At 59.8% G+C, this 57,196-nt stretch carries 53 protein-coding genes (2 of these 53 running past the window's edge); 36 read left to right on the top strand and 17 right to left on the bottom strand.

The window, feature by feature from the left end:
• A protein-coding gene (locus tag JZY08_RS21980) for a sarcosine oxidase subunit beta family protein (protein WP_035223720.1) crosses the window boundary here: on the bottom strand, window positions 1–1,109 show its 5' portion. It extends 145 nt beyond the left edge of the window; the window shows 1,109 of its 1,254 coding nt (coding positions 1–1,109); its start codon is at window positions 1,107–1,109; its stop codon lies off the left edge, out of view.
• 319 nt (window positions 1,110–1,428) lie between these two features.
• On the opposite strand from JZY08_RS21980, the gene rpsU reads away from it, so the two are divergent.
• The gene (gene rpsU / locus JZY08_RS21975; protein WP_003498359.1) at window positions 1,429–1,656 is read left to right on the top strand and encodes a 30S ribosomal protein S21; all 228 of its coding nucleotides are present in this window, start codon (window positions 1,429–1,431) and stop codon (window positions 1,654–1,656) included.
• A gap of 135 nt (window positions 1,657–1,791) precedes the next feature.
• Window positions 1,792–2,688 (top strand): tetratricopeptide repeat protein, encoded by an 897-nt coding sequence (locus JZY08_RS21970; RefSeq protein WP_035223723.1) that lies wholly within the window; start codon window positions 1,792–1,794, stop codon window positions 2,686–2,688.
• A gap of 71 nt (window positions 2,689–2,759) precedes the next feature.
• On the opposite strand, the gene JZY08_RS21965 is transcribed toward JZY08_RS21970, so the two are convergent.
• Window positions 2,760–3,026, bottom strand: a complete 267-nt coding sequence (locus JZY08_RS21965; RefSeq protein WP_003498356.1) for a DUF6074 family protein — start codon at window positions 3,024–3,026, stop codon at window positions 2,760–2,762.
• A 321-nt stretch (window positions 3,027–3,347) separates the two neighbouring features.
• Here JZY08_RS21965 and JZY08_RS21960 point away from each other — a divergent pair, with 321 nt between their 5' ends.
• Both JZY08_RS21960 and JZY08_RS21955 read left to right on the top strand, forming a co-directional pair.
• On the top strand, window positions 3,348–3,626 hold the full coding sequence (locus tag JZY08_RS21960) for an exopolysaccharide production repressor protein (protein WP_216333494.1): 279 nt from the start codon (window positions 3,348–3,350) through the stop codon (window positions 3,624–3,626).
• 110 nt (window positions 3,627–3,736) lie between these two features.
• On the top strand, window positions 3,737–4,729 hold the full coding sequence (locus tag JZY08_RS21955) for a glycosyltransferase (protein ID WP_216331702.1): 993 nt from the start codon (window positions 3,737–3,739) through the stop codon (window positions 4,727–4,729).
• A 209-nt stretch (window positions 4,730–4,938) separates the two neighbouring features.
• Here the strand turns inward: JZY08_RS21955 and JZY08_RS21950 are convergent, their stop codons facing one another.
• Together JZY08_RS21950 and JZY08_RS21945 are read right to left on the bottom strand one after the other, a co-directional pair.
• On the bottom strand, window positions 4,939–5,895 hold the full coding sequence (locus tag JZY08_RS21950; RefSeq protein ID WP_216331701.1) for a polysaccharide pyruvyl transferase family protein: 957 nt from the start codon (window positions 5,893–5,895) through the stop codon (window positions 4,939–4,941).
• A gap of 51 nt (window positions 5,896–5,946) precedes the next feature.
• Entirely contained in the window at window positions 5,947–6,912 is a 966-nt protein-coding gene (locus JZY08_RS21945; protein WP_082185117.1) for a glycosyltransferase family 2 protein, read from the bottom strand.
• 119 nt (window positions 6,913–7,031) lie between these two features.
• Here JZY08_RS21945 and JZY08_RS21940 point away from each other — a divergent pair, with 119 nt between their 5' ends.
• The 10 genes from JZY08_RS21940 to JZY08_RS21895 all read left to right on the top strand — a co-directional run bounded on the left by JZY08_RS21940 (window position 7,032) and on the right by JZY08_RS21895 (window position 19,701).
• On the top strand, window positions 7,032–8,510 hold the full coding sequence (locus JZY08_RS21940; protein WP_003498350.1) for a lipopolysaccharide biosynthesis protein: 1,479 nt from the start codon (window positions 7,032–7,034) through the stop codon (window positions 8,508–8,510).
• Window positions 8,511–8,881: 371 nt separating this feature from the next.
• Window positions 8,882–10,027 (top strand): acyltransferase, encoded by a 1,146-nt coding sequence (locus tag JZY08_RS21935; protein ID WP_035243294.1) that lies wholly within the window; start codon window positions 8,882–8,884, stop codon window positions 10,025–10,027.
• 4 nt (window positions 10,028–10,031) lie between these two features.
• Complete coding sequence (locus JZY08_RS21930; protein WP_003498345.1) at window positions 10,032–10,823, top strand: glycoside hydrolase family 16 protein; 792 nt, start codon at window positions 10,032–10,034, stop codon at window positions 10,821–10,823.
• 84 nt (window positions 10,824–10,907) lie between these two features.
• Window positions 10,908–12,089, top strand: a complete 1,182-nt coding sequence (locus JZY08_RS21925) for a glycosyl transferase family 1 (RefSeq protein ID WP_216331700.1) — start codon at window positions 10,908–10,910, stop codon at window positions 12,087–12,089.
• 17 nt (window positions 12,090–12,106) lie between these two features.
• On the top strand, window positions 12,107–13,105 hold the full coding sequence (locus JZY08_RS21920) for a glycosyltransferase family 2 protein (RefSeq protein ID WP_003498341.1): 999 nt from the start codon (window positions 12,107–12,109) through the stop codon (window positions 13,103–13,105).
• Complete coding sequence (locus JZY08_RS21915) at window positions 13,102–14,046, top strand: glycosyltransferase family 2 protein (protein ID WP_216331699.1); 945 nt, start codon at window positions 13,102–13,104, stop codon at window positions 14,044–14,046. Before JZY08_RS21920 ends, JZY08_RS21915 begins: the two co-directional genes overlap by 4 nt.
• Complete coding sequence (locus JZY08_RS21910; protein WP_216331698.1) at window positions 14,046–15,065, top strand: glycosyltransferase family 2 protein; 1,020 nt, start codon at window positions 14,046–14,048, stop codon at window positions 15,063–15,065. The genes JZY08_RS21915 and JZY08_RS21910 overlap by 1 nt, the downstream gene beginning before the upstream one ends.
• A gap of 82 nt (window positions 15,066–15,147) precedes the next feature.
• Window positions 15,148–16,053, top strand: coding sequence for a UTP--glucose-1-phosphate uridylyltransferase (locus JZY08_RS21905; RefSeq protein ID WP_216331697.1), 906 nt, complete (start codon window positions 15,148–15,150; stop codon window positions 16,051–16,053).
• A gap of 107 nt (window positions 16,054–16,160) precedes the next feature.
• Window positions 16,161–18,509 carry a polysaccharide biosynthesis tyrosine autokinase gene (locus JZY08_RS21900; protein ID WP_003498333.1) on the top strand — a complete coding sequence of 783 codons (2,349 nt, stop codon included), beginning with the start codon at window positions 16,161–16,163 and terminating at the stop codon, window positions 18,507–18,509.
• A gap of 247 nt (window positions 18,510–18,756) precedes the next feature.
• On the top strand, window positions 18,757–19,701 hold the full coding sequence (locus JZY08_RS21895) for a glyoxylate/hydroxypyruvate reductase A (protein ID WP_216331696.1): 945 nt from the start codon (window positions 18,757–18,759) through the stop codon (window positions 19,699–19,701).
• Between the two features lie 18 nt (window positions 19,702–19,719).
• Here the strand turns inward: JZY08_RS21895 and JZY08_RS21890 are convergent, their stop codons facing one another.
• Window positions 19,720–22,695 (bottom strand): PAS domain S-box protein, encoded by a 2,976-nt coding sequence (locus tag JZY08_RS21890; RefSeq protein ID WP_216331695.1) that lies wholly within the window; start codon window positions 22,693–22,695, stop codon window positions 19,720–19,722.
• Window positions 22,649–23,083, bottom strand: coding sequence for a hypothetical protein (locus JZY08_RS21885; RefSeq protein WP_137067615.1), 435 nt, complete (start codon window positions 23,081–23,083; stop codon window positions 22,649–22,651). The genes JZY08_RS21890 and JZY08_RS21885 overlap by 47 nt, the downstream gene beginning before the upstream one ends.
• Here JZY08_RS21885 and JZY08_RS21880 point away from each other — a divergent pair.
• From JZY08_RS21880 to JZY08_RS21870, 3 genes are all read left to right on the top strand, one after another.
• On the top strand, window positions 23,061–24,059 hold the full coding sequence (locus JZY08_RS21880) for an ABC transporter substrate-binding protein (RefSeq protein ID WP_082185124.1): 999 nt from the start codon (window positions 23,061–23,063) through the stop codon (window positions 24,057–24,059). The two genes, JZY08_RS21885 and JZY08_RS21880, sit on opposite strands and share 23 nt — an antisense overlap.
• 225 nt (window positions 24,060–24,284) lie before the next feature.
• Window positions 24,285–25,172, top strand: a complete 888-nt coding sequence (locus JZY08_RS21875; protein WP_137039393.1) for a proline/glycine betaine ABC transporter permease — start codon at window positions 24,285–24,287, stop codon at window positions 25,170–25,172.
• A complete protein-coding gene (locus tag JZY08_RS21870; RefSeq protein WP_003498320.1) occupies window positions 25,165–26,226 on the top strand; it encodes a glycine betaine/L-proline ABC transporter ATP-binding protein in 1,062 nt (353 codons plus the stop codon). The genes JZY08_RS21875 and JZY08_RS21870 overlap by 8 nt, the downstream gene beginning before the upstream one ends.
• Here the strand turns inward: JZY08_RS21870 and JZY08_RS21865 are convergent.
• Window positions 26,218–27,462: a TIGR03862 family flavoprotein gene (locus JZY08_RS21865; protein ID WP_216331694.1), complete on the bottom strand. Its 1,245-nt coding sequence runs from the start codon at window positions 27,460–27,462 to the stop codon at window positions 26,218–26,220. The two genes, JZY08_RS21870 and JZY08_RS21865, sit on opposite strands and share 9 nt — an antisense overlap.
• Window positions 27,463–27,514: 52 nt before the next feature.
• Between JZY08_RS21865 and JZY08_RS21860 the strand changes: the two genes are divergently transcribed.
• The 3 genes from JZY08_RS21860 to JZY08_RS21850 are packed head-to-tail and all read left to right on the top strand — an operon-like array spanning window position 27,515 to window position 29,462.
• Window positions 27,515–28,102 carry a YigZ family protein gene (locus JZY08_RS21860; RefSeq protein ID WP_216331693.1) on the top strand — a complete coding sequence of 196 codons (588 nt, stop codon included), beginning with the start codon at window positions 27,515–27,517 and terminating at the stop codon, window positions 28,100–28,102.
• Window positions 28,103–28,158: 56 nt separating this feature from the next.
• The gene (locus JZY08_RS21855; protein WP_216331692.1) at window positions 28,159–28,827 is read left to right on the top strand and encodes a pseudouridine synthase; all 669 of its coding nucleotides are present in this window, start codon (window positions 28,159–28,161) and stop codon (window positions 28,825–28,827) included.
• Between the two features lie 8 nt (window positions 28,828–28,835).
• Window positions 28,836–29,462, top strand: a complete 627-nt coding sequence (locus JZY08_RS21850) for a class I SAM-dependent methyltransferase (RefSeq protein ID WP_216331691.1) — start codon at window positions 28,836–28,838, stop codon at window positions 29,460–29,462.
• Here the strand turns inward: JZY08_RS21850 and JZY08_RS21845 are convergent, their stop codons facing one another.
• Entirely contained in the window at window positions 29,463–29,648 is a 186-nt protein-coding gene (locus JZY08_RS21845) for a hypothetical protein (protein WP_216331690.1), read from the bottom strand.
• Window positions 29,649–29,831: 183 nt separating this feature from the next.
• On the opposite strand from JZY08_RS21845, the gene JZY08_RS21840 reads away from it, so the two are divergent.
• Complete coding sequence (locus JZY08_RS21840; RefSeq protein ID WP_216331689.1) at window positions 29,832–31,061, top strand: PQQ-dependent sugar dehydrogenase; 1,230 nt, start codon at window positions 29,832–29,834, stop codon at window positions 31,059–31,061.
• An 89-nt stretch (window positions 31,062–31,150) separates the two neighbouring features.
• Window positions 31,151–32,167: a DNA topoisomerase IB gene (locus JZY08_RS21835; RefSeq protein ID WP_216331688.1), complete on the top strand. Its 1,017-nt coding sequence runs from the start codon at window positions 31,151–31,153 to the stop codon at window positions 32,165–32,167.
• Window positions 32,168–32,170: 3 nt separating this feature from the next.
• Here the strand turns inward: JZY08_RS21835 and JZY08_RS21830 are convergent, their stop codons facing one another.
• The gene (locus tag JZY08_RS21830) at window positions 32,171–32,893 is read right to left on the bottom strand and encodes a response regulator transcription factor (protein ID WP_082185132.1); all 723 of its coding nucleotides are present in this window, start codon (window positions 32,891–32,893) and stop codon (window positions 32,171–32,173) included.
• A 1-nt stretch (window position 32,894) separates the two neighbouring features.
• Window positions 32,895–34,130: a sensor histidine kinase gene (locus JZY08_RS21825; protein ID WP_216331687.1), complete on the bottom strand. Its 1,236-nt coding sequence runs from the start codon at window positions 34,128–34,130 to the stop codon at window positions 32,895–32,897.
• 306 nt (window positions 34,131–34,436) lie between these two features.
• On the opposite strand from JZY08_RS21825, the gene JZY08_RS21820 reads away from it, so the two are divergent.
• The 6 genes from JZY08_RS21820 (at window position 34,437) to recX (ending at window position 40,528) form a co-directional block, all read left to right on the top strand.
• The gene (locus tag JZY08_RS21820) at window positions 34,437–35,453 is read left to right on the top strand and encodes an ABC transporter substrate-binding protein (RefSeq protein WP_035242996.1); all 1,017 of its coding nucleotides are present in this window, start codon (window positions 34,437–34,439) and stop codon (window positions 35,451–35,453) included.
• A gap of 111 nt (window positions 35,454–35,564) precedes the next feature.
• Window positions 35,565–37,028, top strand: a complete 1,464-nt coding sequence (locus tag JZY08_RS21815; protein ID WP_216331686.1) for an ATP-binding cassette domain-containing protein — start codon at window positions 35,565–35,567, stop codon at window positions 37,026–37,028.
• Window positions 37,025–37,966, top strand: a complete 942-nt coding sequence (locus JZY08_RS21810) for an ABC transporter permease (RefSeq protein WP_003498295.1) — start codon at window positions 37,025–37,027, stop codon at window positions 37,964–37,966. The genes JZY08_RS21815 and JZY08_RS21810 overlap by 4 nt, the downstream gene beginning before the upstream one ends.
• Complete coding sequence (locus JZY08_RS21805; RefSeq protein WP_216331685.1) at window positions 37,963–38,910, top strand: ABC transporter permease; 948 nt, start codon at window positions 37,963–37,965, stop codon at window positions 38,908–38,910. Before JZY08_RS21810 ends, JZY08_RS21805 begins: the two co-directional genes overlap by 4 nt.
• Window positions 38,911–38,945: 35 nt before the next feature.
• Entirely contained in the window at window positions 38,946–39,866 is a 921-nt protein-coding gene (locus JZY08_RS21800) for an SMP-30/gluconolactonase/LRE family protein (protein ID WP_216331684.1), read from the top strand.
• A gap of 71 nt (window positions 39,867–39,937) precedes the next feature.
• A complete protein-coding gene (recX, locus tag JZY08_RS21795; protein WP_216331683.1) occupies window positions 39,938–40,528 on the top strand; it encodes a recombination regulator RecX in 591 nt (196 codons plus the stop codon).
• 3 nt (window positions 40,529–40,531) lie between these two features.
• Here recX and JZY08_RS21790 read toward each other — a convergent pair whose 3' ends face one another.
• The 6 genes from JZY08_RS21790 to JZY08_RS21765 form a co-directional block, all read right to left on the bottom strand.
• Window positions 40,532–40,942: a cytochrome c family protein gene (locus tag JZY08_RS21790; protein WP_216333493.1), complete on the bottom strand. Its 411-nt coding sequence runs from the start codon at window positions 40,940–40,942 to the stop codon at window positions 40,532–40,534.
• Between the two features lie 90 nt (window positions 40,943–41,032).
• A complete protein-coding gene (locus JZY08_RS21785; protein ID WP_003498285.1) occupies window positions 41,033–41,560 on the bottom strand; it encodes a DUF992 domain-containing protein in 528 nt (175 codons plus the stop codon).
• 248 nt (window positions 41,561–41,808) lie between these two features.
• Window positions 41,809–42,618 (bottom strand): ATP-binding cassette domain-containing protein, encoded by an 810-nt coding sequence (locus tag JZY08_RS21780; protein ID WP_216331682.1) that lies wholly within the window; start codon window positions 42,616–42,618, stop codon window positions 41,809–41,811.
• Between the two features lie 34 nt (window positions 42,619–42,652).
• Complete coding sequence (gene fhuB / locus JZY08_RS21775; RefSeq protein WP_216331681.1) at window positions 42,653–44,617, bottom strand: Fe(3+)-hydroxamate ABC transporter permease FhuB; 1,965 nt, start codon at window positions 44,615–44,617, stop codon at window positions 42,653–42,655.
• Window positions 44,614–45,516 (bottom strand): iron-siderophore ABC transporter substrate-binding protein, encoded by a 903-nt coding sequence (locus JZY08_RS21770; RefSeq protein ID WP_216331680.1) that lies wholly within the window; start codon window positions 45,514–45,516, stop codon window positions 44,614–44,616. Before JZY08_RS21770 ends, fhuB begins: the two co-directional genes overlap by 4 nt.
• A 26-nt stretch (window positions 45,517–45,542) precedes the next feature.
• Window positions 45,543–47,675: a TonB-dependent siderophore receptor gene (locus JZY08_RS21765; protein WP_216331679.1), complete on the bottom strand. Its 2,133-nt coding sequence runs from the start codon at window positions 47,673–47,675 to the stop codon at window positions 45,543–45,545.
• A 191-nt stretch (window positions 47,676–47,866) separates the two neighbouring features.
• Here JZY08_RS21765 and JZY08_RS21760 point away from each other — a divergent pair, with 191 nt between their 5' ends.
• The 5 genes from JZY08_RS21760 to JZY08_RS21740 all read left to right on the top strand — a co-directional run bounded on the left by JZY08_RS21760 (window position 47,867) and on the right by JZY08_RS21740 (window position 53,265).
• The gene (locus tag JZY08_RS21760; protein ID WP_137039380.1) at window positions 47,867–48,778 is read left to right on the top strand and encodes a LysR family transcriptional regulator; all 912 of its coding nucleotides are present in this window, start codon (window positions 47,867–47,869) and stop codon (window positions 48,776–48,778) included.
• A 263-nt stretch (window positions 48,779–49,041) separates the two neighbouring features.
• Complete coding sequence (locus JZY08_RS21755; protein WP_003498271.1) at window positions 49,042–49,305, top strand: hypothetical protein; 264 nt, start codon at window positions 49,042–49,044, stop codon at window positions 49,303–49,305.
• Window positions 49,306–49,502: 197 nt separating this feature from the next.
• A complete protein-coding gene (locus JZY08_RS21750; protein ID WP_216331678.1) occupies window positions 49,503–51,170 on the top strand; it encodes a phosphoethanolamine transferase in 1,668 nt (555 codons plus the stop codon).
• 65 nt (window positions 51,171–51,235) lie between these two features.
• The gene (locus JZY08_RS21745) at window positions 51,236–51,889 is read left to right on the top strand and encodes a response regulator transcription factor (RefSeq protein ID WP_216331677.1); all 654 of its coding nucleotides are present in this window, start codon (window positions 51,236–51,238) and stop codon (window positions 51,887–51,889) included.
• A 38-nt stretch (window positions 51,890–51,927) separates the two neighbouring features.
• A complete protein-coding gene (locus JZY08_RS21740) occupies window positions 51,928–53,265 on the top strand; it encodes a HAMP domain-containing sensor histidine kinase (RefSeq protein ID WP_216331676.1) in 1,338 nt (445 codons plus the stop codon).
• A 63-nt stretch (window positions 53,266–53,328) separates the two neighbouring features.
• Here the strand turns inward: JZY08_RS21740 and JZY08_RS21735 are convergent, their stop codons facing one another.
• The gene (locus JZY08_RS21735) at window positions 53,329–54,633 is read right to left on the bottom strand and encodes an MFS transporter (protein WP_003498264.1); all 1,305 of its coding nucleotides are present in this window, start codon (window positions 54,631–54,633) and stop codon (window positions 53,329–53,331) included.
• Between the two features lie 292 nt (window positions 54,634–54,925).
• On the opposite strand from JZY08_RS21735, the gene JZY08_RS21730 reads away from it, so the two are divergent.
• From JZY08_RS21730 to JZY08_RS21720, 3 genes are all read left to right on the top strand, one after another.
• Window positions 54,926–56,041 (top strand): RHE_PE00001 family protein, encoded by a 1,116-nt coding sequence (locus tag JZY08_RS21730; protein ID WP_216331675.1) that lies wholly within the window; start codon window positions 54,926–54,928, stop codon window positions 56,039–56,041.
• Window positions 56,042–56,294: 253 nt separating this feature from the next.
• Entirely contained in the window at window positions 56,295–56,525 is a 231-nt protein-coding gene (locus tag JZY08_RS27800) for a helix-turn-helix domain-containing protein (RefSeq protein ID WP_035223798.1), read from the top strand.
• 219 nt (window positions 56,526–56,744) lie between these two features.
• Window positions 56,745–57,196: the 5' end (the start) of an adenylate/guanylate cyclase domain-containing protein gene (locus JZY08_RS21720; protein WP_216331673.1), read on the top strand. It continues 799 nt past the right edge of the window; the window shows 452 of its 1,251 coding nt (coding positions 1–452); the start codon lies at window positions 56,745–56,747; its stop codon lies beyond the right edge, outside the window.

Below are 57,196 nucleotides of genomic sequence, written 5' to 3'. Positions count from 1 at the left end.
AAACCACCCGTGCCCCAGCCGCAATTGACGAAGAGATTGGGCACCGGCGTCACGCTCTGGATGGCGGATCGATCGGGTGTGTTGTCGGTAATGCCGCCCCATTGCCGCATCATCTTGACGCGGCGGAAGATCGGGAACAGCTCGCAGATTGCATCCAACGTATGGGTGATGATCTGCAGGCCGCCGGTCTGGGAATAGGAGTTGTATTGGTCGGTGCCGGCCCCGATAACAAGCTCGCCCTTATCGGACTGCGATATATAGGCGTGCACCGTGTTGGACATGACGACGCAGGGGAAGATCGGCTTCAGCGGCTCTGACACCAGCGCCTGCAACGGGTTGGAATGCAGCGGCACACGCACATCCGCCATCTTCATCACGATGGAGGAGTGACCGGCGGCGGAAACGCCGATCTTCTTCGCGCCGATGAAACCGCGATTGGTTTCGACACCCGTCACCGCACCGTCCGGCCCGCGCCTGATGGCCGTGACCTCGCAATTCTGGATGATGTGCACGCCGCGATCCGAGGCCGCCCGCGCGTATCCCCAGGCGACCGCATCATGGCGCGCCGTGCCGCCGCGACGCTGCAGGGCCGCGCCATTGATCGGATAGCGGGCATTGCCGGAAATATCGAGCGGCGGGCAATATGCTTTTGCCTGTTCGGGCGTCAGCCATTCATTGTCGATGCCATAAAGGCGGTTGGCGTTGATATGTCGCTTAAAGGACTGCTGGTCGTGAATATTGTGCGACAGCATCATAACGCCGCGCGCCGAATACATGACGTTGTAATTGAGATCCTGGCTCAGGCCTTCCCACAGTTTCAGGGAATGCTCGTAAATATCCATGCTCTCTTCATAGAGATAATTGGAGCGGATGATGGTGGTGTTACGGCCGGTATTGCCGCCACCTAGCCAGCCCTTTTCCAGCACCGCGACATTGGTGATGCCGTGTTCCTTGGCAAGATAATAGGCAGCCCCAAGACCATGGCCGCCGCCGCCGATGATGATGACGTCATAGTCCTTGCGCGGCTCGGGCGACGCCCATTGCGCATCCCACCCTTTATGGCCCCGCAACGCCTCGCGCGCCACGGCAAAAACGGAATATTTGCGCATTCGCTGTCTGCTCCTCAAGAACCGGCCAGAAGCCGGACATCATGGCGCCGGCACGTACAATACACATGGCAAATCGGGGCCGGAGGCAATATCCCTTTTGCGACGCGGCGATGGTTTTGTTTTGACATGACGGGAAGAAAGACGGGACGGTCGCATTTTAGCGGTTGTTTGAGGGTTACCGGCTGGACTTGCCGTAAATGATCTGATAATGCACGTCACCAATCGCACGGCCAAAACGGCCTAGCGAACGATTTTGTGTTTGCGCGCGAATGCCTTTATTCGCGCAGCAAGATAACCAGATAAAAGGAACGGGATTCACGTGCAGGTACTAGTCCGCGACAATAACGTTGATCAGGCGCTTCGCGCTCTCAAGAAAAAGATGCAGCGCGAAGGCATTTTCCGTGAAATGAAGATGCGCGATTATTACGAAAAGCCTTCCCAGAAGCGCGCTCGCGAAAAGGCTGAAGCCGTTCGCCGCGTTCGCAAGCTGGCACGCAAGCGTGCGCAGCGCGAAGGTCTGGTTGCGGCCCCGCGCGCAGGCCGTTAATAGGCCGTCTTTTGGACGTTTTTGAATGCTTGTTGGGCGGGGGCGATCTATTCGCCGCCGCTCTTTGTGTTTGTGGCCGGAGACCGATCGTGGGACAACGATTATGAGACCGGCCTGCGAGGGAACCCACACCGAATGACCGCTGTTGATGCCTGTGTTGTAAACAACTCCGATGCCTCCACGCGCCGGGTACCGCTGAGAAACAACAAGCGGCTTCATCTTTCCCTTGTCGTCTGCACCGTTCTTGCCGGACTTTCCGGTTGCGCGACGTCCAACCAGACGGATGATGTCTTCAGGATCGACCGCGCCCAGGGCTCGCAGGAAAACATCGCCTCGCTCACCTCGGTCATCAACGCCAATCCGCAGGATCCCGAAGGCTACAATGTCCGCGGTTCGGCTTACGGTCGCGCAGGTGATTCCCGCCGCGCCATCGAGGATTTCAACAAGGCGCTGCAGCTCAACCCACGCTTCTACCAGGCTTATGCCAACCGCGCGCTGGTCTACCGCAACTCTGGCCAGCAGCAGCAGGCCCTGCAGGACTATAATGCGGCACTGCAGATCAATCCGAGCTATGATGTGGCGCTGATCGGCCGCGGCAATCTTTACCGCCAGTCCGGACGCGTGAACGAGGCTTTCAACGACTTCTCCCGCGCTATCGAGCTTGAGACCACGGACGGACGCGCATGGCACAATCGCGGCCTGATTTACCAGCTGCGCAACCAGCACGCCCAGGCAATCGAGGACTTCTCAAAAGCCATTTCGCTGTCCTCCACCTCGCCGGAGCCCTATAATGGCCGTGGCCTTTCCTATGTCGCGCTGAACGACGACGAAAACGCCTTCGCCGATTTCAACCACGCCATTTCGCTCGACGGTAACGTCGCGGAATCCTGGGCCAACCAGGCGCTGGTCTATGAGCGGCGCGGCGAGATGGCCAAGGCCGCCAAGTCCTATGGGCATGCGGCACGGCTCGATCCGAAATATAAGCCCGCTCTCGACGGTGTTGCCCGCACACGCGGCGCCAGCGCTTCCTGATCAAACACGCATAAACAAAAAAGCCGGCGGTGCGACACTGCCGGCTTTTTTTATGAGGAAATGCGAGGGCCTCAATGGCTGTCGCGACGGGCCTCGGGTGCGGCATCGCCCGCCCACAATTCCGCCTGCACCGCGCTCTGAAACTCCATGACCTCACGCCGCATGGCCGCGTCGTCATAGCCAAGGCCCGTCAGATAGGCCGCCAGTTCACGGCACTCCCTGCGCCAGAAGTCGTTCGCCTCCACACCATGCAGCTGGTCGAGCATGGTTGCACACCGTTTTACGTCGGCAATACGGTTCTTTGCCGGAAAGGCGATTACTTCTGAACTCGTCGTCACGCGGGCACCCTGCTCTGTCTGAGGAATCAATACCGACTTTTTTAATGGTGAGATGGTTAACGAAGTCTGCAGAGGAAGGGAGAAGGCTGGTTTTACGACGGACGGCGGGCCGAACCCCATGTTTTAGGCCGGCACGATGCGGGCAAATCGCCGATTACCGAGGAATTTACCAATCAAGATTACCGAAATTTCATGCCATGGCAGATAGAAGAAGTATATGTGTGTTGAAACAACACCGGTCTCATCGTATATTTCTTGCAAAGAAAAAAAATGCCGCAGCGCAGCCAAAAATGGAGAACTCGTTCTCGGGAGGAGAGCACCATGTATGCACCTCGTGTTTTTTTCAGCATGATCGGTGCGTTGCTTATCTTTGCGGTTGCCACATATTTCATTCACGGGTCGTTCTATACGGCGTTTATCCAGACCCTCATCTGCGCCGTCATTCTGCAAACCGGTTATTTTATTGCAATTCTGGTTCTCGTCGCCCGCGAGAAACGCCGGATGCGCGAAACTTTTCTGCGTGATCGCGGCGCCGAGAATGTGACGGCGGATAGCGCAAGCAGTGCCCCGCCGCACGGCGCGAAACTGACCGATATGTGACCTTCCACGCTGATTCTTTTATTGCGCCGCAAAAAAATCACTTGCATCCTCACCCCTGACACTTTCTGCTGGCCAAATCCTGACGGTTCGTCACAGCAGAAGGACATTTCATGGTGAGCGGTTCACAGCCCATTTGCGTCATCATCGCTGCAAAAAACGCATCCGAAACGATCGATATCGCCATCCGCTCCGCCCTCGTGGAACCGGAGGTCGCCGAAGTGGTGGTGATCGACGATGGCTCCACCGATGCGACGAGCGACGTGGCGCATGCGGCGGATGACGGCACGGGCCGTTTGCGTGTGGTGCGGTTCGAGATCAACCGCGGCCCCTCGGCTGCCCGCAATCACGCGATCTCGATTTCATCTTCGCCGCTCATCAGCATTCTCGATGCGGACGACTTCTTTTTCAGGGGTCGTTTTGCAGCCATGCTCGCCGATGATGACTGGGACCTTGTGGCCGACAATATCGCCTTCATCCAGCAATCGGTTGCGGGGGCATCCTCCATGCAGCCTGCCCGCTTCGAACCGCAGGCCCGTTTTCTATCGCTGACGGAATTCGTGGAAGGCAACATTTCCAGACCCGGGGTCGAGCGCGGGGAGACAGGTTTTCTCAAACCAGTGATACGCCGCGCTTTTCTGGACAAACATGCATTGCGTTATGACGAGGCTCTACGGCTCGGTGAAGACTATGAGCTTTACGTGCGCGCACTTGCCGCCGGTGCCCGCTACAAGGTCATCCGCCATTGCGGTTACGGCGCGATCGTTCGCGGCAATTCGCTGAGCGGGCGTCACAGCACCGAGGACCTTCGACGTCTATACGAAGCGGACAATGCCATTCTCGCCGGCTGCACGCTTTCCGCCGGTGAGACGGCGATCCTGCGCGAGCACGAAAAACATGTCCGCGCCAAATTCGAACTCCGTCATTTTCTGGATGCGAAAAAGCAGAAAGGCATGGGCGGCGCGCTGACCCACGCCCTGTCGCGCCTGCCTGCCCTGCCGGCCATCACGCACGGCATCTGGACTGACAAGACCGCCCGTTTCCGCAAACCGGTGCAGCCGGTGCGGGATGTTCGCTATCTGCTCGACGGCAAGCCGGTTTCGTGAGGGAAAAGGCGCGGGATTAGGGGAGACAACTTTGCCCAACGCTCCGTCGTCATCCTCGGGCCTGTCCCGAGGATCCAACCACCTATCGTAAAATCAATCGGTTGCAGATGCTCGGGACAAGCCCGAGCATGACGGCAGAGAGATTAGAGGATAGTATCCTTAGGTTGGGAGCGGCAGAAAATTCCCCGCCGCACCCGTTGCTTCCGCCCTCAAAGATAATCTCGCTTGATCGTCTCTAGAACGGCGGAAAAACGCTCCTTGCGCTCTTCCAGCCTGCCATCCGGGCTGAGACGCGGCTCGGCACGGCTTGCCTGCCAGAGCGCCAGTGTGGAAGGGGCGGCCAGCACCTGCTTGGCCAGTTTGCGCAACGACCGTGATTGCGTTTCCTGCGGCCGCACCAGCACATCACCCTCATGATGCGCCGGAACAGGACCGGTCTCGGCGATGGCAGGGGCTGGCGGCGGCGGGAAACTCATGCCCCAGAAACGCGAGCCCTTTTTCGCCGCCTCGGCACGGGTCGAAACCGGCACGTAACGCGGCTGATATTCCACACCGACGGTGCCTGCCCAATCGCTCCATTTGAAGCTGTTGATCGAAGGAGATGTGGTGACTGCCACCCATGGCACGCGGAACGCATCGGCGAGAATTGCGCCATGCATGGATTCGGCGACAATGAATTCCGACTGGGCGATGGCGCGGATGACAGACTTGGACTCACCGCGCGGGTCGAGATAAGTCAGCCCGGCCGGTTCGCAGACCGTTTCCCACATGCCGAATTCCGCAGATTCCCAATGGGGCACGAAGGTCTTCTTGTAGAGCTTCGGCAGGCCTTTGAAATCAGCCATCTCGGTGACCATGACGGCGGGGTCGACAATGCCCTTTTCGGGCGCGAGCCCGAGCTTGGCTGCGGTTTTTTCGCCGCGCACGCAGCGTATATCCCAGAACTCGGTGCTGATGTCAGGCACTGCGCCATAGCCATAACCGCTGCCGATGACCAGCTTGCGCTGTTTTGCGGGTAACAGGACATCATTGAGAACGGTGCCGACACCGACAAGCATCACATCTTCATGCACGTCGCGCAGACCGGGGAGCAGAAAATCCCACAGCCACAGATTGAGATCGTCACCGAAATTGCCGTGATGCGATTCCCAGTGGTAAGGTTTCATGAGGTCACTCCTGGGTGAAAAACATATAAATTCTTACGGGCGAGAATTCGCTCACCTTGTTCGGACGATTTTTCCTGCGCCAAGCTCGAAAGCGGCACGCAGAAGTGCCGGATCGCGCATCGCCCACTTCAGGAGCAGCCCGAATTCGGGCACCTTGCGCCGTTTCAGATTGCCCGCCTGGCTCCACAGCGCCTGTTTGCGCGCCGTGTTTTTATAGGAAGCAATGGAGGCCACATCGGCCGGCCGCCGCGCAAATCTACCCTCCAGAGTATCGAGCGCCACCCAGGTATTGAACTGCTGGCGCAGGAATTCCGGCGAGGTATTGTCGATGCTGTGGAAGATGTTGACGCCCATGCCGCGCATCGCGCCGGCATCGTCACACAGAAGCGTCCGCTTCGATGCGAGAATGCAATCACAGAAAAAAAGCACGTCTTCCGCAGCCAATCTCAGCGCCGGGTCGAAGCGAATCTTTTCAAACAGGGGGCGGCCAATCACCATGCAGGAGAGATGCAGGAAGCTCCAGTTGCGCAGCATCACACTTGCCAGATCCGGCAGTTCGATCACCAGGGGCCGCTCCGAAAGCCGTGCCGCACCCTCGTTCTTCTCCAGTTCGGAAATGGCGAAATGGTAATAAAATTCGTCACTTGCCTGCATGGACGCCCAGTAGCACTCGCCACCGAAAGTCCTCAGCGCGGAGGCCGCATTCTGGAGATGATCCGGCGTCCACATGTCGTCCGAATCGAGAAATGCCACGTAGTCGCTACCCGCAGGGACATTGTCGAGGCCGGTATTGCGCGCACCGCCCGGGCCGGCATTGGCCTGTTTGATGACGATAATTCGGTCTATCTGTTCCTGCGAAAGTTCCGCAAGTTCCTTGTCTATCGGGTACGGCGATTCGTCATCGACGATGACAAGATCGAAATCCTGGTAAGTCTGCGCAAAAACCGATGCGAGTGCACGTCCAAGAACCCCGTGCTGCTTTTGGTAGTAGGGAATGACGACAGTAAATCTTGCCATTGTTTCGCCCCTTGCGTTGATCAAGAAGTGTCGGGCCCGATCCTGAAAACGGCCCCGATGGTATCGGCAACTCCCAACCGGCGATCCTCCCCGCCGGCCTCCAGAAACAGGATGCTTGTATGCCCCCAGCTCCAAATGTAAAGACCATCACCACGAATGTCGGTTGGAGCGTCCTGTCAAAGACAGGCACATTCGGGCTTAAATTTGTCACTGTTCCCATTCTCGCGCGACTGCTTTCACCGGAAGAATTCGGTGTGGTGGCGGTAGGACTAACGGTTGTACAGTTTCTGACCATGATCGCCGGTGCGGGGCTGACCTCCGCGCTGATCGTCGAAAAGGAAGAGGATATGGATACGATCCATACCGTCTTCTGGGCCAATCTGGCGATTTCCTGCACCATGGCCGCCGTCCTCTACATATGGGCGGAGTTTTTCGGCGGGCTGCTGGGCGCCGTGGAAAGCGCCTATCTGCTGCGCATTATGGCCTTCCTCATTCCGCTGCAGCTGGCGGGCGATGTCGCCTATTCGCTGCTTGCCCGGCGCATGAATTTCAGCAAGGACGCGCTGTGGAGCATGGCGTCCGAAAGCATCGCGGCTGTGGTCGCCGTCGCTCTCGCCCTTCTCGGCTTCGGCGTCTGGGCGCTCATCATCCAGCTTTTTGCCGCCGCCCTCATCCGGCTCGTCGGGCTTTACGCCGTTTCCCGCTATTGCCCGCGTTTCGTCATGAAACCGCGCCGCCTCGTGCCGCTTCTCGGCTTCAGTTCCGGCCTGATGGGGTCGGAAATCGCCAATTTCGTCACCTTCCAGTCACCGATGGTGGTGATCGCCCGGCATCTCGGCCTTGCCGATGCGGGTGCCTATTCCGCCTCCAACCGCTTTGCCAGCATTCCCAATCAGGTCGTGCTGTCAGCCGTCATGGGTGTTCTGTTCCCCGCCTTCAGCCGAATGATGGACGATCCGCAGCGCCGGCGTGATGCGCTGATGTTCAGCACGCAGGTGCTGACCGTGCTGCTTGCGCCGATGATGTTCGGCCTATGGGCGGTGGCCGAGCCGGCCATGCTGGTAATCTTCGGACAGAACTGGGCCTATGCCTGGCCGGTTCTCGGTCTTCTTGCCCTGTCAAAGGCGATTCTGACACCGTGCAGCACCTTCATCCCCTATCTCAAGGGCGCGGGTTATGGGCGCGTGCTGTTCTGGTCGGCGACGATCCGTGCGGTCGTCACCACCGTCGCGGTCTGGGCAGCCGCCGTCTACGGCACACTGATCGATGCGATGATATGGCTTTGCATCGTCAATGCGGTCACTCTCGTCGCCTATTCCTGGGCCGTGTTCAAGGCAAGCGATACGCCCTTTTTTAGCGGTCTCTACATCAGCAGCAGACCCATGATTGCAGCACTGGTGATGGCGGTTTCGGTGCGTTACCTGCTTCACGTCCTTGCAGACCGTATCCCCAATGCGACCGTTCAGGTCCTCGTGGGAGCGGCAGTTGGCGGCGTCATCTATGGCGTGCTGATCCTGCTCACGGAACGCACGCTGTTGAAGAAGATCCTCGGCATGGTGAAATCGCGGCGAATGCGGGAGAACGCAACCCAAGGTTAACGTCACGCCTGCAAAACGCGCCTCATTTCCGCCGTTAACCGGCCATCGCTGCGGCGAATTCGTCTATGGCGGTGGGGCGTGAAACCATTGTTTTTGCGGCGCAGCATCACGACAAATGACAAATTCACACGCTTCAGCGATTTTTAACGATAGCTGAAATTACAAAAAACACATCTATTTCAGTTACTTGACTTTGCGAAGGCGCGAGGGAGGCCACGAAGCCAGACATTCACCCGCAAAATCTAAGCTTGTGTTTTTCCCGCGTCGCCACATTTTATCCCAAAGTCGAAACCAGACTTTCCAGTGCGGGCTTAAGTTCGCTCTGGTTGCAACGCGGCGTGGGTGGACGCCGCCCAATAGGGGTGACTGATGTGACTGTCGATCAGAACCTATCCTCCCGTATCAATTTGATGCGCATCTTGCTGATCTCCGGGATCGTGTTCGTCCATGTGCCGCACGATGCCGAAACCAGCCCTTTTCTTGGCCTTTACGGCTTCTTCGACTGGCTGCGGGTTTTTCTGGGCGACGCGCTCTTTCGCATCGGCGTGCCCTGTCTCAGCGCCATTTCCGGTTATCTGCTGTTTCGCCGCGGCATGAGCGGTTTCGATTATCCGGCAACGATACGCTCCAAGTCAAAAACCGTGCTGCTGCCCTTCCTCCTCTGGAATGGTGCGCTGTTTGCCGCCGTTTTGCTGATCCAGGTCTTCGACGTGGGTGTGGGCTATTTCCCGGATCTCTGGAATGCCAGCCCGCGTGAAATCATCAGCCATGGAACGGCGCTCGAGGAACTGCCGGTGAATGTGCCGCTTTATTTCCTGCGCGATCTGTTCGTCTGTATCCTGCTGTCGCCAGTGCTCGCCTTTCTCATGCGCCGCTTTGCGCTGCCGACGCTTGCCATCCTGCTCTTCATCACCGCCATGCCGGATCTGACGATCTTCATCGTTCAGAAGAAGTCCATCCTGTTCAGCTTTTCGCTCGGCATTGCGCTCGCGCTCCACCGCATCGACGTCAAGGCACTCGACCCCTATGCCCTGCCGATCATGGCGCTGACCTTCGCCGCCTCTGCGTTGCTGGCGACGGGCCTCTATTTCACCGGGCCGGAATTCACCTTCTGGCTGAACATGTCGCGCAATCTGCTCGCCGTCTTCGGTGCGCTCGGTTTCTGGGCATCGTCTGCGCTCTTGATCCGCAGCAGGCTTGGCCGGCGGCTTTCCGAAACCGGAAGCCTGAGCTTCTGGATATTCTGCGCCCATTACCCGTTGCTCGTCATCATGTGGATGGTTTGGAACAAGGGCGGACCCGATTTCTACCCCGCCTTTTATATCAGCGCGACGCTTTCCGCCTTTGTCATTCTGGTGATCAGCAACGCCCAGACCCGCAAATACCTGCCGGCCGTCTACGCCGTGCTCACCGGAAGCCGGAGCGGCAAACGCAAGACGGCCGATTTTGCCACAAAACGGGCTTCCATGATCGGGCCGCCCACATCCGAAACGCTTTATTCGCAACGACAGAGGTGAACCAATGACAACATTTGTCACCCGCGTTCAGACACGCATTCTTCTTGCCGCCGCCCTGCTGGCGGCACCCTTCACGACACCGAGCCAGGCACAGGAAGGCAACGGCGCCTCCTTCATCGAGAACTTCGATGCCATGGACAGGTCGTTCTGGTACGTGTCAGACGGCTGGAACAACGGTGCACATCAGAACTGCACCTGGTCCAAGAAACTGGCCACGGTCGAAAACGGCCAACTGACCCTTGGTTTTGAAGAAGGCAAGGCCGGCGAGCGCAACTTCACCTGCGGTGAAATCCAGACCAAGGGGCGTTATCGCTACGGCACCTATGAAGCACGGATGAAAGCCGCCACCGGTTCCGGGCTGAACTCCGCCTTCTTCACCTATATCGGCCCGACCGACAAGAAGCCTCACGATGAAATCGACTTCGAAGTACTGGGCAAGAATACCGGCAAGGTACAGCTCAACCAGTATGTTTCCGCCAAGGGCGGCAATGAGAAGCTGGTACCGGTGGAAGGCGGAGCCGATGCCGGTTTCAACGACTATGCCTTCGTGTGGGAGCCGCAGCGCCTGCGCTATTACGTAAACGGCCAGCTCGTCCACGAAGTGACGGACGAGACGAAAATCCCGCAGAACGCCCAGAAGATATTCTTCAGCCTGTGGGGAACGGACACGCTGAAGGACTGGATGGGTGCCTTTTCCTATTCCGGCGCAACACAGATGACCGTCGACCGGTTTGCCTTCACGGCGCTCGGCGACAAATGCCAGTTTCCCGAATCCATCGCCTGCGCCCTTAACTGACTGCATTTTTGAACCGACGCGCTTTTTTGAACCAAAACATAAGCTGCTGCGTCTTTGACGCATGAACCCAACCGGAACCCCTGCATGACCCATGTTCTTTATCTCGCGCATGACCTGTCGGACCCCGCCATTCGCCGGCGGGTGCTGACCTTGCTTGCGGGCGGGGCGCGGGTGACGCTGGCGGGTTTTCGGCGCGGACAGAACAGGCTGGCGGAGATCGAGGGCGTCGTACCCGTCGTTCTCGGGGAAACGGCCGATGGGCAGTTTCTTCAGCGCATGGCGGCTGTAGCGAAAGCCAGTCTCTCGCTGGGCAAAACCTTGCGCGGCATACCCACACCGGATGTCATTCTTGCCAGAAACCTGGAGATGCTGGCTCTCGCGAAACGGGCCATGTCTCTTTACGACCGCCAGCCGGCGCTGGTTTATGAATGTCTCGACATTCACCGCCTGCTTCTCAACAAGGGCAAGCCCGGGCAGATGCTGAATGCAGCACAGCGTTACTTCGCACGCGACGCGAAGCTGCTGATCACCAGTTCTCCGGCATTCGTAGACCATTATTTCAAGCCCGTATCCGGCCTCAACCTCCCCGTCCTGCTGCAGGAAAACAAGGTTCTGGCGCTCGACGCCACCGTTGCCGCCACGCCGCAACCACGCGCCCCTGCCCTCGGCGAACCATGGAAAATCGGCTGGTTCGGCGCGCTTCGCTGCCGCAAATCGCTCGAAATCCTCGCCGATTTTGCGAAGCGCATGGATGGCAAGGTCGAAATCATCCTGCGCGGCCGCCCGGCCTATTCGGAATTTGCGGATTTCGATGGCTTCGTGGCCGCCGCCCCGCATGTGCATTTCCACGGTGCCTACAAGAACCCCGAGGATCTGGCCGCCATCTACAATGAAGTGCAGTTCACCTGGGCGATCGACTTTTTCGAGGAAGGCCAGAATTCGAGCTGGCTTCTGCCCAACCGGCTCTACGAGGGCTGCCTTTACGGCACCCTGCCGATTGCACTGGCAGGCACGGAAACTGCCCGTTTCATCGAAAAGCGCGATATCGGTTTTGCCCTGCAAAATGCGGGAGCTGACGATCTGGCCGCTCTTTTCAACAGCATGACGCCGCAAACCTACGCGGAAGCCTTCGGCGCCCTCTCGGCGCTCGATAAAAAACAATGGCTGACCGACCGCGACGATTGCCGTCAGCTGGTCCAGCAATTGTCCTCTCTCGCCAAATCCGCTTCCGGCCATGCCCGGCAAGCGCAGTTTTCACCCGTGTAGTGCGTAGGGGGCAAATCATGGAAGGTCTTGGTCATTCCGGCATCAGAACTCTGATCGTCATTCCCTGCCTCAATGAGGCGAGGACGATCGAGGGGCTGCTCAATAAATTCACGGCTGCGATGCAGGGGCGTTTTTTCCGCATCGTTGTCGCCGATGGCGGCAGCACGGACGGCACCCGCGACATCGTTTCAGCCTTCGCCGCAACGGATGACCGCGTCACGCTTCTCGCCAATCCCAAGCGCATCCAGAGCGCCGGCATCAACCTTGCCGTTGCCACTTTCGGCGAGGATTTCGATTATCTCATCCGTATCGACGCCCATGGCGATTATCCGGATGATTATTGCCAGCGTCTGATCGAGGATGCCGATCGCACCGGCGCGGATTCCGTCGTTGTCGCCATGGACACGGTAGGACACGGCCTCTTCCAGAAAGCGACGGCAATCGCCCAGAATTCCAAGCTCGGCAATGGCGGCTCCAAACACCGCGAAGGCGCGAAAGGCCACTGGATCGACCATGGCCACCATGCGCTGATGCGGATTGCCGCCTTCGATGCGGTCGGCGGTTACGATGAAAGCTTCAGCCACAATGAGGATGCCGAACTGGATTTCCGACTGCGCAAATCCGGTTTCCGCATCTGGATGACCGACAAAACCCGCATGACCTATTATCCCCGCGCCAGCGTCATGCCGCTCTTCAGGCAATATCTCGCTTATGGCCGCGGCCGCGCGAAGAACCTTTTGAAACACCGCTCGATCCCGAAGATCCGCCAGATGATTCCTCTCGCCGTTCTGCCGGTCTTCGTGCTTGCCTTACTCTCGCTTGTACATTGGGCAGCACTTATTCCGCTCGGCCTCTGGATCGCCGCATGTCTGGGTTATGGCTTGTGGATGGCAATAGGTCAGAAGAACCCATACGGCCCGCTCGCCGCCTTTTCCGCAATGGTGATGCATCTGGCGTGGTCCACCGGCTTCTGGCTGGAACTCCTGAAATTCCGGGGAAGAAAGGCTGTCTCATGACCGACAACACCGTCGCCAACCCGCAATATTCCAAAACCGTCGATATCGGCATTTGCACATACAGACGTCCGGCGCTCGTCGCCACACTTCTGTCACTCTTCGAACTGGAGGTGCCGGAAGGCGTGAAAGTTCGCCTGATTGTTGCGGATAATGACGAGGAGCCGAGCGCCAGGGCCAGTGTGGACCGCCTGCGCGAAACCGCCCCCTTCGAGATCACCTACGTGCATTGCCCGAAGTCGAATATTTCGATTGCCCGCAACGCCTGCCTGTCGGAATGCCAGGCGGACTATCTGGCCTTCATCGATGATGACGAGACCGCGCCGCCGCATTGGCTGGTTGCCCTTCTGGAAAAGGCCGACGAAACCGGCGCGGAAACCGTTCTCGGCCCGGTAACGGCAGTTTATCGTGAAAATGCCCCGGGCTGGATGAAACGCGGCGATTTTCACTCGACCGTTCCCGTCTGGGTAAATGGCGAGATCATCACCGGCTATACCTGCAACACGCTTCTCAAGATGGATGCGCCATCGGTGAAGGGCCGGCGTTTTGCGCTGGCGCTCGGCCAGAGCGGCGGTGAGGACACGCATTTCTTCTCGCATCTTCATGCTGCCGGCGGTCGCATCGTCTTTGCGGAAAAGGCCGTGCTCTCCGAGCCGGTGCCGGAAAGCCGCGCCCGTTTCATGTGGCTTGCCAAACGTCGTTTCCGCTCCGGCCAGACCCATGGCCGTGTGCTTGCTGAAAAGAAACCAGGTGCAAGACGCGTGATGCAGGTGCTGAAGGCGGGATCGAAAGTGCTCTATTGCGCCGTCTTTGCTGCTTTGAACGGGTTTAACGCCGTGCGCCGCAACCGTTATGCGCTGCGTGGCGCTTTGCACATGGGCTCGGCCAGCGGCGCTTTCGGGGTGCGTGAAATCCGCCAGTACGGCGCGGTGGAGGCGACCTGATGGAAAACCTCACATCGCAACCCGCCGATATTTCCGGTCTCGGACCGGATATCAGCTTCGTCATCGCCGCCTATAATGCCGCCGATACGATCGAAGCCGCCATTCAGAGCGCGCTCGACCAGCAGGGCGTGACGCTGGAGGTTATCGTCGTGGACGACCGCTCCTCTGACGAAACGATCCAGCTTGTCGAAACCATTGCCGCCACCGATCCGCGTGTGCGGCTGCTTGCGCTCGAACAGAACCTCGGGCCGGGCGGCGCACGCAATGCCGGCATCGAGACCGCGACCGGACGCTGGATCGCCGTGCTCGATTCAGACGATGTCATCCGCTCCGAACGCGCCGCCTGCATGATGTGCCGGGCGGAAGCCGCCAATGCCACCATCGCGGTCGACAATCTCGATGTCGCCTATATGGACGGCAGGCAGATGGAGACAATGTTTCCGGAAGAGTTTCTGGAGGAACGACCGGTCCTCACCCTTGAGGACTTCATCTCCTCCAACATTCTTTTCCGCTCCACCTTCAACTTCGGTTACATGAAGCCGATGTTCCGGCGCGATTTCCTTGATAGCGAGGGGCTGCGTTTCCGCGAGGATATCCGCATCGGCGAGGACTATATCCTGCTTGCATCGGCGCTCGCCGCCGGCGGCCTCTGCGTCATCGAGCCGAAGCCGGGTTATGTCTACAACATCCGCGAAGGCTCGATCTCGCGCGTGCTCGAAATTCATCACGTCGAAGGCATGATGCGGGCGGATCAGGAGTTTCTGAGCCATTACGCATTGCTGCCCGCCGCCATGGATGCGCAGCAGGCCAGAAGCCGCAGCCTGCGGCTGGCGCATAATTTCCTGACATTGGTGGAAGACATCAAGCGCCGTTCGATTATCGGCGCGCTGAAGACCACGATCAGAGATCCCGCCGTGCTGGGCCATTTGAGAATGCCCATTGCCGTGCGGCTGAAGAGGTTGCGGGACGCGATGTTTGCGCCCGCGGCAAATACTGGGGTGAAAAGGCAGATTTCGTAAAATTTGTGAGCGGACAAATCTGTGCGCGGAGAAATCTGCAAGCGGACTGGGGACAGATCAAACCTTGATGAAGGAGAACGCGATGGACCTGAACAAAACTGTCAGAAAAGCCGTCATTCCCGTAGCCGGCAACGGCACGCGGTTTTTGCCCGCCACCAAGGCGATGCCGAAGGAAATGTTGACGATCGTCGATCGGCCGGTCGTGCAATACGCAGTCGATGAGGCCATGCAGGCCGGTATCGAGCACATTATTTTCGTAACCAGCCGCAACAAGACCGCCATTGAAGACTATTTCGACAGCGCGCCCGAGCTTATCAACACGCTCACCCGTTCCGGCAAAACGGTGCAGGTATTGCAGCTTGAAAAGATGCTGCCAGTCGCGGGCACCGTCAGTTACACGCGCCAGCAGGTGCCGCTCGGCCTCGGCCACGCCGTCTGGTGCGCGCGCGAACTGGTGGGCAAGGAGCCTTTCGCGCTGCTTCTCCCGGATATGGTTTCCTATGGCGCACGCGGCTGCATTGCCGGGCTGATGGAACTTTACGACGAGGTCGGCGGCAATATTCTCGGTGTTGAAGAATGCCTGCCGGAAGAAGTGTCGTCCTATGGCGTCGTCGGCGTCGGGCAGAAGGTCAATCACGGCTTTGCGGTCACCGAAATGGTCGAGAAGCCGGAACCATCCAAGGCGCCTTCGAATTATTACCTGAACGGCCGTTATATTCTGCAGCCGGAAATCTTCGATATTCTCGCCAAACAGGAGCGCGGCGCGGGCAATGAAATCCAGCTGACCGACGGCATGAAACGGCTCGCCGAGAAGCAGGTCTTCCATGCGCAGAAATACACCGGGCGCACATTCGACTGCGGCAGCAAGCAGGGCTTCATCGCCGCCAATGTCGCCTTCTCGCTCATGCGCGCCGACATGGAGGCCCAGGTTCTCGCTTCCGTGAAGGAACTGGTCGCAAACCACGAAAGCCGCGTCCAGGCGGCCTGACTTTAATCGCGCCGCCGGGGAGGCGGTCGGCGCATCGATAACGGGGGGCGGGAGGCGAGCCAAGGCTCGGCTTCCCGCGTACCATTTTTAATTCACAAGGTAGGTCCATGCACCACAAGACCTTTAAATCCAATATCGGCTTTCCGGATCCCGGCAAGGATGCCGACACGTTCATCGACCTCGACCGCCTGTGGGCCGCCGTGGTTCGCCGTGCCAATGTCATTGCCGCCTCGGTCATCGCCGCCGTGGTTCTGGCCGGTCTTTATCTGGTGCTTGCGACCCCCGTTTACACCGCGATGACGCAGGTGCTTCTGGATGAAAGCCTTTCCCGCTACGCGGAAGAGGAATCACCGGTTCCCGCCGCCCAGATCGTCGACAACCGCATTGCAAGCGCCGTGGAAATCCTGAAGTCAAAGGAAATGGCGCTGACCGTGGTCGACAAGGCCAGGCTTTATGAGAATGACACCATCGTCAATCCGCCGATGTCGCCGGTGGAACTCGTAAAATCCTCCGTGCGCGGCATCGTTGATCTCATCCTGCCGGGTGACCCGCCCGCTTCCGAAGCCGCAATCCGCGCCGGACGCCGCGAAAAGGCGGCCGCCGTGCTGCAGCAATCGCTGACGGTGGAGCGTGTCGGCCGCAGTTCGGTCATCGCCATTTCCACCCGCTCGACGGACCGGCAGCTTGCAGCACAGATCGCGAAAACCTATGCGCAGGCCTATCTGACCGAACAGCTGAACGCCAATTTCGATGCCAGCGAGCGCGCCTCCGTGTGGCTGCAGGAACGCATGACCGACCTCAACCAGCGTGCCCAGGCGGCCGAACTGGCGGTGCAGAAATTCAGGTCGGACAATAACATCGTTTCCTCGCGCGGCGAGCTGATGTCGGAAAGCCAGCTTGCCGATCTCAACGGCCAGCTTATCGCCGCGCAGGCGGATGCAGCGACCGCGTCGGCCCGTTATGGCCAGTACAAATCCATAATCGACCGTGGTCCGGATGCAGCCGTCGACAATGCGGTCGTTTCCGCACGCGACACCGACAATTCCGTCATTCAGGATCTTCGCAAACGCTACATTACAATCTCTGACCGTCTGCAGGGCGTCGCGCAGCAATTCGGCGCCGATCATCCACAAGCGGTCGCGCTGGACAGCGAAAAGAAAGAGGTTGCGCGCCAGATTTATCAGGAACTGCAGCAGCTGACCGGCAGCCTGAAGAACGAATATGAAGTTTCCAATTCCCGCGTGCAGTCGCTGCGCGACAGCATTGACCGTGTTGCCGGCAACAACTCGCAGGCCAATGTCACCATGGTGCAATTGCGCGAGCTGGAGCAGCGGGCAACCGCGTTGCGCACGCTCTATCAGTCCTATCTCGGCCGTTTCGAGGAAGCCTCGCAGAAGCAGTCGCTGCCGATCGCCAAGGCCCGCATCATTTCCGAAGCAGGTCTGCCAACGGCGCCTTCGAGCCCGAAAAAGACCATGACCATGGCGCTTTCGGTCATCCTCGGCCTGATGCTGGGTGGCGGCATTGCAGCGCTTCTCGAATTCCGGGATCGCTTCTTCCACACCGGCAACGATGTGCGCGACAATCTGCGCATGCGTTTTCTGGGCTACCTGCCCTTTATCGGGGAAAGGGGCGTAGAGCCGGCAAAAACGGGCACCAGCGCGGCCACCCCCGGCAGCGAGAACACCACCCTCGACGAAAGCGGCCAGGTCTCGTTCCAGAAGATGCTGCGCCTTGCCGTCGACAGCCCGCGCTCCAGCTTTGCTGAGACGCTTCGCAATGTGAAGCTGACGGCGGATGTCGTCATTCAGGAACGCCAGTGCCGGGTCATCGGCGTCATCTCCTGCCTGCCGAACGAAGGCAAGTCGGTCGTCGCACTCAATCTGGCCGGGCTGATCGCCTCCACCGGCAAACGCACGCTGGTGGTGGATGCCGACATTCGCAACCCCGGGCTCAGCCGCATGCTGACGACACGGCAATCCGCCGGTCTGGTGGAGGTCGTCCTTGACGAAATCCCGTGGACGCAGGCGGTGAAGGTCGACACCCGCACGAAGATGGGCATCTTGCCGGTTTCGACCAGCAACCAGTTCGCCCATTCAAGTGAATTGCTGGCTTCCTCCGGCATGCGCAAATTCATCGAATCGGCGCGTGAGGCCTGCGACTACATCATCGTCGACCTGGCACCGGTTGTTCCCGTCATCGATGCGAAAGCCTTTGCGCCGCAGGTCGACGGTTTTGTCTTCGTCACGGAATGGGGCAAGACGCCGATCCAGATGGTGCAGAACCTGATGGCGAATGAACCCCAGATCGCCAACAAGACGCTGGGCATCGTGCTCAATAAGACCGACATGACGGAATTGCAGCGTTACGCCGGCCCGGGCGGTTCGGAGCACTACCATGAGAGCTTCTCGGCCTATTACGGCGACGCCAAGCCTCCGGTGAAGGAGAACGCTTAAGCGTTGATCCGCCGCAAGGTGGCAGCGGACACAACTCAAGAACCTCTCCGTCGTCATCCTCGCCCTTGAGGCGAGGATGACGACGAGGGCTGAGAACGGGTGCAGCATTTTTTAGACTGCCGATGGCCAGAAAATCGTCTTGCCGAAAAATCTCTTCGGCGTGAATTTCGCCGTCCGACCTATGGCATTGCCTCCCGAAATTGCGCATTGATGACGGAAAGAGCAATCGCAGGCAGGACCGAATTTCATGTCATCACCCATCGCCTTTGTTTCGCGGATGAATGCGGAGACGGAAACCGTCTGGAAGGAGGCGCTGCGCGCTGCGATGCCGCAGGAGCACATTCTTTCCTTTTCCGAACTCAGCGAAGAACAGCGGCGCATGGTGGAATTCGCCATCGTCGCCAACCCTGACCCGGCAGACATTGCAGCACTTCCGGGCCTCACATGGATCCACAGCCTGTGGGCCGGCGTCGAACGGCTCGTGCTGGAACTGGGAGAGAAGGCACCGCCGATTGTCCGGCTGAAGGACCCGGAGCTTTCGCGTGTCATGGCGGAAGCCGTGCTGGCATGGACATATTATTTGCAGCGCGACATGCCCGCCTATCGCGACAACCAGCAAAAAGCCCTCTGGCAAGAACTCGACTATCGCCATCCGGGCGAGATGACCATCGGTCTGCTCGGCCTCGGTGCACTCGGCGCGGCTGCGGCGGAGCGCCTGCTTCACGCGGGCTTCAATGTTACGGGCTGGAGCCGCTCGTCCAAGGCAATCGAGGGGGTGGAAACGCTGACGGGCGATGACGGGCTGCAAGGATTGCTGGAGAAAAGCGACATCCTCGTCTGCCTGGTGCCGCTCACCGATGCGACGCGCGGTCTCGTGAACGCCAGCCGCCTCGCCGCAATGAAAAACGGTGCCGCAATCATCAATTTCGCCCGCGGAGCCGTCATCGTTGCCGACGACCTAATCGCGGCGCTTGATTCCGGCAAGCTTTCGCACGCAGTCCTCGATGTGTTCGAACAGGAACCACTGCCTGCAGCATCACCATTCTGGCAACACCCGAAGGTCACCGTGCTGCCGCATATTTCCGCGCCGACCAGCCGGGAAAGCTCGGCACGGATCGTCGCCAGCAATGTCCGGACATGGCGCGAGACGGGCACCCTGCCGGAAACGGTCGATATGGCGCGCGGTTACTGAGACAGGACGGCGGGCGGTCTACTCCCCGGCCGACGTCTTTGCCGTATGCGCCAGTTCGACGGCCGAGATGATCTGCTGTTCGTCATAAGGCTTGGTCAACAGCACAGCGGTTTCCGGCGCTCCTTCCGGCATATGGCTGTCACCCGTTGCAAAAACGACGGCCAGTCCAGGCTTCCGGCGCAGAGCCTCCACCGCCAGCTCGCCGCCCTTCATGTCCGGCAGACCGATATCGGTGACGAGAACATCGATATGTTCCGCCTCGATCGCTTTCAGCGCCTGTGCCGCATTTCCGGCCTCGACCACGGTGAAGCCGCTATCCGACAGCATCTCCGTCGAATTCATCCGGATCAGCTCGTCATCCTCCACCAGAAGCACACGAACCGGCCCGTTTTCATTTCCAATAGTCTTCGCAGGTTCGACGGCCTTTGAATGGTTCGATGCAGATGCCGACCTCCCTTTCACCAACGAAACCTGTTTGCGATTGGCTATGACGTGGCGGATGCGCCGCGCCAGCGCTTCGCGCGTATAGGGCTTGGAGAGAAGTTCAACCCCGGCATCCAGCTTGCCGCCATGCACGATGGAGTTTTCCGTATAACCGGAAGTGAAGAGCACCGCGAGATTTGGCAGCCGTTCCTGTGCCCGACGCGCCATTTCCCGGCTTTTCAAAGGCCCGGGCATCACCACGTCGGTGAAGATGACATCGATTGGAATGCCGCTTTCGACCACCGTCAAACCGGCCTGCGCGTCGCGGGCGGTCAGCACACGATAGCCGAGATCGTTCAGCGTCTCGACGACGGTGCCACGCACCTCTTCGTCGTCTTCCACCACCAGGATCGTTTCGGTTCCACCTTCGACAGGGCCGGTCGGCATGACCACTTCCCTGTCCTCGTCGGCGGCGGAGCGCGGCAGATACATCTTCACAGTCGTGCCCTGCCCCACCTCGCTATAGATGTTGACGTGACCGCTGGACTGTTTTGCAAAACCATAGACCATCGAGAGGCCAAGACCCGTGCCCTTGCCCTCCGGTTTGGTCGAGAAGAATGGCTCGAAAACCTTTTCCAGAATATCCGGCGACATGCCCGATCCGGTATCGGTGACGGCGAGCATGATATATTGCCCCGCCGAAACCTCCGAGTGTTTGCGGGCATAATCGCGATCGAGCACCGCATTGCCCACTTCAATCGTCAGCTTGCCATGCCCTTCCATGGCGTCGCGCGCATTGATCGCGAGATTGAGAAGTGCGTTCTCCACCTGGTTGGGGTCGGCATAGGTGTTCCACAGGCCGCCGGAGGTGATGACCTCCACCTCGATCGCCTCGCCGAGCGAACGGCGCAACAGATCGTCCATGCCTGTCACAAAACGGGCAATGTTGATGACACGCGGCTCCAGCGCCTGCCGCCGGCCGAAGGCCAGAAGCTGGCTTGCAAGCTTTGCGCCGCGATGGACACCCGCCAGCGCATTCTCCAACCGTCGCTCGGCGCGCTCATTGCCGGTCACATCCTTCGACAGCAATTGCAGATTGCCTGCGATTACCTGCAGCAGATTGTTGAAGTCATGCGCGACGCCACCCGTCAGCTGGCCGATGGATTCCATTTTCTGCGCCTGCTGCAGTGCCCTTTCGGTCTGGCGGCGCTCGGCGATTTCCGTCTCGACACGAGCTTCCAGCCCTTCGTTGAGCTGGCGAAGCTGCTCTTCGGCTCTTATGCGGTGGCGGATCTCGCGTTCGAGATTGCTGGCATGTTCCTTCAGCGTATTTTCGGCGCGCTGCTGTTCGGTGACATCCGTGTGGACACCGACCCATTCGGCAATGGCGCCGGCCTTGTCGAAAATCGGAACGCCACGGATTGCAAAGGTGCGGTAGACGCCGTCATGGCGGCGCACGCGGTGCTCCCACACATAGGTCGTCCGCGCGGAAACGGCTTTTTTCCAGCTTTCCAGCGAGTGTTCCCTGTCGTCGGGGTGAACCGCCTCGACCCAGCCAAACCGCTGATAGTCGTCAAAGCTCTGCCCGGTCAGCGCGGCCCAGGCCGGTTGCTCACCCAGCATCATTCCTTCGGCGCTGTTGGTCCACAGCACACCGTGCACGGCATCCACCGCGGCGCGGAAACGGTTGTTGCTGAGCACGATCTCCTGCTCGGCGCGCTTCCTCTCCTCGATATCGATGATCAGGACATAAATACCGTCGATGGACCCATCGGCGATATAGCGTGGAACGTAACGGATTTCGGCGGAACGCTTGCTGCCATCCGGTCTGCTGATCACGGTATCGGAAACAATCTTCTCGCCGCCGAGCGCACGATCGAGATAGGCCCTGCGCGACTCGAAGAACGCCTCGCCGACAATGTCGGGAACGCTGCGGCCAATCACCTCATCGGCGCTGCGGCCGAACCATTCCAGATAACCGTCATTGGCGAATTTATAGACATAGTCGCGATCGACATAGCCCACCAGGATCGGCAGGGCATTGGTAAGTCGGCTTAGTTCCTTGCGGCTCTGTTCCAGCGCCTCGACGGCCTTCACCTTATCTGTATTGTCAAGGACGGTGCAAAGGACACCGTCCACCGTGCCGCCCTCATTGTAGATCGGCGTGTAGAACAGGTCGAAGATCACCTCTTCCGGGCGGCCATTGCGCATCAGCGTCATCGGCTGGTCGCGATAGGCCATGACCTCACCGCGAAAGCCGGCTTCGAGAATACGGCTGTTCCAGTCCCATATTTCCGGCCAGATGCCGGGCACGGTTCCGCCCAGCGCCTGAGGATGATAATTGCCGGCGATTTCCGCATAGCCGTCATTGTAAATCATCACATGATCGGCGCCCCACATCAGCACCTGCGGAATGGGCGAATTGACGACGGAATTAGCCTTCTGCCTCAGATTTTGCGGCCAGTCGCTAATCGCACCGAGCGATGTCTTCGACCAGTCGAAGCCGCGCACAAGCTCACCCGTTTCACCGCCACCGATCGGCCATACCGGGGCAGCACGAAAATTGGTCATTCAATATCACCACAAAAAAAGAGACGAAATTTCCCGTAATACAGAACGGAATAAATGTCCAAGAAAACAGAAACTTCGTTTTATTGTTCCCGGCTTTTTCAGATTCCGGATAAGTTCCAGCCGCGACGAAAATGACTGCATGCATCACCGGCAAAGCGGCGGGAAAGCGACATCCACAAGCCGCAAATTTTACAGATGCACCCGGTAAACGTGATGATTGATTGACAATTGCCATCCTCAATACGCCAGAAATTGCCGCAAACGGAACGACAACAAAGGAATTATTAAGCCTCAATACAAACGCTGACGGTCGCGGTGCCGTCCGCACCCGGGTCTCCGCCACACCGCGACCAGAGGGAACAAAAATGAAAATACTTTTGGGTGCCACAATTCTTTCCGCCGGCTTCGCCTTTTCAGGCGGCGTTGCCTTTGCCGCCGACTGTGGAAACGTCACCATCGCCAGCATGAACTGGCAATCCGCCGAAGTCGCCGCCAATCTCGACAAGCTCATTCTTGAAAAAGGCTATGGCTGCGCCGCCGAAATCGTCACCGGCGATACCGTGCCGACATTGACGTCCATGGCCGAAAAGGGCCAGCCGGACATAGCGCCAGAGGCCTGGGTCAGCCTGCAGCCGGAAATCGTCAAACAGGGCCTGGAAGGCGGCAAGGTCGTCGCAGGCGCCAAGATCCTCTCGGACGGCGCCGTTCAGGGATGGTGGATTCCGAAATATGTCGCGGACGCCAATCCCGACCTCAAGACCATTCCCGATCTCTTCAAACATCCCGAACTTTTCCCATCGCCCGAGGATAAGGCCAAGGGTGCCGTCTTCAACGGCCCGCAGGGCTGGGGCGGGACGGTCGTTACCGCCCAGCTCTTCAAGGCTTTCGGCGGTGAGAAGGCGGGCTTCACCCTCGTCGACACCGGCTCCGCCGCCGGCCTCGATGGCTCCATCGCCAAGGCTTACGAGGCCAAGCAGCCATGGGTCGGTTATTACTGGGCGCCCACGTCGCTGCTGGGCAAATATGAAATGGTGAAACTCGGCTTCGGCACCGAATATGACGCCGCCGAGTGGAAGCGCTGCACGTCCGTCGCCGACTGCGCCGACCCGAAGCCAAATGCTTGGCAGGTGGACGACGTGCAGACGCTGGTCAGCAAGACCTTTGCCGACCGCGCCGGCCCGGCCATGGATTATCTGAACAAGCGCGCCTGGACCAACGATACCGTTAACAAACTGATCGCCTGGATGACAGACAACCAAGCGACGGGCGAAGATGGCGCCAAACACTTCCTGAAGGAAAACGAGGCCCTCTGGACGGGCTGGGTTTCTCCTGACGTCGCGGAAAAGGTCAAGGCCGCCCTTTAAGGACGGCGCGACACATCTTTCCGGTAGAAGGCGTCCGTCAATGGCGGCGCCGAGCCGCATCGATGCCGGAAGGCCAATTGGCTTTCGTGGAGGCACGATGCGTCGGTTCGACAGAATAGAGCGTTCCGTCTGGCCTGGGAACAGACGTGCGGCGCTCTGACGATCTTACTCCCGGAGCGCGGAGGATTTGGGTCCCCGCCTCCGCTTCGTCATGGAGAACAGGATATGGAATGGCTTTTCAAATTTCCGACCATGAATGACGATGCCCTGCGTGCGCTGAAGAAAGTCATCGACGAGGGTTTCCGGGCATTCACCCGAACCTATGGCAGCGCGATAGAGGGGCTCTTCACGCCCCTCCAGAGCTTCCTCATCTGGGCGGAAAGGCTTTTGATCGGCGCGCCCTGGCCGGTCGTTATTCTTATTGTCGGCGTGCTTGCCTGGTTCGCCAGCCGCAGCGCCACCATTGTTGCGCTGTGTTGCGGTATTCTTTTTGCCATCGGCTGGTTCGGCATGTGGGAAGACACGATGAAGACGGTCTCGATGATTTTCGTCTGCGCCGTTCTGTCCATCGTCATCGGCCTGCCGATTGGCATCGCCATGGCGCGCTCCAACCGCCTGCAGAATGTCGTCAATCCCATTCTCGACGTCATGCAGACGATGCCGAGTTTCGTCTACCTCATTCCCGTTGTCATGCTGCTCGGCATCGGCCGCGTGCCTGGTGTTATCGCCGTCGTCATCTACGCCATTCCGCCGATGATCCGGCTCACCAATCTCGGCATCCGCATGGTCGACCGTGACGTTCTCGAAGCCGCCGACGCTTTCGGATCGTCAAAGCGCCAGAAACTCTTCAAGGTGCAGCTGCCGCTCGCACTTCCCACCATCATGGCTGGCATCAACCAGACGATCATGATGGCGCTTGCCATGGTGGTCATCGCCTCCATGATCGGCGTGCAGGGTCTTGGCCAGCCGGTGCTGAAGGCCATTGCCAACCAGTATTTCACGCTCGGCGTATTCAACGGGCTTGCCATCGTCGGCATCGCCATCATCTTCGACCGCATCAGCCAGGCCTATGGCCTTCGACTGCAAAAACACCGGGAAGTGGCGCATGGCTAGTCAATCGATCGAAATCCGCAGCCTCTACAAGATCTTTGGCTCCAAGGCGGCGGACTATGTCGACGCCGTGCGGGGCGGCATGTCCAAGACGGAACTGAATGCCAGACACGGTCACGTGCTCGGTCTTCGCGATATCAGCATCACTATGCCCGGCGGCCAGATCACCGTGATCATGGGTCTTTCCGGCTCGGGCAAATCGACGCTGATCCGCCACGTCAACCGGTTGATCGACCCGACGGCCGGGGAAATCCTCTATGGCGGCACCGATGTCTGTCGCCTCAACGAAGCGGAACTTCTGGAATTCCGCCGCCACAAGACGGCGATGGTGTTCCAGAAATTCGGCCTGCTGCCGCATCGCAACGTGCTGCAGAATGTCGTCTACGGGCTCGAGGTGCAAGGCGTCGACAAGCGCGAGCGGGAAGAGCGGGCCGAAGTCTGGATCCGGCGCGTGGGGCTCGAGGGCTTCTCCAGCCACTATCCAAACCAGCTTTCCGGCGGCATGCAGCAGCGCGTTGGCCTCGCCCGGGCGCTCACCAACAATGCCGAAATCCTGCTGATGGACGAGGCCTATTCGGCGCTCGATCCGCTCATCCGCGTCGACATGCAGACGGTGCTGCTGGAACTGCAGAAGGAGTTGAAAAAGACCGTGGTCTTCATCACTCACGATCTCGACGAAGCCCTGCGGCTGGGCGACAAGATCGCCATCCTGCGTGACGGCGAAATCATCCAGCAGGGCACGGCCGCCGAAATCGTCATGTCACCGGCCGACAGCTATATCGAAGCCTTCGTGGAGGAGGTCAATCGCGGCCGCGTCATCCGCCTCGGCGCCATCGTCCAGCCGGAATTTTCCGGCCAGTCGCGGCTTCAGCTCGCTGCGGATATGACGGTTGAAGAGGGCCTGCGCGCGCTCGTCCGGGAAAATGTCAGCAGCGCCACGGTCGTTGGAGAAAACGGCAAGTCGCTCGGCACCGTCACCACCGACGCCATCATGCGCTGTCTCGTCAGAACCGCCTCTGGCGAAGACGCAGACATGGCGGAACGGCTATCAGGCTGATCCTTCAAGCCACCTGGCAATGCCCTTGGCGGCGACCTTGCCGGTGGCGAAACAGGCCGTCAGCAGATAACCGCCGGTCGGCGCCTCCCAGTCCAGCATTTCCCCGGCGGCAAACACGCCGGGGAGCCTTTTCAGCATGTAATTTTCATCAAGGCCGCCCCAGACGATACCGCCGGCCGATGAAATCGCCTCGGCAATCGGCCTTGGCCGCAAAAGCGGAATTTCCGCATGTTTTATTCTTGCGGCGACCAGATCATCCGGCATGGCCGCTATATCGGGAAAGATTTCCCGTAGAAGCCCAACCTTGACGGCGGAGAGGCCACCAGCCTTGCGCAGGCGGTTTGCGAAACTTTCCTTGCGGCCGAGCTTTGCCAGATCCAGGCTGAGGCGCTCCACGGTGCGCCCCGGCGCGAGATCAACGACAAGCGAAACCTTGCCCTTCTGTTCCAGCCGGTCGCGCAATGCAGCGGAATGGGCGTAGATGACGCTGCCCTCAACCCCGTGCTGCGTCACCACGAACTCGCCCTGAAACGCACCTGCGGGAGAAATGGTGATGACGGATTTCAGCGCCTCGCCTGCAAAACGCTGCCGGAACACATCGCTCCAGTCGACATCGAAACCGCAATTGGCAGGTCTGAACGGGTCAAGCGCCACGCCCTTTGCCGCCAGTGCTGGAACCCATGCGGCATCGGACCCCAGACGCGGCCAGCTTGCGCCGCCGAGCGCCAGGAGAACGGCATCGGCCTCGACGGCAACCTCGCCCTCGGGTGTCGCGAAAACCAGTCGATCGCCTGAAAAACCCGTCCAGCGGTGCCGGGTCCTGATGGTCACACCCTGCGCCTCCAGCCGGGCGAGCCATGCCCGCAACAGCGGCGAGGCCTTCATGACGGTTGGAAACACCCGGCCGGAGGTGCCGACGAAGGTTTCCTGCCCCAGACCCTGCGCCCAGTCGCGCAGCATGTCGGGTGTGAAGTCGTCCAGCGCCGCGCGCAGTCTTGGCCCGGCTTCGCCAAAACGATGGACGAAACTGCCGTAGTCTTCGGCATGGGTGATGTTGAGACCGGATTTCCCGGCCATCAACAATTTGCGCGCCACGGTCGGCATCGCTTCGAACACCGTCACGGCATGGCCTGTAGCCGACAGCACTTCGGCCGCCATCAGCCCCGCCGGCCCGCCGCCGACAATCGCGACCCGCCTTGCTTCCTTCAAAACCCGCTCCATCGCCATCTTAGCCATCGTGGCCTTATACCGATTTCCGTGACTGAATATATGCGATATTGAAACGCGCATGTTCACGCTCGATCGACCCGTCACCTTTTCGCAGGATATCAAGAAAAGCCGCTTCATCGCCTTTGCAGCACCCGTGACCGGTGAGGAAGACGCGAAAACCTTTCTGGCGGCGCATTCTGATGTCGATGCAAATCACAATTGCTGGGCCTGGCGAACCGGTCAGACCTATCGTTTCAGCGATGACGGCGAACCTTCCGGCACCGCCGGAAAACCGATCCTTCAGGCAATTGATGGTCAGACGCTGGACAATGTCGCCGTTCTCGTCATCCGCTGGTTCGGCGGCATCCTGCTCGGCAGCGGTGGCCTGATGCGCGCCTATGGCGGCACGGCGGCGGCCTGCCTTCGACTTGGAGAAACCTCGCCGGTCATCGCCTATGTCAGCGCGACACTGAGCTGCCCCTTTTCCGATCTGGCTCTGGTGAAATCGCGCCTTTCCGCCACACAGAATCTGCGGGTGGAAAGGGAGGATTTCACCGGCAGCGGTGCGGATATGCTGCTTTCGGTTCCGGCGGAAGAGGCAGAGCGCCTGACACGGCTCATCAGCGATCTGACCAGCGGGCGCGTCAATCTCGATATTCCGGACTAATATCATATTGTGGGTCGGCATCTGGCCCGCTGCGCGATTTGTGCTAAGGAAGCGCAATGTCATCTGAGCTTTCCAACCCCGTCTATCATCCGCCGCTCGAACCGTGGCTCACTATCGTGCATCGGGATGACGATCTGCTGGTGCTCGACAAGCCGAGCGGGCTTCTGTCGGTGCCGGGGCGCGATCCGGCGCTGTCCGACAGTCTTTTGACGCGTGTGCAGGAGCAATTTCCAAAAGCGCTGATGATCAACCGGCTGGACAAGGATACCTCCGGTATCGTGCTGATGTCCCTGAACCGCAAGGCGCACGCTGCTGTCGCCGCCCAGTTCGAGAACCGCCAGACGCGCAAATCCTACGTGGCCGTCGTCTGGGGAGAGATCGAAGGCGAAGAGGGTGAAGTGGACCTGCCGCTCGCGATCGACCCGGAAAACAAGCCCCGCCACCGCGTCGACCATGAAAATGGCAAGCCGGCGCAAAGCCTGTGGCGCGTGCTGGAAAGATTGCCACTTCCCGCAACGAGGCTCGCACTTACCCCTCTCACCGGCCGCACCCATCAATTGCGGGTGCATATGAAGGCTCTCGGCCATCCGATCCTTGGCGATGAATTTTATGCCGAAGGTGAGGCGCTTGCCGCCGCGCCGCGCCTGATGCTGCATGCCGAGGCGGTGGGCTTTCGCCACCCGGATGGCCGTGACGTCACCTACACCGTGCCCTGCCCGTTTTGAGGCCTGCGATGAAAGAACAAGACGAAAGCTTCGTGGTGGATTTTGTCGGCGGTGCGGTCGGGCATCGTTTCCGCTCCGGCGAGGGGCGTGGACAGGCCCTGCCGAAAGCCGCAGGCTTCACGAAAGGCCGCACCCCAAAAATCGTGGATGCCACGGCAGGGCTCGGGCGGGATGCCTTTCTGCTCGCATCACTCGGCGCGGAGGTAACCTTGATCGAACGCTCGCCGGGCATGCATGCCCATCTAGCAGACGGCATTCGCCGCGCATTGGAGGCCGGCGGCGCCTATGCGGAGGCCGCGTCGCGCATGACGCTGCTGCAGGGTGATTCAAGGCACCTGCTGAAAGAACTTTCGCCGGAAGTGGTGATTGTCGACCCCATGCATCCGCCGCGCCACAATACGGCGCTGGTGAAAAAGGAGATGCGGGTGTTGCGCGAACTGGTGGGATCCGATCCCGATCAGGTGGAACTGATGGAGGCGGCGCTTGATAATGCAACGAAACGGGTTGTTCTTAAATGGCCCCTGCGCGCCGAACCTATGCCGGGCATTCGCAAACCCTCGCATCAGATAATGGGCAAGAACACCCGTTATGATGTCTTCATGATCTTAGGGAAATCTCTCGACCCGGAGGAATGATCAGCGGAAATTCGGTTTGCACTGCGCATTCATCAGAAGCTCGTGCCGCGAAGCGAACTCGCCGAACAGCTTTCTGAGCCGGGTCTCCTCGGTCTTGTCCAGTCGGTAACGGCGACAGAATTCTGCGACATTGAGGATCGGCTTGGTTCTGTTCCCGTCTATGGTCTTGTTATCGATGATCTGCATGGCGCCCTCCGTACAACCAGAGGGAAACGTGGATGCATGATTGCGGTTCCCTACGAATTCGTACGGATGATAAAAGAGGGCGTCGCCTGCACACGAACTCATCAAGTTTTCTTGAAGCTATCGCAAGAAACGAAATCCTCCCCAAATGGTTTGTGCCTGACGCAAACGAAGGAAGGGAGACCCATGTTCCGCAACAACCGATTTCTGAGTTCGACGATGCTATTTGCGCTGCTTGCCGTACCGCTTGCTGGCGCCGCCCACGCACAGACCGCCCCGGCTGCCGAGACGAAACGGGCCAATGCGCCGGATCAGAAACCGGCTTTCGAGGGTCAGACCCGTGCGCCACAGGCCGCAACCCAGCCGGACGTCGAAAAAACCGTCATTGCCGAGGGCCTGCCACATCTCTGGTCGATGGAGTTTCTGCCCGATGGCCGCATGATCGTTGCGGCCAAGGAAGGCGCCATGCACATCGTTGCCGACGGCAAGGCCGGCCCCGCCATGGAAGGCGTGCCGGAAGTCGCCTCTGCCGGACAGGGCGGTCTTCTCGACATAGCGCTTGCGCCGGATTTCGAGACATCGCGCGCCATCTTCTTTTCCTTCTCCGAACCGCGTGACGGCGGCAATGGCACCTCGGTCGCCTCGGCAAAACTGACCGAGGAAGGCGGCGCGGCCAAACTTGAAAATGTCGCGGTGATCTTCCGCCAGATGCCGACCTATGATGGCGATAAGCATTTCGGCTCGCGTTTGGTCTTCGGGCCGAATAACGAGCTTTATGTCACTGTCGGCGAACGCTCCGATGCGACGCCGCGCGTGCAGGCGCAGGATCTGTCCAGCGGCCTCGGCAAGGTCTTCCGCATTGATGCGCAAGGCAAAGCCTTCGAAGGCAATCCCTTCGCCGGCCAGCAGAATGCCCTTCCCGAGATATGGAGCTACGGCCACCGCAACCTGCAGGCGGCAGCATTGGACGGAGAAGGCAGGCTCTGGACCGTGGAACACGGCCCGAGAGGCGGCGATGAACTGAACCTGCCGAAAGCAGGCCTGAACTATGGCTGGCCTGTCATAACCTACGGCATCGAATATAGCGGCAGGGCCGTTGGTGAAGGTGCCACGGCCAGGGAAGGCATGGAGCAGCCGGTCTATTATTGGGACCCGGTCATCGGCCCCTCCGGCATGGCGTTTTATGAGGGCGACCAGATTCCCGAATGGAAGGGCGCCTTCATCGTTGGCGGTCTGGTGAGCCAGGGCCTCGTCATCCTGCATCTCGACGGCGACAAGGTCGCGACCGAAAGCCGGTTGCCGCTCGAGGCGCGCATCCGCGACGTGAAGGTCGGTCCGGATGGCGCGATCTATGCCGTGACCGAGGAGCGGGGTGGTGGCGAATCCCAGATCCTGAGGATCGCCAAGGCCGGCTGATAAAAACGGATAATCGATACGGACAGGCCGCCGGAACGAAGGCGGCCTGTTTTTCGTTTGCCGCAGCGTGAAACCTGCCGGAAAAAACGATGCCACAACCAACCACCCGCCTTCTTGCAAAAATCGGACTTGCCTATGTCAACGATCAGGAACCGGGGATAGCCCGCGAAAAGCGCGGGCGCGGTTTCTGTTACCGGCTGCCGGGTGGCGAACTCCTGTCCGACAGCGTTGAACTGAAGCGCATCAAGTCGCTCGGCGTACCACCTGCCTATAGAGACGTCTGGATATGTATCGATCCCGCCGGGCACTTGCAGGCCACGGGCTTCGATGCGCGCGGGCGAAAGCAATATCGTTACCATCCCGACTGGCACGCCATGCGGGGCGAGACGAAATTCTTTCAGCTGAAAAGCTTCGGCAAGGCGCTGCCCGCCATCCGCCGTCGTGCCATTGCCGATATTGAAAGGCAGGATCATGGGCAGGAGATGACGCTGGCCGCCCTTACACTGCTTCTTGATGCAGCCTATCTGCGCGTCGGCAACCGCTCCTATCTCGAAACCAACGGTACCTATGGCGCAACCACCTTGCTCAAGCGGCACGTCTCCTTCGGTGAAACCATCGAGCTGCGGTTTGCCGCAAAGGGCGGGCAAAAGGTGAAGCGCCAGCTGCGCCACCCCCGCCTTCAGAAAATCCTCGAAGAAATCGCCGATCTGCCGGGCAAGGAGCTGTTTGTCTGGCAGGACAGCGAAAACCGGGTGCATTCGGTCGATTCCAGCGATCTCAACGCCTATCTTTCCCGCATTGGCGGTCAGGGCATCTCCGCCAAGACCTTCCGCACCTGGGGCGGCACCCTGGCCGCCTTCTGCCATGCGATGGAGCATGTGGCAGCCGGTGAAAAACCCAGCATCAAGGGCATGTGCCAGGCAGCGGCGGTGGAGCTTTCCAATACGCCCGCCATCTGCCGCAAGAGCTACGTCCACCCTGCCGTTCTCGATATCGCGACGGAGGAGAAGGCGCAGAAGAAGCTTGGCCGCATCCTGAAGGTCGGGGCAAAACCCGTGTCGGGCCTCAGGGCGGATGAAAGACGTCTGCTTGCCTTCCTGCCCTGACGATCAGCGGCTTCCCGCCCATTCCGCCAGTTCCCGCTCGGCTCTTTCGAGAGCGCTATAGTTCAAAAGCTTTCGCAGGAAAGCGACGGTGACGGCACGGGTCCGCAGATTATAGCGACCTTCCGCCTCGTCATCGCCGGCCGCCTGATGCACATTGAGCTTCTCATACAGGCTTTGCAGACGGTTCTGCACGCTGCGTAGCGACAGGTTGCGGCGGCGCGCAATCGCCTTGTCGGTGAGGCCAAGCGCGACATCGACAAGGATTTCATATTCGGAATCGGTAAAGCCATGCGCCTTGCCGAGGCTCTTTTCCTGAAGGCCGCGCACTTCACGGTCGATCACGCATTGCGCCTCGATGAAGATGCTGCGCAGCGCCAGCCGCAACCGGTCATCGGAGGCCGATTTCAGCACGTAACCATAGGCCGCCCCTTCCGGCACGATACGGGAGACCCCGCGCACATAGGCCTCGTCGGAATAGTTTGACCAGAACAGGATGCGGGTATCCGGCCTTTCCTTCCAGATGGTGCGTGCCGCCTCGATACCGTTGCGCTCGTTCATCTGCAAATCCATGACGATATGGGCGGCGCGATTTTCCCGCGCCAGCTTTTCGCCGGTTCTGCCGTTTGACGCCTCAAGAACCTTGTCGCATTCCGGCAGGGCGGCTCTCACCGCCTCGTTCAGATAGGCGCGGTGCAGGGCATCGTCCTCGACGATCAGCACGTCCATGTCACAGGTCCTCCCGCCGGTCGAAAGCATCTTCCGGCAATGTGACGGTGATGCGGGTTCCCGCCCCCGTGCCGTTGCCGCCAATATCGAATCTGGCCGAAATCAGCCGCGCCCGCGTCTTCATATTGCCGATGCCGAGGCCACCGGAGGCCCCGCCTTCGCCGCCGCCGCTGCCGTCATCGCTGACCGTCACCCGCAAACCGCCGTCGATTGCGGTCAGTTTCACGGCAATCGCTTCGGGCTGGGCATGGCGAATGGCATTGTTCACCGCCTCCTGCACGATGCGGAACAGGGAGATGGCCACCGTCTTGTCCAGCCTTTCCAGCAGCCCGTCCGTCTCATCCGTCACCGACCAGTCGATTGCCGATCCGCTATCGCGCACGGAGCGGTCCACATAGGTCTCGATGGCCTGCACGACGCCGAACAATTGCAGGATGGAGGGTTTGGCCTCCTCGATGATCTCGCGCAGATCCTGCATGCAATGCTGCAGGCTGCGCACCACCGGTTCCAGCATCTCGCCTGACAGGTCGGGGGTATGACTCATGCGCTCAATGCGCCGCGCCAGCCGTGTCAGGTCCGCCAGCGTCTGGTCGTGCAGATCCATGCCGATCCGCTGCCGCTCGGATTCCAACGCCTCGGTCAATTGCAGCGCGCCGAGCCGCAACCCCTCTTCGCGGGCATTGGCGCGCGCTTCCTCGATGGCGGAGCGTTTGGCCTGCTCGGCGGCGCGGATGGCGTAGAAATAGGGCGCCAGCAGATCGGCGACCGCGCGGGCATTCGCCACATCCTCCATCGTATAGGCATCCGACTGGTGGGAGGAGCAACTCAGCGCGCCGATGATATCGCCATGCACCTTCATCGGCACATGCAGGCGGCTATGCAGGTTAAGTTCGATGATCGGGCTTGAAAACGACCCTTCGAAATGAAAGCGCGGATCGGAACAGGCGTCGCCGCTCAAAAGATACTCGACCTCGCCTGACAGCAGCGAACGGATCGGGCTGCCGGTCAGAAGGGCGGGCGGCTGCCGGCTCCAGGCGCTGACGAGACCGCTCTCATAGGCGATGTGATATTTGTCATCCAGCTGCTTGATGCAGACATCCATATGATCATGCGGGATGATATGGCTGATCTCGGTTGCGACCGCCTGGATGATGGCATTAAATTCGAGCTGCCCGGCAAGCAGCCGCGAAATGCCCATATAATGGTGGAAAAGAGCGCTTTTCGGCGTATCCAGCATGTGCGGACGCCCTCCCAAGCGCCTGCTCCGTCGACCTCTGGCGGCGCAGTTTCGACATATCAGAACGCCGCATCACCATTCTGCGCCCGGCAAGGCCGTTTCGTCCTGCGGGTTCCCGCATGCTTTCTGCGGAAACCCGCAGGAAGATTGCCGTGATCCGCCTGTACAAGCCAAATCTTCTTGGTCATTCTCGCTTCTACTGGGGAAAGGAGCTCCAGTGCAAAGGAATTTTGTCTGCCGCCGAGGAGATTTGCGACAGACGGGCGTTTCCGGGCTCGAAAGGGCAAGCCACCAGGGAGGAAATCAATGGCTATCAGGAAGATGCTTCTGGCGTCGGCCGCTGTCGCATGCGCAGCTTTGCCGATCACCGCTCATGCCGATACGTCGGCCAAAAAAATCGCGCTTTCGAACAATTACGCAGGCAATTCCTGGCGTCAGGCGATGCTGACGAGCTGGGACAAGATCACCAAACAGGCGGTTGCCGACAAGCAGGTCGCAAGCGCCGACGCCTTCACCACCGCCGAAAACCAGGCGACCGAACAGGCGGCGCAAATCCAGAACCTCATTCTTCAGGGTTATGACGCGATCGTCATCAATGCTGCCTCACCCACCGCCCTCAACGGCGCGGTGAAGGAAGCCTGTGATGCTGGCATCACCGTCGTGTCCTTCGACGGCATCGTCACCGAACCCTGCGCATGGCGCATCGCCGTCGATTTCAAGGCGATGGGCGAAAGCCAGATCGACTATCTCGCCAAGGCCATGCCGAAGGGTGGAAACCTGCTTGAAATACGTGGCCTTGCGGGCGTTTCAGTGGATGATGAAATCCACGCCGGCATCGCCGCCGGCGTCGCCAAGAACCCGCAGTTCAAGATCGTTGGTTCCGTCAATGGCGACTGGGCGCAGGACGTCGCACAGCGCGCCGTCGCCGGCATTCTGCCGAGCCTTCCGGAAGTCGCGGCCGTCGTGACGCAGGGCGGCGACGGTTACGGCGCGGCACAGGCTTTCGCTGCCGCCAAGCGCCCGACACCCACCATCGTCATGGGCAACCGCGAAGACGAGCTGCAATGGTGGAAGCAGCAGAAGGACGCAAGCGGTTACGAGACCATGTCCGTCTCCATCGCTCCCGGCGTCTCGACGCTGGCTTTCTGGGTGGCGCAGCAAATCCTCGACGGCAAGGATGTGAAGAAGGATCTGACCGTGCCCTTCCTGCGCATCGATCAGGCCAATCTCGAGGAAAACCTGAAGACGACCCAGAAGGGCGGCGTGGCGAATGTGGAATATTCGCAGGAAGACGCCCAGAAGGCCATCGCATCGGCCAAATAGGCCGGATCGGCCCAGAGCCCCACTATTGCGGCGCTCCCGGAACGGGCGCCGCGATAGCCACACATTATCCGATTTTCAGATCACTTTTTCACATCACTGGCGTAATTGCTCATGAATGACATCATCGAGGCGGAAGAAGTCGTCGCTGCGCGCGGCGTAAAGGTCGTGTTCGGCGCGGTAAGGGCGCTGGATGGGGCCGATCTCGTCATCCGCGCTGGGGAATGCCTCGGGCTCGTCGGCCATAACGGCGCGGGAAAGTCCACCATTGTCAACGTCATCAATGGCGGGCTGACGCCGCATGAGGGTTCCGTTTCCTATGGCGGCAACGAAAACCGCCATGGCATTGCCGCCGCGCGCGCGAACGGCGTTCGCTGCGTGTTTCAGGAACTGTCGCTTTGCCCGAACCTGACGATCAGCGAAAATGTCCGCATCATGCATGCCGCCACGGGTGGGCGAAACTGGCGCGGCCGTGCGCTGACGACGATCCGCCAGACACTGGATGAAATTTTCCCCGGCCACGGCATCGATTGCGAGCTGACCATCGCTGAACTTTCCATCGCCGAACGCCAGATGGTGGAAATCGCCATCAATTTCTGCCGCATACCGCACGCGCCGAGACTGGTGATCCTCGATGAACCCACCTCTTCGCTCGATGCCGGTCTTGCCGAGCAGCTGATGGATTATGTCCGCCGTTTCGTGCGTGAGGGCGGCTCGGTTCTGCTGATCTCGCATATTCTAGGCGAAATTCTTTCGACAGCCACCCGTATCGTGGTGATGAAGGATGGCCGGGTGGTTGCCGACCGGAAGGCCGCCGACTTCACCACCCGCTCGCTGGTTGAGGCCATGGGCAGCGTCGTCAAGGAACAGGACAGGCGGCGGGGTGAAAGCCGCAAGGCGGGCGAGAAGGTGCTTTCCATGCCGGCACGCCGGGGCGAAGGACTTGCCTTCGAGGCCTTTCGCGGCGAGATCGTCGGCCTTGCCGGTCTCGGCGGCCATGGCCAGACCGAAGCGCTTCTCGATCTCTACCTTGCCCGCAACAGCAGCTGGCTGCCCGCCCGCAAGACGGACATCGCCTTCGTGGCGGGTGACCGCAGCCTGAATGGCACCTTCCCGCTGTGGAGCATCCTCAAAAACCTGTCCATCGCCTCGCTCAGGGATATTTCAGCCGCAGGCATGGTGGACAGAACCAAGGAAACCGAGCTTGGGGCGCAATGGAAAAAGCGCATCGAAATCCGCACGCCCGACATGGGTAACAAGATCCTCTCACTCTCCGGTGGCAACCAGCAAAAGGTGCTTTTCGCCCGCGCGCTTGCCACCACCGCCAGCACGGTCTTGATGGACGACCCGATGCGCGGCGTCGATATCGGCACCAAACAGGAGGTTTATGACATCTTGAGAACCGAAGCCTCCCACGGCCGCACCTTCATCTGGTACTCCACCGAAATGGATGAAATCCGTCTCTGCGACCGGGTCTATGTGTTCCGCGACGGCGCCATCCAGGCGGAACTCGTCGGCGACGATATTACCGAGCAGAATGTGCTGGCGGCCTCCTTTGCCGGAGAAGACCACGCATGAAACTCTCGGCAAACGCGCTCCGCCTCATCATTCCCGCCGCCTCGCTCGCCGTCCTACTTGCCGCCGTCTTCTACATGCAGCCGCGCGCCATGAGCTATACCGGCCTCAACCTGCTGTTCAATCTGGCAGTGCCGATCGCGCTCGCCACCATTGCGCAGATGCTGATCATGTCCGTCAACGATCTCGATCTGTCGATGGGCACCTTCGTCAGTTTCTGCGCCTGCGTCACCGCCACCTTCCTGCAAACCACACCGATGCTGGGGATCGCGATTTTTGCCGGGGCGATTGCGGTCTATGCGGCCCTTGGCGCCATCATCCATATCCGCGCCCTGCCGTCCATCGTCGTCACGCTTGGCATGAGTTTCGTCTGGGGCGGCCTTGCCGTCCTCATCCTCCCCTCGCCCGGCGGACAGGCCCCTGCCTTCATCCGGGCGCTGATGACGGCAAAACCGCCGCTCGTGCCGATCGCCATCATCGCCAGCATCCTGATTGCGGTCGTCGCCCACTATATCGTCATGCGCTCCTCCTTCGGTGTGCTGATGCGTGGCGTTGGCGGCAATTTCCGCTCTGTCGAGCGCTCCGGCTGGTCGGTTGTCGGCATACGCGCCGCCACCTTTGCGCTCGCCGGTTTCTTCGCGGTACTGTCGGGTATCGCACTTGTCGGGCTGACGACGTCGGCCGACGCCAATATCGCGCTTCGCTACACGCTGCTGTCGATTGCGGGCGTCATCCTCGGCGGCGGTGAATTCGTCGGCGGCCGGGTTTCGCCCATCGGCGCCGTCATCGGCGCGCTGACGCTCACCCTTGCCGGTTCCTTCCTGTCCTTCATGCGCATTTCGCCGGACTGGCAGATCGGCGCGCAAGGGGCGATCCTCATCATCGTGCTGGCGCTGCGCATCCTGCTCAACCGTCTCGAAAAGCGGGAGAAAAACCAATGAACGGGCTTTCGTCTCTTTCGAAAAAACCATGGATATGGTCGTTCGCCGCAACGGCTGCGGTCTGGATCGTGACCGTCATGTTCACCGGCGGCGCCAGCTCCTTCGGCCTGTCGCACGCAGCCCTGACCTTCGCGGCCTTTTCCGTGATCGTCGGCATCGGCCAAATGTTCGTCATCACGCTCGGTCCTGGTAATATCGACCTCTGCGTTCCCGCAACGATGACGCTTTCCGGCACGCTGGCGCTGAAATTCATGGACGTGTCCGATGGTCTCATTCTGCCCGGATTGCTGATCGCCATTCTGATCGGCGTCGCCATCGGCATCGGCAATTATGCGCTGATCAAGCTCTTACGCATTCCGCCGATCATCGCGACGCTTTCCATGAGCTTCATCGTGCAATCCATCGCCATCTGGTCCAACCGCGGCCTGCGCATCAAGCCGCCGGAAACACTGGCCACTTTCGCCACGTCCAGTTCTTTCGGCATTCCGAACGTGGCGCTTGTCGCGCTGCTTCTCTCGGCCATCGCCTGGCTGCTGCTCGACCGGACCTTTTACGGGCGCTGGATTTCCGCCATCGGCCAGAGCACGTTCGCAGCCCGCATGACCGGCATTCCCGTGGATGGAACACGTTTCGTCACCTACGTGCTCTGCGCGGTTCTGGCGGCGATTGCCGGTTATCTGCTCGCCAGCTTCTCCGGCGGCGCGGCGCTCAACATGGGATCGGAATATCTGCTGATGTCCATCGCCGTGGTAGTGATCGGCGGCACGGCGGTGGCGGGTGGTGATTCCAACGTCCCCGGCATATGGGGTGCCTCGCTCTTCATGTTCCTGGTGGTTTCGATGCTGAATACCTATGGTTTCGGCGCGGGCATCCGCCTCATCCTCACCGGCCTCATCATCATCTCCGTCATCCTTCTGGCAAGCGGCCCCAAGGCCACGCGCTGAACCCATAACGACAAGCCCTCAAGCGGACCACGCTCATGACCACAGACACGACCTCCCCTTACGAAATCCACGATGACCGCTTCCGCCATCTGATCGTCGGCAATGCCGAGCTGGAAGAGCTTTATTCCGGCTGCCGCTGGGCCGAAGGCCCGGTGTGGTTTGCCGATCTGAACTGCCTGCTGTTCAGCGATATTCCCAATCAACGCATGCTGCGCTGGGTGCCGGATGGCGGGATCTCGGTGTTTCGCGAACCCTCCAACTTCACCAATGGCAATACCCGCGACAGGCAGGGACGGCTCGTTTCCTGCGAACATGGCGGCCGCCGCGTCACCCGCACCGAAGTCGACGGCTCGATCACCGTTCTTGCCGACAGCTACGGCGGCAAGCGGTTGAACTCGCCCAATGACGTGGTGGTGAAATCCGATGGCAGCGTCTGGTTCACCGACCCCACCTACGGCATTCTTTCCGATTACGAGGGCTACAAGGCGGAACCCGAGCAGAAGACACGCAACGTCTACCGGCTCGATCCCGCAACCGGCGAGATCACGATCGCCATCGACGATTTCGTACAGCCGAACGGTCTGGCTTTCTCGCCTGATGAAACCAGGCTCTATGTCGCCGACAGCTCCTACAGCCATGATGTGTCCCGGCCGCGCCATATCCGCGTCTTCGATGTGGTGGACGGCGTGAAGCTTGCGAATGGCAGGGAATTCTGCAATCTCGACAGTGGCTTGCCGGATGGTTTCCGCCTGGATACGGCGGGCAACCTGTGGACGAGCGCCGGCGATGGCGTCCACTGCTTCTCACCTGATGGCACGCTGCTCGGCAAGATCAAGGTGCCACAGACGGTCGCAAACCTCACCTTTGGCGGGCCGAAAAAGAACCGCCTGTTCATTACCGCAACGAAATCGCTCTATTCGGTCTATGTCGCCGCAACCGGCGCACAGACACCGTGAGGCGTTGAAAACCGAAGTTCATTCGGTGGGAAGGAACTGGCAAGACACGCTTACCGCGCTATAAAAGCGGAATGAACGACGATTCCAGCCCCTTCCTGACCGACGACATGGCCCTGGATGGCGAAACGCAGGCCACCGAACCGACCAGCCGGATGCTGTCATGGGCGCGCAATTCCGCGCTCTACCGGCTGGAACAGCGCATGATGACGGAAAAGCAGCTGCGCGACGCCATCACGCGCAAGGCGCGGGAAAAATTCGAGGATATCAGCACCGCACAGGTAAAGGCGCTTGGCGAGTTTGCCGTGACTTTCGCTTATGGCATCAAGGCGCTTGACGATACGGCCTACGCCGAAATTGCCGTGCGAAGCGGCCAGCGCAGCGGTAAGTCGAAACGCGGCCTTGCGCAAAAACTTCAGATCAAGGGTATCGACCGGGAAACGGCAGCAGTCGCGCTTGAGGAAACCAACGATCTGGTTGCGGCCGTCATCTTTGCGCGCAAACGTGCCTTCGGACCCTTTCGCCGTGTCCAACTCGATGAAAAACGCAAATCGAAGGAGTTTTCCGCCTTCGCCCGCAACGGTTTCGGCTTCGAGATTGGCTCAAAGGTGATGGCGATGACGGTGGAGGATGCCGAAGAGATTCTTGCGGATGCGCCGCTCTGAAGGTTATTGCGGCATCGGATGCGTTTTCAGATACGCGATCAGATCATCGATATCCGTTTCGCTCCAAAGCCCGAAAAAGCGCATCGAGGTCCCCGGCATTGCCTTCTTCGGGCTGGCTATGAATTTTTGCAGTTCCTCTTCCGTCCAGACCCGGCCCGCCGCTCCGGCATCTTTCAGCGCCTGCGAATAATGGCCGTAATCCGTTACTCCAGCCATGGGCCTGCCCACCACGCCCATCAGATGCGGGCCCATGCGGGTACGCGGTGCGTCAACGCTGTGACAGGTGGAGCAGCGGCTGAACACCTTTTCCCCGTGTGCCGCATCGCCTTCGGCAAAGGCCGTCGAAGAAAGACAGAGGAAAAAAGCCAATAAAGCCGGGAGGTATCTGGGTGCCGGGATCGTCATGACCTGCATAATACAACGCCCTCCCCGTCTGACAACGAAGAGGGCGCTTTTTGACATGCGACAGAATGCCCGGTGCAATACACCGGGCGCGCTTGCCGATTAGTTCATGGCCGTGAGCGTCACGGACGTACCGGTCGCTGCGAGGTTGAGGCCAACCTGACCCGTCACGCTGACCGTCTGAAGCTGGATCGAGCCCGAAGTGCCGCCAACGAGAACGTTGGTGCCAACGCCGAGACCGACAGTCACTTCAGCCGTTGCGCCCTGATAAAGGCCGCCGAGCGAACCGCGATGGTAACCCGCTGTCGGGGCGAAAACGGCCCAGACCAGACGGCCCTGCGTGGTGAAGCCAAGGTCAACGCCCATCTTGCGGATGGCGCCGGTGTAATGGTCGGTGCGGCGCGCGCCCATGGTGGACTGGAACGTGCAATCCAGTTCCTTGGCCGAGCCGATCACGTAACCGACGCCACCGCCGATATCGCAGGTGAGATAACCGATCTTGACGCCGTTGCGGTCGTCCTGCTCCTGCGGAGCCGGCTCATATCTTGCAAGGTCGGCAGCGAGTGCGGAAACGGTTCCGCCGAGGCCCATCGTCAATGCGGCAAAAGTTACGGCAACAGCCTTTTTCATCTGATTTTCTCCTGTTTCATTCCTACCCGCAGCAGCCCTTCTTGCCCTCTCCGGATATTGAATTCCGCACTGTTAACGTTTGTTCCCCAGAATCGATCCAAAACAACTTAATTGGGGGCAAGGAAAGCAAAACAGTTAACAATGTCTGTTGGCGGTAGGATGCCATTAAGACATTGTTAGGGCGAAAAATGCCCGGCGAATTGCTGTCAACAGCAAGCGCTTCCGCGCGTTGTTTTGCTGCAACAAGCTTAAAGCGGCAGGGCGACGGGAAAGCCGGTGGCGGCATGCGTCATGACATCCATGCGCACGCCATAGATCCGCTCCAGCGTTTCCGGTGTCATGATGTCCTTCGGCGCTCCCCTTGCGATCAGATGGCCGGAATGCAGTGCGACGATCTCATCGCAGAACCGCGCCGCCATGTTGACATCATGCAGAACCACGATGACGCCTAAACCCTTTTCCCGCGACAGTCTCTGCACCAGAGAAAGAACCTCGAGCTGGTGCGCCATGTCGAGCGCCGAAATGGGTTCGTCCAGAAGCAGGCTTTCGGCGTTCTGGGCAACCAGCATGGCGAGCCACACGCGCTGGCGCTCACCACCGGAAAGCGTGTCCACTAGCCGGTCCCTGAAGGCCACGGTATCGGTCAGTTCGATGGCTTCATCCACCTTCTCCTGATCCGCCTTGGTGAACTGGCCAAGCGCGCCATGCCAGGGATAACGGCCAAGCGCCACCAGTTCCCTGGCCAGCATGCCCGAGGCGGCCGGCGTATATTGCGGCAGATAGCCGAGCTTTCGCGCAAATTCGCGATTGCCCCAACTCCCCAGCGACTGTCCCTCGAACGACACCTTGCCTGCTGTTGGCTCCTGGATACGCGCAAGGATTTTGAGCAGCGTCGATTTTCCCGAACCATTATGGCCGATCAGCCCGATTGTCTTGCCGGTGGCAAAGCTTGCGGTCAACGGCTGCAGCAATGTCCTGCCCGGCACTTCCATCGTCACTTTTTCCAGCGAAAAAAGCGGAACATCGTCATAATCGGCGGCAAGCGTTGCCTGAGCCATGGATGTCATCTCCAGAAGTCATTCAAAATAATCATCATCGCCTGCCTGAAAGCCAGATCAGGTAAGGCGCACCGGCGAGCGCCGCAAAGAGACCCAGCGGCAGCTCATAGGGAAATGTCACGGATCGCGCCCCGAGATCGGAAAGCGCCATCAGCACCGCACCGAACAGGAACGAAGCGAACAGGTGGTCGCGCGGCGTGGTGAAACCGGCGCGAAGCGCGATGTGCGGCGCCATCAACCCGACGAAACTCAGCGGACCGACAAGCAGTGAGGCGGCCCCGGTGGCAATGCCGGCGACGGCTATGACGGCGATGCGCGCCCTAGCCAGCGGCAGACCGAGGGAGAGCGGCACATCCCGTCCAAGCGGGAGGATCGTCAGCCAGCGCGTTACCGACAAAGCCGCGGCAAACAGCACGACGGAAAGCACCGCAAGAAAGATTGCTGAAGCGGGCGTCGCCGTCGAACCAGAGCCGCTGAGCCATGAGAGAATTTGCCAGGCCCGCTGATCGCCAATGGCAAGCAGTGCCGAAAGTACCGCCGAGCAGAGCGAACTGATGGCGATGCCGGCGAGCAGGATTTTTTCCGGCGCCAAATGCCGGCGCACGGAAAAGAACAGAACGAGGATCATGACGGCTGCCGAGCCGATGCCAGCCCCGCAAAACAGCTCGAACAGACCCGCCGCCGGAAAAAGCGTGATGGCGGCGGCAAAACCGAGACCCGCGCCACCGCTGACGCCGATCACTTCCGGGCTTGCCATGGGATTGCCGGTGAGCCGCTGCAGAAGCGCACCTGCCATCGCCAAAAGACCGCCGGCAGCGCAAGCCGCCACCAGCCGCGGCCAGCGGAAGGGCAAAAGGCTTTGCAGGTCGCCGGCTTGCAGCACCGTCCAGCCCTCCGGCCCCTTGCCGATGGCGAGTGCGGCAAAAACCAGCCCGGCCATGATGACAAGCACTGGCAGAAGGGTCGCAAGCCGGCGTCTTGTCGCAGGGTCCACACCTTCGGCGCGATGCACGTCGGTCGGCCGGATTTTCGGCAGCAGCCACAGAAGCAGCGGTCCGCCGATAAGAGCGGTCACCGCACCAGTCGGGAAAACTTCAGCCGTCGTACTCGCCAGAAGCTGCACGAGACCATCGCAGCACCAGAGCAGCAAACCGCCCAGAAGCGGCGAAACGAACAGTACGGAGGGTGCCCGACGCACGCCGAGCGCCCGGGTAAGCGCAGGTGCTGCAAGGCCGATAAAACTGACAAGGCCGACCGCAGCAGCAACGAAGGCCGCCAGCATGACCGCGACGGCGGCCACCGCCAGCCTGATTGAAAACAGCGAGACGCCAAGCGAACGCGCACCGGAATCACCAAGGCCGAGAACCGTCAGTGGCCTTATCAGCAACCCGGTGAGAACAAGGCCCGCGAGAAGTTGAGCGGCAAGCAGAAACGCATTCGACCAGTCCTGCTGGCTGAGCGAACCGCCGTTCCAGACGACGAGCGACATCAGATATTCGCCCTGCGCAAGCGTCAACGCGGCGGAAACGGAGGCAGCAGTGATGCCGACCAGAAGCCCTGACACCACCATGGTCACCGGCTCGAAGGAGCGCCGCCAGCCGAGAAGAAACACCACACAGGCCGCAGCGGCACCACCGCCAAGCGCCACCAATGCGTTGTTTCCATCCAGCACCGCGGGAAAGAACAGGGTTGCGATGACGATCGCCAGTTGCGCACCTGCGGAAATGCCGAGCGTGGAGGGATCGGCAATCGGATTGCGCAGCAATTGCTGGAAAAGCGCGCCCGACAAACCCAGCATCGCGCCCGCCAGAATGGCGACCGCCACACGCGGCATCAGGCTGAAGGCGAAAATGACCTGATCCATCGACATGGTCGCGGCATCGAATGGCAGGCCCGGCCATGCACCAAAGGGCAGCCGCAACAGCCCGGCATGCAGGGAAAGACCACAGGCCAGAAGAAAGACGATCCCGAAGAGAAACTGGAGAGGCCGTGCTGTCACAGTGCTTCTCCCCGCGTCGTCAGGGCCTCGGTCAGAAGCCGCGCAAAACGCATGGCCGCCGTGATGCCGCCATAGGGGGCCACATTGCCGAGCGTCACCACGCGATTTTCCCGCACGGCTGGAAGCGCGCGCCAGATGGCGCTGTTGCGCAGGCTCTCGCGGGCCTCGACTGGAATATCCGAGACGATGACGATGCGGGCATCGGGTGAGCCGGCAAGATTTTCGAGCGGGACAGGCGCTGCGAAGGTGAATTGCGAACGGTTCGCCCAGGCATTGCTCAGCCCCAGCCGGCCAAGGACATCACCGAACATGCTGTCTGCGCCAAACGCGCGGAAATGCCTGGAGTCGCCGATATTGATCACATAGGTCGGCCTTGCCGCAAAGGCTTCGAGACGCGTCCGCATGGCTTGCAGCGCATGGTTCGTTTCTTCCAGAACCTTTCGCGCCTCTTCAGTCCGCCCGAGCTTTTCGCCGAGTGCCGAGACAGCGGCCAGCGCCTTTTCAAACGGCGGCTCGCCTTTCACGTAGAAAGGCAGCGAAAACACCGGCGCTATGGCCTCCAGCCGACCGGTGTAGCGCGTGTAGAAAGGCGAAATGAGAATAAGGTCTGGCCGGGTCAGTTGCAGCAGTTCGAAATTCGGCGCACCCCTCAGACCAAGATCGGCAACGGTTTCCGGAATTTCAGGTTCGACGGCACCTGCCCTGAACTGGATGAGTTCCGTTGCGGCAACCGGCATGACGCCGAGCGCCACGGATGTTTCCAGCATGGCCCAGTCGATTGCGGCGATGCGCGGCGTCACCGCCGCCCGCGCCTTGCCAGCAAGCGCTGAAGCGGCAAGCAGGCCCAAAAATTCCCGCCGCCCCCAGAGGGGCGACATCCATCGATCCTTACGCTTCATGCCCCTGCTGCTTCACTTGATGTGGGTCACCACCGGTAGGTCAGCTTGCCCATAACGGTTCTTCCTTCACCGTAATAGCATCCGAAAGTGGAGCAACTAGAAATATATTCTTTATCAGTCAAGTTTTGCACGAGAAGCGAGGCGCGGTAGCCGTTTTTCTCGTAATGAACGCCGAGATCGAGAAGGGTAAGCCCCTTCATTTCAAAGGCATTGGCGGCATCGCCGTAACGCTCGCCGACATAGCGAACACCGCCGCCGATGCCGAAGCCCTCAAGCGCTGTATCCTCCGCGAAGGTATAATCGAGCCATAGGCTGGCGGAATGGCGCGGCGTATTGTCCAGCTCCCTGCCGTTGTTCACGCGGCCGGAAACTTCGCTGTCCATGTAGGTATAGGCCGCACGCAGGTCGAGCCCATCGGCCAGGCTTGCGACACCTTCAAGCTCGACGCCCTTCACATGCGCCTCGTCCATCTGCTGCGTCACGCCGCCGACAGTCGTTGTCACGTTCTTCTGCTTCAGATCGTAGATCGCCGCCGAGAAGAAACCGTCAAAGCCTTCGGGCTGATATTTGATGCCCGCTTCCCACTGTTCGCCGGTGGTGGGCTTCGGCGCATCGCCGACAGCCGGCTGCGGCACCGGTTCGAAGGAGGTCGCGTAGCTGACATAGGGCGCAATGCCGCCATCGAAGAGATAGCTGACGCCGACGCGGCCCGTGAGCTTGTGGTCATCCTTGTCGAGCGAACGATAGGTGGTGCCGTTGAAGGTGGTGCCGCTGGTGCTGGCCCAATCCTGCCGCAGGCCGGCCGTAACCCGCCAGTTTTCGTAGGAAATCTCGTCCTGCGCATAAAGGCCGATCTGGGATATGTCGGTTTTCACATCGGCATAAAGCGTGCGCGAGGTCAGGCTGATCGGCCTGCCATAGACCGGATTGACGGGATCAAGCGGCGTTGCCGCCCAGAATTCTGTTTTTACGTTATTGTCGAAATAGCGATAATCCAGCCCAACAAGCAGGGTATGATCAACCGGACCCGTCGAAAAATCGGCCTGGAGGCTGTTGTCGATGTTGAATGTGTTCAGCAGCTCGTCCTGGAACGTCGCATTGCGGCGGATGAGATTGCCGATCATGCCGCTATTGGTCGAGGACATGCCAAGCGCCCGGTAGGACCAGTCGAAATTGGAATAACGCACATTCTGCCGGAAGGTGAAGGTCTCGTCGAAACGATGCTCGAATTCGTAGCCAATATTGGTAAACTTGCGGTTTGACGTATCGAACGATGGATCACCGACATAAAAGCTGCGGTCCAGCATGTTGCCCGGGCGGGAAAAGGTGAGCGCCGGCGGAAGGCCGGAGGGCGAGCTCGGATTGTCATGCTGATAGGAAGCAAGGACCGTCAGCTTCGTGTCTTCATCGGGTTGCCATGTGAGCGCCGGCGCGATGAAATAACGGTCGTTCTGCAGATTGTCCGTCTGGGCGTGGGCGTTGCGGGCAACCCCGGTCAGGCGATAGGCAAGGCTGTCACTATCCGCCACCGGCCCGCCAATATCGAACATCGACTGGTAATAGTCGAAGCTGCCGATCTGCGCGCCCACTTCGCCGAAACGCTCGAAGGTTGGCCGCTTGCTGATGAGATTGATGAGGCCGCCGGGATTGCCCTGGCCATAAAGCACGGAAGCCGGCCCGCGAATGACCTCCACACGCTCCAGGCCGTAGACCTCGTACGAGGGCGCACCCGCCGTGCGCATCAGCCGAAGGCCGTTGAGAAATTGCAGCTGGTTTCCTGCAAACCCGCGAATACGCGGCGCATCGAAACGCGGATCGGGACCTGACGGCTGCGCAACGACGCCGGGAACATAATTCAGCGCCTCGCTGAGATTGCGGACGTTCTGTGCATCCATCTGGTCTTTTGTGATGACGGACACCGACTGCGGTGTCTCGATCAGGGACCTGCCCGTCTTGGTGGCGCTGGCGCTGGTTTTCGCCACATAGCCCTTCACCGGGGCCTTGGGATCCTGCTTTTTTACGCCGTCCACGGTAATGGTCTGCAGCACCGTGGTGCCGGCCTCCTGCGCAAGGGCAATGCCCGGGGACAAAAACGCCACATAGGCAATGGCGACGCAACCGCCCGCCAGAATGGAAATGTGTTTGGTTTTTCCCTGCACCGCCAAGACCCTTTATCAACCCGCGCCGCCACAAGGGCGGATATTTTTCTGGAGAATTTAACTCATCTTATTACGCAAGGTGTAGATTTTGATCCAATAAGCGAAGCCGGTTTTTTTCAGAAGTATTGATTATGAAAATGCCGACCGATAATAGCTTGGAATTATTCAAATCTGCTAAAAAGGCCACGAAGATGGGCAGGAAACCGGCAAGCCGGGCGGAAACATTCGAATTGCGACATCTGCGCTATTTCACCGTGCTGGTGGATGAACGCAATTTCGAGCGCGCCGCCGCCCGCCTCGGCATTGCCCAGCCGGGGCTGAGCCAGCAGATCATGGCGCTGGAGGATATTGTCGGCATGCCGCTCTTGGACCGGACGCGCCGGTCGGTGAAGCTGACCACCCCCGGCCAACTTCTCTACGAGGATGCCCGGAAAATCCTTGCCAATGCCGAAGCGACGCTTGCAGCGCTGAAGCGCGTCGATCGTGGGGAAACCGGCCGCATCTCCATCGGTTATGTGGCGTCCGCGGCCTATTCCGGGCTGCTCATTCAGTCGATCGCCAGTTTCCGCGCCTCCCATCCCGATGTGGAATTGCAGCTCATCGAAATGGAGATGCGGCTGCAATTGGCCAAGATTGCAGACGGCAATCTGGATTTCGCCTTCATCCGCCCGCCCGCGCCCATCCCGGAAGGCGTTGCGATGCATGTGGTCCTGCGCGAACCGCTGATGGCCGCGCTGCCGGAAAATCATCCGCTGGCCTTTGCTTTGCAGATCGATCTCAAGAACCTCGCCGCAGAAACCTTCATCACCCCGCGACAGCCACCGGATGTCGGCTTTCACTACAATACGATCGAGGCCTGCAACGAAGCAGGGTTCAAGCCCGTCATCAGCCCGGAGGGCCGGGACTACACCACCATTGCCAGCATGGTGGCCATCGGCCTCGGCGTTGCGCTGGTGCCGCGCTCGCTTGATTGCCTGCGACTTCCGGGCGTGCGTTATGTGCCGCTTGCGGCAAGCTCGGCAACCTCCGACCTCGCCATCGCTCACCGGAAAACCGAAGCCTCTCCCGCCGTCAGAGCCTTCATTCTTCACACCCGCAACTGAGGCGCGAAGCACCCGCCTGGACGGCGAATGTCAAACGCGGGTTCGCGATCCCGTGGATGAAAATCCCTGACCGCCAATTTGGCCTATGCGGGTGACGATATGGCCGGAGCCGCCAACCGCGTGAGAAGACACACATAATATCCGCCTCCCCGTACAAGACGGGTGCGGCATCGAAACGCCGCAAGGTATCCATCGTTCCCGCTTTTACCCACCCGCCCGCATGGCTGCATAATCAGGGCGGATTTGTTTTACGGGAGACAGCAATGGCTGAGATTTACACACACTATGCCGCCGGCCTGGAATCACCGGCGTCCCATGGTTTCGACATCGTTCCGGATGATACGAACCTGCTTCCTTCTCCCACACGCGCGATTTATGTCGGCAATGGCGGGCAGCTGTGCCTCACCCTGCTTTCCGGGGCGACGGTGACCTTCCAGAACCTGCCCGCGGGCAGTCTGCTGCCGGTTCGGGCAACGCGAGTATTTTTAACGCGCACCACCGCAACGGGCATCGTCGGACTGAATTAAATGATATCATGCCGCTATCTGACCATCGATTTGAAATGCTGCCATCCGGGGTGACACCGCAAAGTATGACACTTTCATGACAAAGCTTTCAGGTTGATGTCAGCTAAATGACGCATCCGCCATCAATCGGCCGATGTGGCAGCTGGAATACGGGTGTTCCCGCATGTTCCTCGCTCCCACCGGCACATATGGATCTGGTGGAACTGACAGTGGCTCTTTTTACCGCGAAAGCGACAGGAACTGAAACTTATCGTCCGGAAATCGGCAGCGTGCCGCTCAGCCTGCTGACGGCTGCCTATCTGCTGTTTTTCACCAACCAGACCTTGTGGTCGAAGGTTCACACCTATCTTTCCGCCTATCCTGTCGCCATCGTCTCGCTTTATGTTGCGATGGCCGCACTCTTTGGCGCCCTCATCACGATTTTTTCCGCCAAATACCTCATCAAGCCTTTCCTGATCTTCCTTGTCTTTGCGGCGGCAGCGTCCTCCTGGTTCATTGACCGCTACGGCATCGTCATCGACAGCGACATGATCCGCAACGCCATGGAAACGACGCCGGCGGAAGCGGGCAATCTGATGACACCTGGCCTTTTCTGGCATCTCGCCATCTACGGGCTGGTACCGTCGCTCGTCATCGTCGCTGTCCGCGTCAGGCATCGTCCGATCCTCGAAAAGCTTCTGTGGAACACCATCAGCATCCTGATCTGCCTCACCATCGTCGGCATCATCAGCTTTGCGAATTCCAAGACCTTCACCACCGCCATCCGCCAGCACAAGGACATCGTCAAAAGCGTCAATCCCCTGTCGCCGATCATGTCCACCGTTCATTATTTCACGCAGGCCGGAAAAGAAGCGGACATACAGGTCAGCCCCATAGGCAAGGATGCGAAGGTTCTTCCAGCAGCAGGCGGCGTCCACAAGCCGCGCATCACCGTCATCGTGGCGGGCGAGACCGCGCGTGCCGCAAACTTTGCGCTCAACGGTTATGGCCGCGATACCAATCCGGAACTTGCCAAACGCGACGTGATCTATTTCCCGAATACCACCAGCTGCGGCACCGCAACGGCAATGTCCATTCCCTGCATGTTCTCGAAGTTCCCGCGTTCGGAATACAGCCATAGCAAGGCGCTCGCCAACGAAAACGTCATGGATGTTCTCGTCCATGCCGGCATCGGTGCGACATGGCTGGACAACAATACCGGCAGCAAGAATGTCGCCGACCGCATTCCCTATTTCGACCTGCCCTCCACCAATGATAGCCGCTTCTGCACCGGCGGAGAATGCCGCGACGACATCTTCTTCGACAAGCTCGATGCCTGGCTCAACAACGTTACGAAGGACAGCGTCATCGTGCTGCACCAGATGGGCAGCCACGGGCCGACCTATTATCTTCGCTACACCGACGAATTCCGGAAATTCACCCCCGACTGCCGGACGGCGGAACTTGGCAACTGCACCGACGCCGAAATCGTCAACTCCTACGACAACACGCTTCTCTATACCGACCATTTCCTGTCGACTGTGATCGACAAGCTGAAGGCACGCTCCGACAAGCTCGCAACCGGCATGATCTATGCGTCGGACCACGGCGAGTCGCTCGGCGAAAACGGCGTCTATCTGCACGGCGCGCCCTATCTCCTGGCGCCGGACCAGCAGACCCATGTGCCTTTCCTGGTCTGGTTCGACGACGATTTCGCCAAATCCATGGGGCTGGACAAAGCCTGCCTGGCGAAAAGCGCGGCCAAGGGCGGACGCTCCCACGACAATTATTTCCACAGCATCCTCGGCATGATGAACGTCTCCACCTCCGTTTACGATCCCTCGCTGGACGTGTTCGGTGGCTGCACGCAGCGTCAGAGCAGCTGAACAGACAGTGCTTGACGCATATCCCGTGAAAGCGATACGCAGGACGACGCGATAAAGGAGCTGTCTTGCGGGTTCTGCTTGTTGAAGACGATCATGTTCTGGGAGAGGCGCTGAGAGACCATGTGGCGGCGGCGGGACACGCTGTCGACTGGTTCAAGACGCTGGGCGACGCCACGGCAGCGACGCGGACCATGGCCTATGGCCTGATCCTGCTCGACATGCGCCTACCCGACGGCGAGGGCATCACCCTGTTGCAGGGCCTGCGCAACCGCGACGATGCTACGCCGGTGATCATTCTGACGGCGCACGACCAGGTGTCTGACCGGATTGCCGGACTGAATGCCGGCGCCGACGACTATCTGGTCAAGCCCTTCGATCTCAACGAGCTTTCGGCGCGCATGCTGGCGGTCTCGCGGCGTTACGAAGGCCGCTCGGCCCCGGTCATCCGCCTGCCCGGTATCGAAATCAACCAGGTGGCGCGCAATATCACCGTCGATGGAACGGCGCAGACGCTCAGCGCCCGGGAATGGGCGGTTCTCGAAAAACTGGTCGAGTACCCCGGCGCCGTCGTCTCGAAAGCGCAGCTGCATGACACGCTTTACGAATTCGGCGCCGAAATAGAAAGCAACACGGTCGAGGTCTATATCAGCCGGCTGCGCAAGAAAATCGGTCATGACCGCGTCGAGACCGTGCGCGGTGTCGGCTACACGATCAGATAGACAGAATGGCAGATAGACAGAATTACAAGTAGGCATAGATGGCCAGACCGACCAGCATGACCCGCAAGCTCGTGACGGCGCTGACCAGCGTCGTTGCCATATCCTGGCTTCTCGCCTGCGGGCTGGGCGTCATGGTGATGCAGGACGAGTTCGCCGAAATTTTCGATGCAGGCGTGCAGGAAACGGCCGAAAGGCTGCTGCCGCTTCTGGCCGACGACCTCAGGGAAAACAACACGGCCCCCGCCTCGCGAAAGCTCAACCCCTCGGCGGAAGGTGCCGAATATCTCACCTATCAGGTGCGCGACCGGGAGGGACAGGTCGTGCTGCATTCGCATGACAGTTCGACGGAGCCTTTCGAGGTCTCGCTCGAACCCGGCTTTTCCGAAACGGCCACGCAGCGCATCTATACGGTGGCGACACCGGACGGGGAATATTTCCTTCAGGTCGCCGATGCCTTTGCCAACCGGCGCGAGGCGATAGAAGAAGCCGGGAGCGCGCTTTTGCTGCCCGTCCTCATCCTCATCCCCGCCAGCATCTTCGCCGTCATCGTCGTCGTGCGCAGAACCCTGCAGCCCATACAGACCCTTCGCGACGAGATCGGCAGAAAGGACGGCGGCAATCTTGCACCGCTGGAAACACAGCCCTTTCCGGCCGAACTCCATCCCATCGCCCGTTCGGTCAATCTCCTTCTCGGACGGCTGCGATCGGCAATCGAGGCGGAGCGGGAATTTACCGCCAACAGCGCCCATGAATTGCGCACCCCCATTGCCGGGGCGCTGGCGCAGGCGCAGCGGCTGCGTGCCGATATTCCACCGGAACTTGCCCCGCGCGTGGAAAATATCGAAAAATCCCTGCAGCACCTCGGCCATCTTGCTGAAAAACTGCTTCAGATGTCACGTGCCGAAGCAAGGATCGGCGTGACCGATACCACAAGCGATCTTATCCCCGTGCTCGAACTCGTCATCGACGACATGAGCAGGACGGCGATCGGCACATCCCGCATCCGCTTCACCAATCGCTGCGAAGGCGGCATGAATTGCAAGATCGGCGCGGATGGCTTCGGCATCATCATCCGCAACCTTCTGGAAAACGCCCTGATCCACAGCCCGGCGGGAAGCTCGGTACAGATATTCGCCGAAGAGGACGGGACAATCCGCGTCATCAATTCCGGACCGGCAATCGACAGGGCGCTCCTGCCGAAACTGACGACACGTTTTGCCCGAGGCCCGACCAAAGCGGATGGCACCGGGCTTGGCCTTGCCATCGTCAAGAGCCTGGTGGAGCAAACGGGCGGAGAGCTGGTGCTCTCCTCTCCGGCACCGGGCAGACAGGACGGGTTCGAAGCCCGCATCGTTCTTCCGGTCGAAGCCGCCTGAATGCGCTGAAAACAAAAAGCCCCGCCAGGGTGGCGGGGCTTTGTTTCGTCTGGATTGGAGGGCTCAATCCTCGTGGATATGGCTGTGATCGCGCGTATCGCGCATCTTCACATAAACCACCAGCGACAGCGCTATCATGATCGTCACATACCAGAAGAACCAGTTTTCGTGGCCGATCTGCTTGAACTTCAGCGCCACGAATTCCGCCGTTCCTCCGAATATGGTGTTCGCCAGCGCATAAGGTAAAGCCACACCGAGCGCGCGGATATGGGCGGGGAACATTTCCGCCTTCACCACGGCATTGATGGAGGTGTAGCCGGTGACGATCAACAGGCCGACCAGAACGAGAGCGAAAGCCATGATCGGATCGGTCGTCGTCGCCAACGTGCTGAAGATCAGATAGGTGAACAGCGTGCCGAGAATGCCGAAGCCCACCATCAGCGGCTTGCGACCGACCTTATCGGAGAGCGCACCGGCGATCGGCTGGCACAGCATGAAGACGAAGAGGGCTGCCGTGGTGATTTCGGTCGCACTTTCCTTGCTGAAGCCGGACGTATTGACGAGGAATTTCTGCAGATAGGTCGTGTAGGCGTAAAAGGCGAGCGTGCCGCCTGATGTCAGCGCCATGACCATCATCGCTTCCCTCGGATAGTGCTTGAACAGCGCCCATCCGCTGGATTTCGGCTTGTCCGCCTCACCCGCCTTGGCATTTTCGAAGGACTGCGTCTCGACAAGACCACGACGGATATAAAACACCGCAATCGCAAGAAGGCCACCGATGAAGAAGGGGATGCGCCAGCCCCAGGCGCTGAGCTGTTCCGGAGTCAAAACCCGCTGCAGCACCAGAAGCACCGCCAGCGCCAGAAGCTGACCGGAAATCAGCGTCACATACTGAAAGCTGGAGAAGAAGCCTCGGCGGTTCTTGCCGGCCATTTCACTGAGGTAAGTCGCGCTCGCGCCATATTCGCCGCCGACGCTGATGCCCTGCAGAAGGCGGGCGAAAACCAGAATGGCAGGGGCTGCGATGCCGATCGCGTCATGGCCGGGGGTGATGGCAATCAGCAGCGAGCCGAGACACATCAGCGTGACCGACAGTGTCAGGCCGGCCTTTCGGCCCTTGCGGTCGGCATAGGTTCCCATGAACCAGGCCCCAATGGGCCGCATCAGAAATCCGACGGCAAAAACGGCGGCTGCGCTCAACAATTCGGCAGTCTGGTTTCCGGAAGGGAAAAACACCGGCGCGAAATAAAGGGTGAAGGCCGAATAGACGTACCAGTCGTACCATTCAACGAGGTTGCCCGCAGATCCGCCGATAATGGATTTCAAACGGGTTTTCTGGTCCGGTGCCGTGGCAGGACCATTTGCCATAATATTCACGGTTTAACTCCAATTCATCTTCGTCTGGGAGATGGAAGGGCGAAAGGAAGGTGTGATAATTTGTCGCTCTCGGTGGGGGTATATACCCGTCATATTGCAATGCGCAAGCTTATGCCGCATCGCAATATGACGGGCGTAATGCCGATAGGGGTGGATATTATCGCGATTTTTGGTGTTCGGGTACTGTGAAGTACGGCATGTTTTAAAACCGATGCCGCGACAGCAAAACCAGACACCTGTTATCGATCTTGTCACCCGCCTTTGCTCAAACTAAAAAATATCAATGATTTACGATATATCCGACGTCCAGATCGAAAAGCTTCTCATACCCGCCGCCCGCGCGGGCGAAGCACTGGCGCGGCTGGACGAGCGGATCAGCCGCTCGCCGATGAAACAGGGCTTCATCGAAAGACAGGATTTTACCGATGCCATTTCATCCATGTGGGTGGATGGCGAACTCGTCCATATGGAAGATCTGGTCCTGCATGACGCCCATATGGACGTGCGGGCGCCAACCCACGAGATGACGGCGGCGCACCGCATCCTGCGCTCGAGGCGATTGATCTTTTCCAATGCGACCGGCTGGGCCTTCACTGCGCAGGGTCTTTCCCGCCTGCGCGGCAAGATGGCAATTGCCGCCGACGAGACGGCATTTGCGAGTAAAGCGGTCGCTCAATCCAATAGCGAAGAGGCGGAAACGGATGGAGAGACGCCGCTGGACGGGGCTTTTTCTGAGCTGGATGCGTTGCTGGCGCGAAGCGCCGCAACGCTGAACGCCATCACCGCCGGCACGACGCTTGCGCCTGCGGCACATCGGGAAGAGGCCCATCCGATGGTCAACGATCCCGACTGGGATGAGGAGGAAAGGCTGAAGGAATGGCGGCAGGTCCACAGCCAGACGGAGGAATTGCCGACGATCCTGCGCACCGCAATCCTGCTGGATGCCTGGAACATGATCGAGGTCCTGCAGCGCAGTCCATGGCTGGGCAGGCTGCTGGCGGCGGCTTTTCTGCGCGACGGAGCTGTCTCTCCCGATCATCTGCCGGCGCTCAGCACCGGCCTTCGCGCCGTTCCACGCGAGCGGCGGCACGCCAGAAACCAGACGCAGCGCCTCCTCGCCCTTCTCGACAGCTTTTATGAAGCAGCATTCGCCAGCATGAAGGAACATGACAGGCTGACCCATGCGCGCGAGCGCATGATGCGCAAGCTGGCCGGCCGGCGATCTTCCTCGCGTCTGCCCGAACTGGTGGAGCTTGTGGTTTCCCGGCCGGTGGTCTCGGCGGCGATGATCGTCAAGGAACTCGGCACCACGCCACAGGGCGCAATCGGGCTCGCCAATCAGCTGGAACTGCGGGAGGTTACGGGCCGTGGCCGTTTCCGCGCCTGGGGCATGCTGTAAGCCAGCCACCCTTAAAGGCCTGCGTGACACGGCAAACACACGTTTTATCCGCCCCTTTTCATAACTGAAAAATGCCTCGGGAATGCGGCGATCACGAATCTTAACAAAATTTAACTATTGCGTAGGTGGACGAAGCGTCTATGTTCCTCGCTGCGTTGCAGCACCAACTTATTCTCCGGCAACGCGGTCGCATTCGGTCCGGCAACTTTTTTCTGCCGCCCGCATTAAAGTGTCCATCATGAGGGAGATGCAAATGACAATTTCAGTCTCACAACCCGATTCAGATCAAGAAACAGATGCTCCTTTTGCCAGAAAGGTTCTGACCGCTCGCAATCTCGCCGGTTATACCGTCGAGCAGCTTGCAATAACCTGCGGCCTGACAACCAGCGAAATTCGCGCCCTGGAAGACGGCACGGACAGCGATCCGCTCCGCATCAGGCGTGTTGCCGCCGCCCTGCATATTCCCGTAGAAACCGTAATCTGATCGTTCAGAACGATCACAGCAACTTTCAGCGCCGCCGGGGACGATGTTCACACAAACATCCGGGCGGCGCGCGCGGCTGAGCATTGGCAGCCGTTGCGAACATTTTCCGGACCGCTCTCTTAACATTTCCGTTACCCGGCACCACATGTTGTCCGCACGGGCCATGCTCCGCATCTGGCCCGCCCGCACGAGAGCAGCAACAACCTCCGGAATCCTGCCATGACATTTAATCTCGACACCGAAGAACGGGTTTCTTCAGCTTTGGATGAATTGTGGCCGGCGGAGAAAACGGAAATTCTCGACTGGCTCATCACCGGCACGAAGGATGAGCGTTTTATCGACGAGATTTTCGTCGAGCTTTGCAGCAGGTTGCGGGCAAGCGGCGTTTCCGTCGCCCGCGGCGTGCTCGCTTTCCGCATCCGTCATCCGCAATGGCTTGGCGCACGGATTTTGTGGAAAGCCGGCATGTCGTCCGCCGACATCGCCACCTATGGCTATGGCTCGGAAAGTACGCCGGAATATCTGAACAGCCCCATCAATGACATCCATCAGGGGGCCACAGAGATTCGCCTCCGCCTGGATGATGAGGGAGACGATGAAACCGGCTACACGATCTATGAGGAGTTGCGGGCCGACGGGTTGACGGATTATCTGGCGTGGCCCATCGAACA

The sequence above is a fragment of the Rhizobium sp. X9 genome, assembly GCF_018873185.1.
Classification (GTDB): Bacteria; Pseudomonadota; Alphaproteobacteria; order Rhizobiales; family Rhizobiaceae; genus Agrobacterium; species Agrobacterium oryzihabitans.
This window is presented reverse-complemented; position numbering and strand designations above follow the sequence as displayed.

What these genes read in the sequence shown, in the direction of transcription:
- JZY08_RS21970 (WP_035223723.1), top strand. Translation starts at nt 1,792, where the DNA reads ATGACCGCTGTTGATGCCTGTGTTGTAAACAACTCCGATGCCTCCACG.
- JZY08_RS21960 (WP_216333494.1), top strand. Translation starts at nt 3,348, where the DNA reads ATGTATGCACCTCGTGTTTTTTTCAGCATGATCGGTGCGTTGCTTATC.
- JZY08_RS21955 (WP_216331702.1), top strand. Translation starts at nt 3,737, where the DNA reads ATGGTGAGCGGTTCACAGCCCATTTGCGTCATCATCGCTGCAAAAAAC.
- JZY08_RS21950 (WP_216331701.1), bottom strand. Translation starts at nt 5,895, where the DNA reads ATGAAACCTTACCACTGGGAATCGCATCACGGCAATTTCGGTGACGAT.
- JZY08_RS21945 (WP_082185117.1), bottom strand. Translation starts at nt 6,912, where the DNA reads ATGGCAAGATTTACTGTCGTCATTCCCTACTACCAAAAGCAGCACGGG.
- JZY08_RS21940 (WP_003498350.1), top strand. Translation starts at nt 7,032, where the DNA reads ATGCCCCCAGCTCCAAATGTAAAGACCATCACCACGAATGTCGGTTGG.
- JZY08_RS21930 (WP_003498345.1), top strand. Translation starts at nt 10,032, where the DNA reads ATGACAACATTTGTCACCCGCGTTCAGACACGCATTCTTCTTGCCGCC.
- JZY08_RS21925 (WP_216331700.1), top strand. Translation starts at nt 10,908, where the DNA reads ATGACCCATGTTCTTTATCTCGCGCATGACCTGTCGGACCCCGCCATT.
- JZY08_RS21920 (WP_003498341.1), top strand. Translation starts at nt 12,107, where the DNA reads ATGGAAGGTCTTGGTCATTCCGGCATCAGAACTCTGATCGTCATTCCC.
- JZY08_RS21915 (WP_216331699.1), top strand. Translation starts at nt 13,102, where the DNA reads ATGACCGACAACACCGTCGCCAACCCGCAATATTCCAAAACCGTCGAT.
- JZY08_RS21910 (WP_216331698.1), top strand. Translation starts at nt 14,046, where the DNA reads ATGGAAAACCTCACATCGCAACCCGCCGATATTTCCGGTCTCGGACCG.
- JZY08_RS21905 (WP_216331697.1), top strand. Translation starts at nt 15,148, where the DNA reads ATGGACCTGAACAAAACTGTCAGAAAAGCCGTCATTCCCGTAGCCGGC.
- JZY08_RS21900 (WP_003498333.1), top strand. Translation starts at nt 16,161, where the DNA reads ATGCACCACAAGACCTTTAAATCCAATATCGGCTTTCCGGATCCCGGC.
- JZY08_RS21895 (WP_216331696.1), top strand. Translation starts at nt 18,757, where the DNA reads ATGTCATCACCCATCGCCTTTGTTTCGCGGATGAATGCGGAGACGGAA.
- JZY08_RS21890 (WP_216331695.1), bottom strand. Translation starts at nt 22,695, where the DNA reads ATGACCAATTTTCGTGCTGCCCCGGTATGGCCGATCGGTGGCGGTGAA.
- JZY08_RS21880 (WP_082185124.1), top strand. Translation starts at nt 23,061, where the DNA reads ATGAAAATACTTTTGGGTGCCACAATTCTTTCCGCCGGCTTCGCCTTT.
- JZY08_RS21875 (WP_137039393.1), top strand. Translation starts at nt 24,285, where the DNA reads ATGGAATGGCTTTTCAAATTTCCGACCATGAATGACGATGCCCTGCGT.
- JZY08_RS21870 (WP_003498320.1), top strand. Translation starts at nt 25,165, where the DNA reads ATGGCTAGTCAATCGATCGAAATCCGCAGCCTCTACAAGATCTTTGGC.
- JZY08_RS21865 (WP_216331694.1), bottom strand. Translation starts at nt 27,462, where the DNA reads ATGGCTAAGATGGCGATGGAGCGGGTTTTGAAGGAAGCAAGGCGGGTC.
- JZY08_RS21860 (WP_216331693.1), top strand. Translation starts at nt 27,515, where the DNA reads ATGTTCACGCTCGATCGACCCGTCACCTTTTCGCAGGATATCAAGAAA.
- JZY08_RS21855 (WP_216331692.1), top strand. Translation starts at nt 28,159, where the DNA reads ATGTCATCTGAGCTTTCCAACCCCGTCTATCATCCGCCGCTCGAACCG.
- JZY08_RS21850 (WP_216331691.1), top strand. Translation starts at nt 28,836, where the DNA reads ATGAAAGAACAAGACGAAAGCTTCGTGGTGGATTTTGTCGGCGGTGCG.
- JZY08_RS21845 (WP_216331690.1), bottom strand. Translation starts at nt 29,648, where the DNA reads ATGCAGATCATCGATAACAAGACCATAGACGGGAACAGAACCAAGCCG.
- JZY08_RS21840 (WP_216331689.1), top strand. Translation starts at nt 29,832, where the DNA reads ATGTTCCGCAACAACCGATTTCTGAGTTCGACGATGCTATTTGCGCTG.
- JZY08_RS21835 (WP_216331688.1), top strand. Translation starts at nt 31,151, where the DNA reads ATGCCACAACCAACCACCCGCCTTCTTGCAAAAATCGGACTTGCCTAT.
- JZY08_RS21830 (WP_082185132.1), bottom strand. Translation starts at nt 32,893, where the DNA reads ATGGACGTGCTGATCGTCGAGGACGATGCCCTGCACCGCGCCTATCTG.
- JZY08_RS21825 (WP_216331687.1), bottom strand. Translation starts at nt 34,130, where the DNA reads ATGCTGGATACGCCGAAAAGCGCTCTTTTCCACCATTATATGGGCATT.
- JZY08_RS21820 (WP_035242996.1), top strand. Translation starts at nt 34,437, where the DNA reads ATGGCTATCAGGAAGATGCTTCTGGCGTCGGCCGCTGTCGCATGCGCA.
- JZY08_RS21815 (WP_216331686.1), top strand. Translation starts at nt 35,565, where the DNA reads ATGAATGACATCATCGAGGCGGAAGAAGTCGTCGCTGCGCGCGGCGTA.
- JZY08_RS21810 (WP_003498295.1), top strand. Translation starts at nt 37,025, where the DNA reads ATGAAACTCTCGGCAAACGCGCTCCGCCTCATCATTCCCGCCGCCTCG.
- JZY08_RS21805 (WP_216331685.1), top strand. Translation starts at nt 37,963, where the DNA reads ATGAACGGGCTTTCGTCTCTTTCGAAAAAACCATGGATATGGTCGTTC.
- JZY08_RS21800 (WP_216331684.1), top strand. Translation starts at nt 38,946, where the DNA reads ATGACCACAGACACGACCTCCCCTTACGAAATCCACGATGACCGCTTC.
- recX (WP_216331683.1), top strand. Translation starts at nt 39,938, where the DNA reads ATGAACGACGATTCCAGCCCCTTCCTGACCGACGACATGGCCCTGGAT.
- JZY08_RS21790 (WP_216333493.1), bottom strand. Translation starts at nt 40,942, where the DNA reads ATGCAGGTCATGACGATCCCGGCACCCAGATACCTCCCGGCTTTATTG.
- JZY08_RS21785 (WP_003498285.1), bottom strand. Translation starts at nt 41,560, where the DNA reads ATGAAAAAGGCTGTTGCCGTAACTTTTGCCGCATTGACGATGGGCCTC.
- JZY08_RS21780 (WP_216331682.1), bottom strand. Translation starts at nt 42,618, where the DNA reads ATGGCTCAGGCAACGCTTGCCGCCGATTATGACGATGTTCCGCTTTTT.
- JZY08_RS21770 (WP_216331680.1), bottom strand. Translation starts at nt 45,516, where the DNA reads ATGAAGCGTAAGGATCGATGGATGTCGCCCCTCTGGGGGCGGCGGGAA.
- JZY08_RS21760 (WP_137039380.1), top strand. Translation starts at nt 47,867, where the DNA reads ATGGGCAGGAAACCGGCAAGCCGGGCGGAAACATTCGAATTGCGACAT.
- JZY08_RS21755 (WP_003498271.1), top strand. Translation starts at nt 49,042, where the DNA reads ATGGCTGAGATTTACACACACTATGCCGCCGGCCTGGAATCACCGGCG.
- JZY08_RS21740 (WP_216331676.1), top strand. Translation starts at nt 51,928, where the DNA reads ATGGCCAGACCGACCAGCATGACCCGCAAGCTCGTGACGGCGCTGACC.
- JZY08_RS21735 (WP_003498264.1), bottom strand. Translation starts at nt 54,633, where the DNA reads ATGGCAAATGGTCCTGCCACGGCACCGGACCAGAAAACCCGTTTGAAA.
- JZY08_RS21730 (WP_216331675.1), top strand. Translation starts at nt 54,926, where the DNA reads ATGATTTACGATATATCCGACGTCCAGATCGAAAAGCTTCTCATACCC.
- JZY08_RS27800 (WP_035223798.1), top strand. Translation starts at nt 56,295, where the DNA reads ATGACAATTTCAGTCTCACAACCCGATTCAGATCAAGAAACAGATGCT.